Annotated in this window: 42 protein-coding genes (2 of these 42 cut by a window edge); 25 read left to right on the forward strand and 17 right to left on the reverse strand. The window is 40.1% G+C overall.

What is annotated here, in order from left to right:
* Positions 1–173 carry the start of a CHRD domain-containing protein gene (locus tag R2S08_RS09010; protein WP_316834848.1) on the reverse strand. 367 nt of this gene lie to the left of the window's left edge, so the window shows 173 of its 540 coding nt (coding positions 1–173); the start codon lies at positions 171–173; its stop codon lies off the left edge, out of view.
* 270 nt (positions 174–443) lie between these two features.
* Here R2S08_RS09010 and R2S08_RS09015 point away from each other — a divergent pair, with 270 nt between their 5' ends.
* Entirely contained in the window at positions 444–866 is a 423-nt protein-coding gene (locus tag R2S08_RS09015) for a VOC family protein (RefSeq protein ID WP_316834849.1), read from the forward strand.
* Between the two features lie 28 nt (positions 867–894).
* Here R2S08_RS09015 and R2S08_RS09020 read toward each other — a convergent pair whose 3' ends face one another.
* Positions 895–1,143 (reverse strand): hypothetical protein, encoded by a 249-nt coding sequence (locus R2S08_RS09020; RefSeq protein ID WP_316834850.1) that lies wholly within the window; start codon positions 1,141–1,143, stop codon positions 895–897.
* A gap of 345 nt (positions 1,144–1,488) precedes the next feature.
* On the opposite strand from R2S08_RS09020, the gene R2S08_RS09025 reads away from it, so the two are divergent.
* Entirely contained in the window at positions 1,489–2,019 is a 531-nt protein-coding gene (locus R2S08_RS09025; RefSeq protein ID WP_316834851.1) for an RNA polymerase sigma factor, read from the forward strand.
* Between the two features lie 33 nt (positions 2,020–2,052).
* On the opposite strand, the gene R2S08_RS09030 is transcribed toward R2S08_RS09025, so the two are convergent.
* A complete protein-coding gene (locus tag R2S08_RS09030) occupies positions 2,053–2,349 on the reverse strand; it encodes a pyrimidine/purine nucleoside phosphorylase (protein ID WP_316834852.1) in 297 nt (98 codons plus the stop codon).
* Positions 2,350–2,481: 132 nt separating this feature from the next.
* Here R2S08_RS09030 and R2S08_RS09035 point away from each other — a divergent pair, with 132 nt between their 5' ends.
* The 11 genes from R2S08_RS09035 to R2S08_RS09085 all read left to right on the forward strand — a co-directional run bounded on the left by R2S08_RS09035 (position 2,482) and on the right by R2S08_RS09085 (position 19,892).
* Positions 2,482–3,063 carry an RNA polymerase sigma-70 factor gene (locus R2S08_RS09035; RefSeq protein ID WP_316834853.1) on the forward strand — a complete coding sequence of 194 codons (582 nt, stop codon included), beginning with the start codon at positions 2,482–2,484 and terminating at the stop codon, positions 3,061–3,063.
* Positions 3,064–3,139: 76 nt separating this feature from the next.
* Entirely contained in the window at positions 3,140–4,297 is a 1,158-nt protein-coding gene (locus R2S08_RS09040) for a FecR family protein (RefSeq protein WP_316834854.1), read from the forward strand.
* Between the two features lie 164 nt (positions 4,298–4,461).
* Positions 4,462–8,013, forward strand: a complete 3,552-nt coding sequence (locus R2S08_RS09045) for a TonB-dependent receptor (protein WP_316834855.1) — start codon at positions 4,462–4,464, stop codon at positions 8,011–8,013.
* A gap of 21 nt (positions 8,014–8,034) precedes the next feature.
* A complete protein-coding gene (locus R2S08_RS09050; protein ID WP_316834856.1) occupies positions 8,035–9,969 on the forward strand; it encodes a RagB/SusD family nutrient uptake outer membrane protein in 1,935 nt (644 codons plus the stop codon).
* Positions 9,970–9,988: 19 nt separating this feature from the next.
* Positions 9,989–11,215, forward strand: coding sequence for a DUF5000 domain-containing lipoprotein (locus tag R2S08_RS09055; protein WP_316834857.1), 1,227 nt, complete (start codon positions 9,989–9,991; stop codon positions 11,213–11,215).
* 110 nt (positions 11,216–11,325) lie between these two features.
* On the forward strand, positions 11,326–12,534 hold the full coding sequence (locus tag R2S08_RS09060) for a DUF4998 domain-containing protein (RefSeq protein ID WP_316834858.1): 1,209 nt from the start codon (positions 11,326–11,328) through the stop codon (positions 12,532–12,534).
* 156 nt (positions 12,535–12,690) lie between these two features.
* Positions 12,691–15,027, forward strand: coding sequence for a glycoside hydrolase family 95 protein (locus R2S08_RS09065; protein ID WP_316834859.1), 2,337 nt, complete (start codon positions 12,691–12,693; stop codon positions 15,025–15,027).
* Between the two features lie 11 nt (positions 15,028–15,038).
* The gene (locus R2S08_RS09070; protein WP_316834860.1) at positions 15,039–16,268 is read left to right on the forward strand and encodes a glycoside hydrolase family 27 protein; all 1,230 of its coding nucleotides are present in this window, start codon (positions 15,039–15,041) and stop codon (positions 16,266–16,268) included.
* A gap of 84 nt (positions 16,269–16,352) precedes the next feature.
* On the forward strand, positions 16,353–17,072 hold the full coding sequence (locus tag R2S08_RS09075; protein ID WP_316834861.1) for a pirin family protein: 720 nt from the start codon (positions 16,353–16,355) through the stop codon (positions 17,070–17,072).
* A 54-nt stretch (positions 17,073–17,126) separates the two neighbouring features.
* Positions 17,127–17,420, forward strand: coding sequence for a hypothetical protein (locus R2S08_RS09080; protein WP_316834862.1), 294 nt, complete (start codon positions 17,127–17,129; stop codon positions 17,418–17,420).
* A gap of 105 nt (positions 17,421–17,525) precedes the next feature.
* Positions 17,526–19,892 (forward strand): PDZ domain-containing protein, encoded by a 2,367-nt coding sequence (locus tag R2S08_RS09085; RefSeq protein WP_316834863.1) that lies wholly within the window; start codon positions 17,526–17,528, stop codon positions 19,890–19,892.
* Positions 19,893–19,933: 41 nt separating this feature from the next.
* Here R2S08_RS09085 and R2S08_RS09090 read toward each other — a convergent pair whose 3' ends face one another.
* Complete coding sequence (locus R2S08_RS09090) at positions 19,934–20,614, reverse strand: type 1 glutamine amidotransferase domain-containing protein (RefSeq protein ID WP_316834864.1); 681 nt, start codon at positions 20,612–20,614, stop codon at positions 19,934–19,936.
* Between the two features lie 123 nt (positions 20,615–20,737).
* Positions 20,738–21,301, reverse strand: a complete 564-nt coding sequence (locus tag R2S08_RS09095) for a Crp/Fnr family transcriptional regulator (protein WP_316834865.1) — start codon at positions 21,299–21,301, stop codon at positions 20,738–20,740.
* Between the two features lie 386 nt (positions 21,302–21,687).
* Between R2S08_RS09095 and R2S08_RS09100 the strand changes: the two genes are divergently transcribed.
* The 5 genes from R2S08_RS09100 to R2S08_RS09120 all read left to right on the forward strand — a co-directional run bounded on the left by R2S08_RS09100 (position 21,688) and on the right by R2S08_RS09120 (position 32,310).
* A complete protein-coding gene (locus R2S08_RS09100; RefSeq protein WP_316834866.1) occupies positions 21,688–24,528 on the forward strand; it encodes a SusC/RagA family TonB-linked outer membrane protein in 2,841 nt (946 codons plus the stop codon).
* A gap of 10 nt (positions 24,529–24,538) precedes the next feature.
* Entirely contained in the window at positions 24,539–26,179 is a 1,641-nt protein-coding gene (locus R2S08_RS09105) for a RagB/SusD family nutrient uptake outer membrane protein (RefSeq protein ID WP_316834867.1), read from the forward strand.
* A 30-nt stretch (positions 26,180–26,209) separates the two neighbouring features.
* On the forward strand, positions 26,210–29,290 hold the full coding sequence (locus R2S08_RS09110) for a TonB-dependent receptor (RefSeq protein WP_316834868.1): 3,081 nt from the start codon (positions 26,210–26,212) through the stop codon (positions 29,288–29,290).
* Between the two features lie 10 nt (positions 29,291–29,300).
* Complete coding sequence (locus R2S08_RS09115; RefSeq protein WP_316834869.1) at positions 29,301–31,049, forward strand: RagB/SusD family nutrient uptake outer membrane protein; 1,749 nt, start codon at positions 29,301–29,303, stop codon at positions 31,047–31,049.
* Between the two features lie 73 nt (positions 31,050–31,122).
* Positions 31,123–32,310, forward strand: a complete 1,188-nt coding sequence (locus R2S08_RS09120) for a glycoside hydrolase family 88 protein (protein ID WP_316834870.1) — start codon at positions 31,123–31,125, stop codon at positions 32,308–32,310.
* On the opposite strand, the gene R2S08_RS09125 is transcribed toward R2S08_RS09120, so the two are convergent.
* Positions 32,305–36,399, reverse strand: a complete 4,095-nt coding sequence (locus R2S08_RS09125) for a two-component regulator propeller domain-containing protein (protein WP_316834871.1) — start codon at positions 36,397–36,399, stop codon at positions 32,305–32,307. The genes R2S08_RS09120 and R2S08_RS09125 overlap by 6 nt on opposite strands.
* 203 nt (positions 36,400–36,602) lie before the next feature.
* Between R2S08_RS09125 and R2S08_RS09130 the strand changes: the two genes are divergently transcribed.
* The 4 genes from R2S08_RS09130 to R2S08_RS09145 all read left to right on the forward strand — a co-directional run bounded on the left by R2S08_RS09130 (position 36,603) and on the right by R2S08_RS09145 (position 44,931).
* The gene (locus R2S08_RS09130; protein ID WP_316834872.1) at positions 36,603–38,657 is read left to right on the forward strand and encodes a glycoside hydrolase family 2 protein; all 2,055 of its coding nucleotides are present in this window, start codon (positions 36,603–36,605) and stop codon (positions 38,655–38,657) included.
* Between the two features lie 144 nt (positions 38,658–38,801).
* Positions 38,802–41,813 carry a TonB-dependent receptor gene (locus tag R2S08_RS09135; RefSeq protein ID WP_316834873.1) on the forward strand — a complete coding sequence of 1,004 codons (3,012 nt, stop codon included), beginning with the start codon at positions 38,802–38,804 and terminating at the stop codon, positions 41,811–41,813.
* A gap of 98 nt (positions 41,814–41,911) precedes the next feature.
* Positions 41,912–43,483, forward strand: a complete 1,572-nt coding sequence (locus R2S08_RS09140; RefSeq protein ID WP_316834874.1) for a RagB/SusD family nutrient uptake outer membrane protein — start codon at positions 41,912–41,914, stop codon at positions 43,481–43,483.
* A gap of 14 nt (positions 43,484–43,497) precedes the next feature.
* A complete protein-coding gene (locus tag R2S08_RS09145; protein ID WP_316834875.1) occupies positions 43,498–44,931 on the forward strand; it encodes an alpha-L-fucosidase in 1,434 nt (477 codons plus the stop codon).
* A gap of 60 nt (positions 44,932–44,991) precedes the next feature.
* Here R2S08_RS09145 and R2S08_RS09150 read toward each other — a convergent pair whose 3' ends face one another.
* The 11 genes from R2S08_RS09150 to R2S08_RS09200 all read right to left on the reverse strand — a co-directional run bounded on the left by R2S08_RS09150 (position 44,992) and on the right by R2S08_RS09200 (position 54,997).
* Positions 44,992–47,535 (reverse strand): SEL1-like repeat protein, encoded by a 2,544-nt coding sequence (locus R2S08_RS09150; RefSeq protein ID WP_316834876.1) that lies wholly within the window; start codon positions 47,533–47,535, stop codon positions 44,992–44,994.
* A 117-nt stretch (positions 47,536–47,652) separates the two neighbouring features.
* Complete coding sequence (locus R2S08_RS09155) at positions 47,653–47,889, reverse strand: DUF4287 domain-containing protein (RefSeq protein WP_316834877.1); 237 nt, start codon at positions 47,887–47,889, stop codon at positions 47,653–47,655.
* A gap of 160 nt (positions 47,890–48,049) precedes the next feature.
* Positions 48,050–48,460, reverse strand: coding sequence for a VOC family protein (locus tag R2S08_RS09160; protein ID WP_316834878.1), 411 nt, complete (start codon positions 48,458–48,460; stop codon positions 48,050–48,052).
* 70 nt (positions 48,461–48,530) lie between these two features.
* A complete protein-coding gene (locus R2S08_RS09165) occupies positions 48,531–48,959 on the reverse strand; it encodes an AraC family transcriptional regulator (RefSeq protein WP_316834879.1) in 429 nt (142 codons plus the stop codon).
* Positions 48,960–48,985: 26 nt separating this feature from the next.
* Positions 48,986–49,462: an SRPBCC domain-containing protein gene (locus R2S08_RS09170; protein WP_316834880.1), complete on the reverse strand. Its 477-nt coding sequence runs from the start codon at positions 49,460–49,462 to the stop codon at positions 48,986–48,988.
* A gap of 23 nt (positions 49,463–49,485) precedes the next feature.
* Positions 49,486–49,911, reverse strand: a complete 426-nt coding sequence (locus tag R2S08_RS09175; RefSeq protein ID WP_316834881.1) for a VOC family protein — start codon at positions 49,909–49,911, stop codon at positions 49,486–49,488.
* A gap of 35 nt (positions 49,912–49,946) precedes the next feature.
* Positions 49,947–50,276: a metalloregulator ArsR/SmtB family transcription factor gene (locus tag R2S08_RS09180; protein WP_316834882.1), complete on the reverse strand. Its 330-nt coding sequence runs from the start codon at positions 50,274–50,276 to the stop codon at positions 49,947–49,949.
* 376 nt (positions 50,277–50,652) lie between these two features.
* Positions 50,653–51,405, reverse strand: coding sequence for an SDR family oxidoreductase (locus tag R2S08_RS09185; RefSeq protein WP_316834883.1), 753 nt, complete (start codon positions 51,403–51,405; stop codon positions 50,653–50,655).
* Between the two features lie 169 nt (positions 51,406–51,574).
* Positions 51,575–52,156 (reverse strand): Crp/Fnr family transcriptional regulator, encoded by a 582-nt coding sequence (locus R2S08_RS09190; RefSeq protein ID WP_316834885.1) that lies wholly within the window; start codon positions 52,154–52,156, stop codon positions 51,575–51,577.
* A gap of 243 nt (positions 52,157–52,399) precedes the next feature.
* The gene (locus R2S08_RS09195) at positions 52,400–53,014 is read right to left on the reverse strand and encodes a response regulator transcription factor (RefSeq protein WP_316834886.1); all 615 of its coding nucleotides are present in this window, start codon (positions 53,012–53,014) and stop codon (positions 52,400–52,402) included.
* Between the two features lie 9 nt (positions 53,015–53,023).
* The gene (locus R2S08_RS09200) at positions 53,024–54,997 is read right to left on the reverse strand and encodes a sensor histidine kinase (RefSeq protein WP_316834887.1); all 1,974 of its coding nucleotides are present in this window, start codon (positions 54,995–54,997) and stop codon (positions 53,024–53,026) included.
* A 165-nt stretch (positions 54,998–55,162) separates the two neighbouring features.
* Between R2S08_RS09200 and R2S08_RS09205 the strand changes: the two genes are divergently transcribed.
* From R2S08_RS09205 to R2S08_RS09215, 3 genes are all read left to right on the forward strand, one after another.
* The gene (locus R2S08_RS09205) at positions 55,163–56,419 is read left to right on the forward strand and encodes an FISUMP domain-containing protein (RefSeq protein ID WP_316834888.1); all 1,257 of its coding nucleotides are present in this window, start codon (positions 55,163–55,165) and stop codon (positions 56,417–56,419) included.
* A gap of 69 nt (positions 56,420–56,488) precedes the next feature.
* Positions 56,489–57,586 (forward strand): hypothetical protein, encoded by a 1,098-nt coding sequence (locus tag R2S08_RS09210; RefSeq protein ID WP_316834889.1) that lies wholly within the window; start codon positions 56,489–56,491, stop codon positions 57,584–57,586.
* A gap of 28 nt (positions 57,587–57,614) precedes the next feature.
* On the forward strand, positions 57,615–57,671 hold the start of the coding sequence (locus R2S08_RS09215; RefSeq protein ID WP_316834890.1) for a hypothetical protein. It continues 2,130 nt past the right edge of the window; only the first 57 of its 2,187 coding nucleotides appear in the window; it begins with the start codon at positions 57,615–57,617; its stop codon lies off the right edge, out of view.

Here is a 57,671-nt window from a genome sequence, read left to right on the forward strand (position 1 = left end):
GTAGTCACTGCAGGTACTTCGGTAGCTCCATTTAGTTGCACATTTGCCGTATAGGTTTTGCGTGTCGGTGCAGCAGGTGCGTTGTCATACTTTTTACAGGCCGAGAACAGAAGTAAAAAAATGCCGGCTATAGCAATTTTGCTGTAGGTCCGTGTTTTTAAATAAGTCTTCATAATGAACAAGTAAGATTGTTTCACAATTACTCCGATTGAGTAAAACGGGGTCATACAAAGAAGGTTGGTCCTATTTACTCATCTTCATTTCTATTTACGTGTACGTAGCAAGTATTGAAATAGTTGCTACATATTGAAATATAATTTACGTTTATAAAAGTTGACCGTCACAATTGCCCTTAATTTTGTCTTAAAATACCCTCAGTTCCTTATGTTTAATATGGTATTTTTGTGTTAATCAACAGGCATTAACCTTTAAAATAGAATATTATGGCAGCAGTGAATCCGTATTTAACTTTCACAGATAATTGTGAAGAGGTCTTTAATTTTTACAAATCTGTATTTGGCGGGGAATTCCTTACGATGATGCGTTTTGGAGATGTCCCAAAAGATTATCAACCGGGAGAGGGAGAAAATCAAAAAATCATGCATGTGGCTTTACCTATTGGAAAAGATACAGTGTTAATGGGGAGCGATACGCCTGCTTCGATGGGCACAGTTCAACAGGGGAATAATTTGAGTATTGCAATTAAGCCAGACAGTGAACAAGAAGCTGACCACCTGTTTAATGGTCTTTCGGCAGGTGGGCAAATTACTATGCCCTTAGGTAAAGTTTTTTGGGGAGCTTATTTTGGGATGTTTACGGATAAATTTGGTATCCACTGGATGGTCAATTTTGAATATAAACAATAGCAATAAAAAACAGGTATAAGCATATTGCTTATACCTGTTTTAGATTTTCCAGATATGCTTTTAAAACTTGTTTTAAATAAATTTCAGGTTTTGGCATGGTTATAATTGTACCCGGTTCTTTGTCCTGGGAGTGTTTAATGTAGTTTGCCTTAATTTTGCCCCAGTCTTTGGAATAAAGCTGTATAAACTTCTCAACGAACTGTTGGTCTGTATACTCTTTTGGAAGTTTACTAAGCACAACTTCTATTTTCTCTTCTTTTCTATGTAATACTGCCATAAGAATTTTTAATCTTTTCCAAAGTTACGAACAAATTTCTTGTCTTTTGTCCTGATTTCTGGGCTAAATGTATTCATCATAAGAAAAATAATTCAAACAATCTTTGTCTATACGAGTTTATAGAAAACATTTTCCTATTAAAAACGAAACGATGTTAAAGACCTTTATAAAACTGAAAGCCGGATAGAGGCGGCAAATTACATAAATACAGTAAGATTGCAGTAAAGTATGTTGAACAAAACATATCTTTTGGAATTATTTTGTTTAATGTTTTGTTAATCAGTTGTTTGCAGTATTTTTTTGGTATGCGTTTTGCTTAAGTTTTTTTATAAAATCTTCGACATTATGAAACAAGCAACCACTCTTTTTACACAGCAATTAAATAGTTTTAGCGGAAGCCTGCATGCTTTTGCACTAACCTTTACCAGAGATGATGAGGATGCCCGGGATCTTGTGCAGGATACTATGGTGAAAGCCATTCGTTATTCAGATTTGTATGAGGAGGGAACTAATATGAAGGGCTGGCTTTTCACAATTTTAAGAAATACATTTATTAACAGTTATCGAAAGAATTCCAGATCTGGTGAGATCTTTACCGTTTGTGAAGAGATCTCATCTGCACAACTTAAGAAAAGTGCCTCGCTAAATGAGGGAGAGAATAAATGTATGATGGATGACATTCAGTACGCGCTCAAAAAGTTACAACCCGAATATTATATACCTTTTATCAGATATTTTGAAGGTTTTAAATACCATGAAATTGCAGAGGAATTAAATATTCCACTGGGGACGGTTAAGACAAGGATACATGTGGCCAGGGGTATTTTAAAGAAGAGCTTAAAAATGTACCAGGATAATTATAGAAAAGCAGGTTAGACCTGCTTTTCGTTTTCAGTGTTGTATGCTATACTATCCATAATAACAGATATAAGAAGCATCTGTATCGCAAATCACGTCAAATTTGTTTCCTGCAGCTATTTCAAATTCTTCCTGTGCTTTGTATGCTGTCCAGTCTTCATTTGGTAATTTGACTTTTAATATACCAGTAATAACGACCATTTTTTCAGGAGAAGAAGTAGAAAACTCATAGGTGCCTGCTTTCATGACGCCAACCGTGGCCTTTCCATGTTCTGTCTCCAGGCCCAGGCTTTGTACTTTTCCATCAAAATAGCTGTGGTGTGGCAGTAGATTGTTTGTATTGCTCATCTTTTTTTGTTTTTTGCCAAATATATAAGATGAGAAACAAATATTGATTTCATAGTCATTAAAAGATTAATAGTTAATCTTTTAATTTGTAATATTTTATTGTATAATTGCTGTTCTATACTATACTATAGAATGACCAAATATAAACATTTAGATGACGCTGAGCTTGTCGCCCTCCTTAGAGATGGTGATAAAATTGCTTACACGGAGATTTATAAGCGTTATTTTAATGTATTATTTGCACATGCCTATAAAAAATTAAATGATGATGAGGAAACCAGGGATCTGATTCAGGAACTGTTTACCAATCTTTGGATCCGCAGAGAGGTATTCGTCCTGAACTCAAGTCTTGTTGCTTATCTTTTTACGGTTGTCCGAAACCGGGTTCTGGATCATCATGCACATAAAAATGTAAAATCAAGGTATATTTCTTCGCTTCAACAATTTATAGATATTGAAACAGTAGAAACGGATCATCGGGTTAGAGAAAAAGAACTCCTCAATTCTATTGAAAAGGAGATTCAGGCCTTGCCCCGAAAAATGCGCGAAGTTTTTGAACTTAGCCGGAGAAGCCATTTTACACATAAAGAAATCTCTGAGCAATTACAAATTTCGGAACAGACCGTTGCAAAGCAGGTGACCAATGCGCTTAAAACCCTTCGTTGCAGATTCGGTGAAATGCTGTTGATCTTGTTTTTGATGTACTTTAAATAAAATTTCATTTTTTTCTACCTGTTGCGGTCTGCTTAACCGTTTGGTTATATATAGAGGGATGTATACCTAACCAAATATGAATAAAACAGAGGCAGGCAAATTGCTGGAAAAATATCGGGAAAAGACTTGTACGGAGGAAGAACTGGCACTATTGGAAAAATGGTATCTGGATCTTAAGGAGCGTGAATTTGACCAGTCAGAAGAATATATAAACCTCATGGCCAGGGATATTTTTGAAAAACTGCCCATACATGAGCGGTCTTCCAAAATTCGTTTTTTTCCTAGACTTGCTGCGGTGGCGGCTGTTGTTATCGCTGTGTTTGCTGGAGGGTATTTTTATCTGGCGCACCGGGATATCCAAACGCTGGATTCTAATACGATTCAACCGGGATCAAATAATGCGGTTCTCATTTTATCAAACGGCAAACAGATTCTCTTAAATGATATTAAAACCGGGACGGTACTGACACAAACTGGTGTCCGTATTACAAAGTCTTCTGACGGAAAGCTTATTTATTCAGTGGTTGCAGAAAAGAACAGTAATTCTGCCTCTGATCGTCTGGAAATGAATACAATTCAAACGCCTAGAGGAGGGAAATACCAGGTGAATTTGCCCGATGGGACTACTGTTTTATTGAATGCGGCATCTTCTCTTCGGTATCCATCACGTTTCTCTAAGGAGAAAAGGGAGGTCGAGTTAACAGGAGAGGGTTATTTTGAGGTTGCTAAGGTTTTCAAAATTTCAAGCAATGGCAAGGATCATCACGATAGGTTGCCTTTTATTGTAAAAACGGCCACGCAACGTGTAGAGGTATTGGGTACACATTTTAACCTGAGTAGTTACAGTGATGAGCCTGAAGTTAGAACGACTTTACTTGAGGGAAGTGTTCAGGTGGCTGCACTGTTGTCAAAAAAGGTGGAAACTTTAAAACCGGGCCAGCAGTCTGTTCTGCAAGGTGGAGCTATAGAGGTTAAAGCGGCAGATTTGAATGCGGAGATGGCCTGGAAAAATGATGAATTTGTTTTTGCAAGTAATGATTTCCGTGCGGAAATGCGGAAGATAGCCCGCTGGTATGATGTAGATATTGTGTATACCGATTCTGCACCTTCGGATGTGGATCTGGGTGGTTTTATATCCCGCTCAAAGAACATCTCGGCTGTGCTTAGACTGATAGAATTAACAGGAAAAGTTCATTTTAAAATTGAAGGGAGGAGAATTATCGTTACAAAATAGCTACTTAACATCTACAGATCAGAACAGCCCATTAGGGGCAGGTTCACCAACTCCAACAGGCGTAAATAAAGAAAAAGCCAGCAGTGCGGCAAACACAACTGGCTATATAGTACCTGATTGAGTCGAAATAAAACCACTTATTAACTTCTAACCAGATTAACCAAATGTATGAAAATTTTACCGGGAACCATGGGCTAGCCATGCGGCGTTTCCATAAGTTATTATTTATTATGCGGCTAATTACTGTATTTTTAATAGCATCGCTGATGCAGGTAAGCGCCGCGGGTTTCGCTCAGCGCATTACACTGTCTGCAAAAAAAGCACCTTTAGAAAAGATATTCCGGGACATCCATGACCAGACCGGCTATGACTTTTTGTATGGAAGAAAGGCATTGAGTACCAAGAAACCAGTTGATATTCAGGTCAGTAATAAGAGCCTTGAAGAAGTGCTCAAAATATGTCTTGCAGGCCAGTCACTGGAATATGTTATCGAGGACAAGACTGTCCTGATTAAGGAAAAGCAAAGCCCACGGGTTGCTGAGGAACTAAAGGCTAATGCTGAAAAACCAGATAAAATAACGATCACGGGTAAGGTAACTGATACCCTGGGCTTACCTCTTCCTGGTGTAGTGATTGCTGCAGTTAACAAACCTAATTTGGGTACGCAAACAGACAACAATGGAAAATTTGTTCTGGATGTGGAGCCGGGTACCTTGCTGAGGTTTTCTTATGTTGGGTATAAAGAGCAGCGCTTTACCGTTTCTTCTACAACAAGGGTAATTAATATTCGTTTGCAAGAGAATAATATCCAGGCAGATGAGGTTGTGATTACAGCCCTTGGACAAAAGCAACGGAAGGAAGCCATCGTTGGCTCTGTAACAACAGTCCGTCCAGGAGATCTTAAAGTGCCTTCCAGCAATTTGACGGGGGCCATGGCAGGTAAAATTGCCGGTGTGATTGCCTTTCAGCCAAGTGGGCAGCCGGGCCAGGATAATGCCAATTTCTTTATCCGCGGGGTAACTACATTTGGTTATAAAAAAGATCCTTTGATCCTGATTGATAATGTGGAGATGACCTCTTCTGATCTTGCACGACTGCAGGTGGACGATATAGAGAGTTTTTCCATTCTTAAGGACGCCAGTGCCACAGCCTTATATGGTGCCAGAGGTGGAAACGGTGTTATTCTTGTGAAAACGAAGGAAGGTAAAAACGGAAAAGCCCAAATCAACTTTAGACTGGAAGGTTCCTCGTCTGAGTCTGTAAAAAGTTTAGAACTGGCAGACCCGATCACTTATATGAGGCTTTTTAATGAGGCTACGATGACGAGGAATCCCTCGGCGATATTGCCTTATACACCAAATAAGATCGCCAATACCATTGCCGCAATGAAGGGTTTACCGGGAAGTAATGCTTTTGTTTATCCAGCAGTAAACTGGATGGATATGCTGTTTAAGAAGAGAACAAGCACAGAAAGAGCCAACCTGAATATTTCAGGTGGCGGTGGTGTGGCGCGCTATTATATAGCTGGTTCTTATACGAATGACAATGGAATATTAAGAACCGACATCAGGAACAATAACAACAATAATGTAAGCTTTAAAAATTACCAGTTGCGGTCAAACATCAATATCGACCTTACACCAAGTACGGAACTTGTGGTTCGTTTATCTGGTAATTTTAATGAGTATGTGGGGCCGATGACCAATGATCCATCGTTTGCAACTGATTTGTACAATATTGCAACACACACCAGTCCGGTTGATTTTCCGGCCTATTATGAGCCGGATGCGGCCAATGCAGGTGTACAACATATTCTATTTGGTAACAATACCGACGGGGCGATCCTGCCAGACGGAACCACACCACCAACGAACGGGGATGTGAAGAACATTAACCCTTACGCGGCCTTGCTAAGAGGAAACAGAAGATTTTCTGAATCAAGAATGCTTGCGCAGCTGGAACTGAATCAGAAATTAGATTTCCTTGTCAAAGGATTGAATTTCAAAGGCATATTTAGCACCAACAGGTATGCAAGATTTGAATCTCAGCTGGCTTATGCACCTTATTTTTATAATGTTCAGGCCTATGATAAATCCACCAATCAATATACCTTAAACTGGATCAACAATAAGCCAGATCAGGCCAGGGAGTATTTAAATTATTATGCCGGGGCCAGTACATTAAATACCTTTCTGTACCTGCAAGGCGTTGTGGACTATACCAAAGACTTTGGGGAAGATCATAACGTAAGTGCAGCGTTAATTGGAACACAACAACAGCAGCTGAATGCCAACGCATCAACATTATTTACTTCTTTACCTTACCGGAATCTGGGCTTGTCGGGACGTGCAACTTATGCTTATAAGAGTCGTTATTTCCTCGAGTTTAACTTTGGTTATAACGGGTCAGAACGTTTTTCTGAAAACCATAGGTTTGGTTTCTTTCCTACAATCGGAGCTTCGTGGATTGTTTCAGGTGAGAAGTTTTACGGAAATCTCTCTAATGTAATTGACAGAATGAAACTCAGGGCCAGTTATGGTCTGGTTGGGAATGATGCGATTAGTGACCGAAGGTTTTTCTATTTGTCGGACGTTAATTTAAATGGAGGTAATTCTGCCGCATTTGGAACCAATAACGGTTATGGTCATAATGGCGTTGCTATTAATAATTATGAGAATAGAGATGTGACCTGGGAAGTGTCTAAACAGATTAACCTTGGCCTGGAATTAACTTTCCTTAAAAATATGAGGTTAACGGCAGAGGTTTATAAGAATTATAAATCTGATATCCTGCAAAACAGATCTGACATTCCTACTACTATGGGGTTGGAGGCTCCCATAACTGCAAATATTGGAAAAGTGGAATCTCAGGGTATTGAATTTTCTCTTGATGGAAAACATAATTTTACGCCCGATTTCTGGATTTCTTCTATGGCCAATTTCACTTTCGCCAAAAATAAATTCACTCAATATGAAGAACCGAATTTTGATGAAAAGTATCTCCTTCATCAGGGGGTAGCCCTTAATAGAAATTTTGGTTACGTAGCAGAGCGTTTATTTGTTGATGACAACGAGGCAAGAAATTCACCAGCTCAGATATTTAGCAACAATGGAACCCCTCCAAGAGGCGGTGATATTAAATACCGGGACCTGAATGGCGATGGAGTTATAGATTCAAAAGACCAGACCTGGTTGGGTAACCCGACAGTACCGGAAATTGTGTATGGATTTGGGTTCTCTACCGGATATAAAAACTTTGATCTCAATGTGTTTTTTCAAGGGCAAACCAGGGTTTCTTTTGTTATTGACCCGGCCAGAACGAGTCCGTTTATAAAAAGCCCGGATTCCTGGCTGCCTGGTAATACCCAGGTGATTAAACAGTATGCAGACGATCACTGGTCAGAAGATAACCAGAATCTGTATGCGCTCTATCCAAGGCTGGGTACCAATGGGGGGGAGATAGAAAACAACCGTCAGAACAGTTCCTGGTGGCTGCGTGACGGAAGCTTCCTGAGAATGAAATCCCTTGAGTTTGGTTATACGCTCCCGAAGAAATTTGTAAACAAAATCAGACTCAGGAACCTGAGGGTTTATTTCAGCGGACTTAATCTGCTCACCTGGAGTCCATTTACCATGTGGGATCCTGAATTGGGCGGGAATGGATTTGCTTACCCACTTCAGAAAGTATATAACCTGGGTATAAATGTTAATTTATAATTATTTAAAGAGGATTTAGACATGAAATCATCATACTCGAAATTTTTATATGCAGTAGTTCTGGCGATGTCCATAATTTCTTGTAAGAAATATCTGAATGTTACGCCAGATAATGTGGGCACCATTGATTATGCATTTAGAAATCGCAATGAAGCGGAGAATTATTTATTTAGCTGTTATTCTACCCTTCAGAAATTTCAATATCCATGGCTTGACGCGGGTTTTGCAACTTCGGGCGAAATTGTTTACCCCGGACCGACGGAAATCACCGACAATCAAGGGGTTAATCCTGTTGGATTTAACATCATCAGAGGAACACAAACAGCCAATAATCCAGGGTTGAATTATTGGGATGGTGCTGAAGGTGGAGAGGCAATATTTAAAGCGATAAGACGCTGCAATACGATGCTTGAAAACATCAACAAACCAATTGATCTGGGTGATTCGGAAAAGAAAAGATGGATTGCGGAGGTGAAGTTTTTAAAGGCTTATTATCATTTTTATCTTTTCCGGATGTACGGACCTATACCTATTACGGATGTGGACCTGCCGATCACCAGTTCTACCGAAGAGGTGAAAGTGAAAAGAAAGCCCGTAGACTCAGTAGTGAATTACATGGTTCATTTAATTGACGAGGCCGCGCCCGACCTGCCTCTTCAGATACAAAACCAAATGCAGGAACTGGGAAGAATTACAAGTGTGATCGCCCTTTCCGTAAAAGCACAGATTTTAATGACTGCTGCAAGTCCTCTATTTAATGGAAACCCTGATTATGCAGGGTTCAGCAATAAAGACGGGCAACAATTGTTTAGCCAGCAGGTGGACCCTAAGAAATGGGATCTGGCCGCCGACGCATGTGCTAAGGCACTGGATGCTTGTACTAGAGCAGGGTTGAGCCTGCATACTTTTATTCCTACCGCAAATATGCCTTCTAATCTTCCTGATTCTTTAAAGCGGGTTTTAACCTTGCAAACTGCAGTTACCGAAAAATGGGAGATAAATTCAGAACTCATATGGGCAATAAATCCGGTATATGGTTATGGGAAGCAGGAAAGAGCTATGCCAAGGCTGACACCAGCTTCGGCTGCAAATTTAGTTGCCCAGGGTACTTTTGCTGTACCAATTGCTGAACAGGAACTGTTTTATACTGAAAATGGATTGCCAATTGATGAAGATAAAACCTGGGATTACAGAAACAGGTATGCTTTGAGAACGAGTGCAAATGCGGATCGGTTTTATGTTCATAATGGCTATGAAACGGTAAATGCGCACTTTAAACGCGAGCCAAGATTTTATTCTTCGATTGCTTTTGATGGTGGTGTCTGGTATGGTAATGGCGTATTAAACGATCCTTCAAATGCACTTTATGTACAGGCAAGAGGCACCAGTGGTATTGCCGGGCCTAAAGATGTGAGTCACCTGAATATCTCCGGGTACTGGCCTAAAAAACTGGTGAATTATTTAACGACTTATGACAGGGACATCACCTGGGTGGATTTTCATTATCCTTTAATGAGGCTTTCAGATCTGTATCTGATGTACGCCGAAGCATTGAATGAGCAAGGAAAAGCCTATGGTGAGGTATTGCCCTACATCGATAAAGTAAGGCAGAGGGCGGGTATCCCGGGAGTTGCTGAGGCCTGGACTTCTGCGCTTTCTACGAATCCTTCTAAATATACAAGTAAAACCGGCCTGCGCCAGATTATTCATCAGGAAAGAAGAATTGAACTGGCTTTTGAAACTGTACCAGGCTGGGATTTGCGGCGCTGGAAGGAATTACAGTCTGTAATGAGTAAACCAATGCAGGGATGGAGTATTTATGATGAGCAATCGGTGAATTATTATCGTGCACGTACTTTGTTTGTTCCGGTATTTAATACGAAGGACTATTTGTGGCCTATTAAATCGAGCAATTTGCCAGTTAACACAAATCTGGTACAAAATCCATATTGGTAATCACATAACACTATATATTATGATGAATATAAAAAAATGCATATTGCCTGTATGTCTGATGATACTGTCCATCGGTATAACAGCATGTAAAAAAAATAATGGTTTTAATACGGTTATTTCAGGCGACACCACTAAACCTCTGCCAGTAAGCAATATTAAAGTTGATAATTTTAACGGAGGAGCTAATATTACTTATGATCTTCCAAATTCTCCAAATCTGTTGTATGTACTGGCTAAATATAAGATTAATGACAATACTTCCAGAGAAACTAAATCTTCTTATTATACGGACACCGTTGTTGTAGATGGCTTTGCTAAAGAAAAGGCTTACGAAGTAACCTTATACGCTGTTACACGGGCAAATGTAATGTCTGATCCGGTTACAATAACCGTAAATCCAAAAACACCGGTATACAGTGCTGTAAGACCAACATTAGTGTTGTCTGCTGATTTTAGCGGTGTTAATGTAACGGGATTGAATCCTTTAAAAAAGGAAATTGGTATTATCATGTTAAGCTTCAACAAGAATACCGGGGCTATGGAGATTGAGGATCAGTATTTTACAAAGAGTGATAAAATTGATTATTCTATTCGGGGCTTCAAATCGGAGGAACGCAGGTTTGGGGTTTATGTAACGGATAAATGGGGGAATATTTCCGATACCTTACAAAAAAGCCTGACACCGCTCTTTGAGGAAGCCATGGATAAAAGTAAATTCAATGCTCTAAATCTGAACAACGATACGCCTACGGATTTTGGTTGGGCAGTTCCATACTTATGGGATAACAAATTAGATGGAAACGGGTGGCACACTAAGTTTGGGGAACCGTTACCCTTTACTTGTAGTTTTGGTATAGGAAAAACGTATAAGTTAAGTCGCTTTGTTCTGTATCAGAGGATTGGAAGTGGCTATACTTACAACTATGGAAATCCAAAAGAATTTTCTTTATGGGGAACAAATTCGTCAAGTCCTCAGGATATTAAGCTTCCTGTGAGAGCCCCCGAAGGAACAGTTATAGGGAATTGGGTGAATTTAGGGAATTTCGTTTTTCCTGATCCGCCATCAGGTAATCGTCCGGGGGCAACTACATCGGCCGACGAGGATTTTGTTAAAAAAGGCGTCAGCTTTAAAGTTCCTTTTCAGGCACCTTCAGTTAAGTATTTAAGGATTGCTGTGGCAACGACCTGGGGAAATGTAGCCGCTGCGCATTTGATGGAAATTACGCCTTTCGGGGTTGCACAATAATCAATTTTTATAAAATAGAACAATACGAAACCATCATAAACATACCGCTTACAAACAGCAATGAATATGCTTATGATAGCTTCATAACCTTAAAAATTAATTATATTCTAATGAAAAATCTTATATTTTTAGTCGGTTCAGTTCTGCTCTTTGTTGTGCTGAGCTGCAAGAAGCAACAGACCGATTTCAAAGACTTTTTTGGTGGTCATGAAATTGTGTATACCGGTAGTGTTGATGGAGTGATCAACAGGCCTGGGAATTTGCGTACGCTATTGAAGTGGAAATCCAGTACGGACCCCAGTATCGTAAAATATGTGATCTACTGGAACAATAAACGGGATTCTCAGATCGTGGCCATCAATGGTAAAACAGACAGCGTTTCTGTTACCATTCCAAACCTTCAGGAATTTGTGTACTCCTTTACCGTTTATTCTTATGATGCTAAAGGCAATAAATCCATTCCAAAACAAGTCGATAATGTAAAGGTATATGGGCCAATATATCAGGGGGGCTTGTTAAACAGACCATATAATGCAAGCAATCCTTATACGCTCAATACAAATGGATCATTGGTTTTGAATTTTAATCCTCCGGATACGATCAATATCAATACGGTGATTAAATACACCAATGTGGCTGGTACGGTGGTTGAAAAGAACCTGAGACCGGACAGCAGTTCTATTTATTTGCGCGATTATAAGCTCGGTACTGATGTCCAATATCGTTCGTCTTATATCCCTGACAGAGGTTCATTGGATACTTTTATTGTTTCGGCTTATTCTACATTTCCAAGAATTTACAGCTATGTGCTCTGCGACAGATTGTTGTTTAAGGAAGTGCATTTGCCTAACGACGCCGGTACATATGAGTCGGGAACCAGTATCAGTAAATTATGGGATGGGAGTGTTGGACCTCAGGGTTATCCCAATATTTTTCATAGTGATGGAAGTAGTGGAATGCCGCATACCATTACATTTGATCTTGGAAAAGTATATGATAATTTAGCCAGGATTGAAGAAACCGGAAGGGACTGCTGTAATAATCCGGATGACTTTGAAGTCTGGGGCATTGATGATATTACCAATGCGGCGACGAGTCTCCGGGCTACAAACTCAGGCTGGAAGGATGAATCCATAGCTAAAGGATGGACCTTGTTAAAAGAGGTGGTTCGTGGTGACGACGGAAAAAATGCGGTTACAGCTGATCTGGATAACAATGGAAAGCCAATCCGTTATATCAGAATTCGGATTAAACATGTAACAACCGGAGATGGGAACTACAGCAATATGAGCGAAATTCGTTTCTGGAACAAACAATAAGAGTATTGTCCATTATTATTGAAGGTTTGTCCATTTTCTAAAACATCAGCGTCTTTATTTTTACGCTGGATAACCAAAATAAATAAGTCTGGGTATACGAGAGGTTGATTACCTGCTTATACCCAGACTTTTACCTGTATACTTAAGAACACACAAATGACAAAAAAAATGTTGACTGTATTTTGCCTGAGTTACCTAGCCTTTTCTCCGGTAATTGCCCAGCAAAAGCCACTGAAATTGTGGTTTGATCAGCCTGCGAAAATGTGGGAAGAAACGCTGCCACTTGGTAATGGCAGACTTGGAATGACACCTGATGGGGGGATATTAAAAGAGAAGATTGTACTCAATGATATTACCCTATGGTCTGGAAGCCCTCAGGATGCAAATAATTATGACGCTTATAAAAGCCTTCCTGAGATCAGAAAACTCATTATGGAAGGTAAAAATGAGGAGGCCCAGGCATTGGTGAACAGGGATTTTGTTTGCAAAGGGCCAGGGTCCGGAGGAGCTCAGTGGGGAAAATACCAAACCATGGGTGCATTGGAAATTGATTTTAACTATAATGGTGCAGGATCAGGGCAGCCGGACGTGAAACAATACCATAGGGAGTTGTTGTTGGATAAGGCATTGGCGACCAGTAGTTTTACGCTCAATGGTGTTCAATATAAAAGAGAATATTTTACCAGTTTTGATGATGATGTAAGTATAGTCAAACTCACTGCAAATAAGCCCGGACAGTTGAACTGCCGTATTTCAATGAACAGGCCGGAGCGTTATGCGGTTAAAACGGAAGGACAAGAACTACAAATGTCTGGCCAGCTGGATAATGGAACTGATGGAAAAGGAATGCAGTATCTGGCCAGGGTAAATGCTAAATTAAAAGACGGTACCATCCGTGCTGAAAGTGATGCCTTGGTGATTAAAGGGGCTACAGAAGTGATCATTTATATTTCTGCGGGTACTAGTTTTAAAAACTTTCCATTTAAGGAAAAGACAAAACAGCTTTTAGCTTCTGCTATAAAAAAACCGTATGAATTAGAAAAAAGCAAGCATATCAATAACTTCAGTAAGTTGTTCAAAAGAGTCAGCATTGACCTTGGCGAAGGCAGTTCTTCGGGGCTTACGACAATTAAAAGGTTAGAGGGATTTTATCAGAACTATGGTAACGATCCTGCGCTTGCCTCGCTTTTCTTCCAGTTTGGGCGATATCTAAGCATCAGCAGTACCAGAGTAGGGCTGTTACCTCCAAATTTGCAGGGTTTATGGGCTAAAGAGATCAATACCCCCTGGAACGGCGATTACCATTTGGATGTGAACGTGCAGATGAACCACTGGCCGCTGGAAGTGGCCAATTTATCGGAATTGAATTTGCCTTTAGTTGAGCTGGTTCGGGGTTTGGTTAAACCGGGAGAAAGAACGGCTAAAACTTATTATCATGCAGATGGATGGATTGCTCACGTGATTACAAATGTTTGGGGTTTTACAGAACCGGGGGAAAGTGCCTCATGGGGTGCGTCTAATGCGGGATCAGGGTGGTTGTGCAATAATTTATGGGATCATTATGCATTTAGTAATGACATTGCTTATTTGAAAAGTATTTATCCTATTTTAAAAGGTTCTGCAGAATTCTATAAGAGTGTTCTGACTAAAGACCCAAAAACTGGTTGGCTGGTCACTTCACCTTCAGTATCACCAGAAAATACCTTTTATTTGCCAAATGGAAAAACAGCGAGTATCTGTATGGGGCCAACGATCGATAATCAGATTGTAAGGGAGTTGTTTGGCAATGTGATTACAGCATCTAAACGATTAAATGTTGATCCGGAATTCAGACATGAGCTGGAAGAGAAACTAAAATCTGTACCTCCTCCGGGTGTTGTTAGTAAAGACGGAAGGATCCAGGAATGGCTGGAAGATTATAAAGAGACTGAACTGCAGCATCGGCATATTTCTCATTTATACGGACTTTACCCTGCTTCTTTAATTACGCCATCATCAACTCCGGAGCTTGCAGAGGCGGCAAAGAAAACACTCGAAGTAAGGGGAGACGATGGCCCCAGCTGGAGTATTGCGTATAAACTATTGTTTTGGGCCAGACTTCATGATGGCAACCGGGCTTTTAAATTATTCAGGGAAATATTGAAACCTAAGTTTGGAACAGATATCAACTATGGCGCAGGAGGAGGGGTTTATCCAAATATGCTTTCTGCCGGCCCGCCTTTTCAAATTGATGGAAACTTCGGGGCTGCAGCAGGTTTTGCTGAAATGCTTTTGCAAAGCCATGATGGTTATATTGAATTGTTGCCTGCTCTTTCGGATGCCTGGAAAAAACAAGGGGATATCAAGGGTTTAAAAGCGAGAGGGAACTTCACAGTCGATTTCAAATGGAAAGATGGGAAAGTGGTTTCTTACAAGATTTCTTCTCGTAAGCCAGAAAAAATTAGCATTAAATTGAACGGAAAAATCCAGGAAGTATTAACTTCAATACTTTAACCCATAAAGAAATGAGAAAAAAAATATTGTATTTGTTGCTATTGCTTGCTTTAACGCAGAAACAAACGTTTGCGCAGGTTAAATCTGCTAACGGAAATATGCTTGCTGCAACACCACCAATGGGCTGGATGACCTGGAATTATTTTGCTGATCAGATCCACGAAAAGGAGATTATGGAAATGGCAGATGCCCTGGTTAAAACGGGGATGCGTGATGCAGGATATCGTTACATATTTATTGACGATGGATGGCAGGGTGGCAGGGACAACCGGAATAATATCATTGCTGATCCTCAGAAATTTCCTTCGGGGATTAAAGCGCTTGCAGATTATGTGCACAGCAAAGGTTTAAAGTTGGGTATCTATTCTGATGCTGCACCTTTAACTTGTGCCGGATATACTGCAAGTTTAGGCTTTGAGGAACAGGATGCCAAAACTTTTGCCTCCTGGGGTATTGATTACCTGAAATATGATTATTGTGGTGCGCCACCGGATGCGGAGACTGCCAAACACCGATATAAAACAATGGCAGATGCATTAAGGAAAAGCGGTAGGGAGATTGCTTTTGGTATTTGTGAGTGGGGGGATCGTAAACCCTGGTTGTGGGCTGCAGAGGCCGGCGGACAATTGTGGAGAACAACAGGTGACGTGCGGGATAAATGGAAAAGAAGATCGGAGAAAGAAGGAGGAGAAGGAATATTGGACATTATAGATGTAAATGCCGGACTGGACCAATATGCTGGTATAGGGCACTGGAATGACATGGATATGCTGGTAGTTGGTTTGAATGGTAAAAAAGGACCATCGGGCGATTTAGGCGGGACTGGATGCAGTACTGCGGAATACCAGAGCCAAATGAGTTTGTGGAGTATTTTAACTTCTCCTTTGGCGGCTACCAACGATCTTCGTACCATGGATGAACAGACCAAACGGATTTTACTCAATACCGAAGTGATCCAGCTTAATCAGGATCCCCTGGGAAAACAAGCTGTCCGGAAAGTGAATGATGCTGTCTGGACAATTTTAGTTAAGCCTCTTGCTAACGGAGATTATGCTGTGGCTGTTTTAAACAGAAGTGATGCTGTTCAAACTGCGGATTTGAAGTTTGCTGATCTGGGACTGAACGAAAGTTACACAGTAAGAGATCTATGGGCTCATAAGACGGTTGCAAAAGGAAAAAAATGGAAGGGACAGGTAAATAGGCATGAAACGAAGGTCTTCCGCCTGAAAAATATCAAATGATGATGTGATTGATTTCTTACCCTAGATCAATGTGCCAGAACAATTGCTGCGGTACATTTGTACTATATAAAAGAAAGGAAATTTATGTCACAATTTGTTTTGCACAGAGCTGATACCAGGGGCCATGCCAATCATGGATGGTTAGATGCGCATCATACATTTAGTTTTGCTAATTATTATAATCCTGAAAGAATGAATTTTGGGGTTTTAAGGGTGCTGAATGACGATATTATTGATGGCGGGAGAGGTTTCGGTACACATCCTCATGATAACATGGAGATTATTACGATTCCTTTAACAGGAGCACTGGCACATGAGGACAGTTTAGGTAGCTCCTCTACAATTCAGCATGGAGATGTGCAGGTGATGAGCGCCGGTACAGGTGTATATCATAGTGAGTATAATGCAAATAAAGGTGAAGCGGTCAACTTGCTGCAGATCTGGTTGTTTCCAAATGCAAAAAATGTAGCGCCTCGTTATGGTCAGATTACATTGAATGTAGAGGAAAGACACAATAATTTTCAGCAAATTCTATCGCCAGATCCGGATGATGCCGGGGTATGGATCCACCAGGATGCCTGGTTCTCACTGGGTAAATTTGATGAGGGTTTTGAAACCACTTATAAGATCAAAAAAAGTGGAAACGGTGTTTATGCCTTTGTTATTAATGGTGAGGTCACTATAGATGGTCAGGTTTTGAATAAAAGAGATGGGTTGGGTGTTTGGGATACTGAATCCATTCAATTTAAAGCGAACACAGCTGGAGCTGAAGTATTGCTAATGGATATCCCGATGAATATATAATATGTAAATTTAGCCCCCACAGCCTTTAACTGCGGGGGCTTTTTATTTTAGACGATGATGCTTACAATTCTATATATTGGCAGGGATGCACAAATTACCGCGACCGTGGGCCGGTTGTTAAATGCAAGAGAAGAATGGACAGGTTTAACTGCTTGTTCTGATGAAGAGGCTTTGGCCATTTGTTCAGAACAGGTGATCGATCTGGTGTTATTGGGAAATGGGATTTTGGATGGTGAGGAACAGGAACTCCGAAAACGCTTACTTCAAATCCATCCGTCTTTGAAGATTATTCAGCATTATGGGGGCGGTAGCGGATTGCTTTATGGTGAAATCATGGCGGCGATTTAGCTTCCCGCCGTTATTCTTTATATCGCATACTGTTTTGCCAAAATACAGTAATTTAAATTCACCCGAATTGCAGACCTTCATGCCTATAGAATATATTTATAACTTATGGTGCGTTATTTTTTAGTGCTGGTTTTTATGTTGTCTGCTGTCTGGGCGAAATCTGAAGTTCCAAAACAGCTTAAGGAGGTGTTTGTTTCGGTAAATGGGAGTGATCATAATTCTGGCACTATAAGATCTCCATACAAATCTTTATCTAAAGCTTTATTTGTCTGTCAGAGCCTTAAAGGTACGGATGTAAGGATTTTACTGAGGTCCGGGACCTATTATTTGGATAAAACTATTCTTTTGAATTCAAAGGACTTGAAGTGCAGATCTTTAAAGATGGAAAGTTATGCACAGGAAAAGGTGGTGATTAGTGCGGGCCGGAAGCTCGATCTGAACTGGGAACCTTTTCGGGATGGAATATATCAGGCGAAAGTACCTGCGGGCATGGTATTTGAACGTCTTTATATCAACGGAATGGTGCAGCAAATGGCCAGATATCCAAATTACGATCCAAAAGCAAGGGTTTTTAATGGTACGGCGAGCGATGCTATTGACTCAAAAAGGGTGCAGGGTTGGAAAAATCCTACCGGAGGATATGTCCATGCTTTACATGCTGGTGAATGGGGCAGCTGGGATTATCTCATTACAGGTAAAGATGAAAATGGAAAATTAAGTCTGGAAGGTGGGTGGCAAAACAACAGGCCCTCTGAGATGCACAAACAGTACCGCTTTGTAGAGAATATTATGGAGGAGCTGGACTATCCTGGAGAATGGTATCTGGATAGAAAAAATGAAACACTGTTTTATTATCCGGGTGGTAATGTGAATTTGAAAACAGTGCTTGTACAGGTATCTCATCTTAAAAACAGTATTGAATTGAAAGGGAGTTTATCGCAACCTGTTCGGAATGTGGAATTGAAAGGATTGACTTTTGAGCATAACGAACGGAGCTTTATGGATACTAAAGAGCCTTTGCTGAGGAGTGACTGGACCATATATCGTGGTGGTGCGGTTCTTTTTGATGGTACCGCAAATTGTAAAATAACGAATTGCAGTTTTACCGGTTTGGGTGGAAATGCGATTATGTTGAGTAATTATAATCTGAAAGACAGTGTTACAGGTTGTTATGTGGCTCATATAGGTGCGAGTGCAGTGTGTTTTGTAGGAAATAAAAGTGCTGTGCGTTCTCCGCTTTTTAATTATAATGAATCACTGACTTATGATAAAATTGACAAAACACCCGGTCCGCTTAATAACGATTATCCGCAGGATTGTGTGGTTGATAATAATCTGTTTCATCACTTAGGCGAAATTGAAAAGCAAGCGACCGGTGTGGAAATTGATATGTCTTCTTCGATTACGGTCAGTCATAACAGCATTTACAATACACCTAGAGCCGGAATTAATATTGGTGATGGTTGCTGGGGAGGGCATGTCATTGCTTTTAATGACGTGTTTAATACGGTTCAGGAAACTGGAGACCATGGCGCATTTAATTCTTGGGGAAGGGATCGTTTCTGGAATCCTGACAGAGGATATATGGACAGTATTGTAAAAGTCCATCCGGAACTGATCTTGCTTGATGCCAGAAAGCCGGTCTTGATGCATAACAACCGTTTCCGCTGCGATCACGGCTGGGACATTGACCTGGATGATGGTTCTTCGAATTATCATATTTACAACAATATATGTTTAAATGGAGGTTTAAAATTGCGGGAAGGCTTTTACCGGGTTGTCCAAAACAACATCATCATCAACAATTCTTTCCATCCGCATGTGTGGTTTGAAAATAGCGGAGACGTGTTTGAGCGCAATATTGTGACGAAAAATTATTTTCCAATCCGGATTAAGGATTGGGGTAAAAGGATAGATTATAATGTGTTTTTTAATGCAGCCGATCTCGGTCAGGCACAAAATTCAGGTACAGACAGGCATAGTATTTCGGGAGATGTCAGGTTTAAAAATGCAGATAAAGGAGATTATACTTTAATGCCGAATTCGCCTGCACTGGCTGTAGGTTTCAAGAATATACCTATGAATCAGTTTGGTGTTCAAAAAGCATCCTTGAAGAAAATTGCACTGCAGCCGGAAATTTCTCCGCTTTTGCAGACGTCTGGTTCCGCTGACGGTTTCGCCGTTATTCCGTTTCTTGGAGGGGAAATTAAATCGGTGAACGGGTTGGGAGACCGATCCGTGTACGGGCTTCCTGATGAGAAGGGTGTCATTATCGTTCGTGCCGGCAAAAATAGTTTGCTTTCTCAATCTGGTCTTCAGGATAAAGATGTGATCCGGGCTGTGGCCGGGAAGGAGATGGTCACTGTACAGGATTTACAGGAGGTAGTTGAGTCGCAGAAACGAAAACCTTCTGTTGCTATAGAAATTATGCGGAATCAGAAAGTGAGGGAGCTTGTACTGAAATTGAAATAAGCCAGACCTTTCATCAAGTCCGGCTTATTTTAACGGTATGTTTATTTTTTCAGGACTTTTAACAGTTCCTTTGCGGCTTCTTCTGATGAAGCTGGATTTTGCCCGGTAATCAGCAGGCCGTCTTTTAGAACATAGGATCCCCAATCGGCTCCTTTGCTATAGGTGCCGCCAAGTTTTTTCAGTTCATCTTCAACTAAAAATGGCACAACATCTGTTAATTGAACGGCAGCTTCTTCACTGTTGGAGAAGCCCGTTACTTGTTTTCCTTTAACTAAAGGATCGCCATCAGTCCCTTTTACTTTGATCAACACGCCCGGAGCGTGGCATACAAAGGCAATTGGTTTTTCCTGATGGTTGAAAGCTTCAATCAGCTGGATCGAATTGGGGTCAATTGCAAGGTCCCAAAGCGGCCCGTGGCCACCTGGATAGAAAACAGCATCATAATCTTCAGCTTTTACTTCGCTTAGTTTTACGGTATGGGCTAGTTTTTCTTTTAATACCTGATCCTTGTCAAATCTATGCGTTGCTGCTGTTTGAAAATCGGGCAATTCACTTTTGGGGTCAATGGGTGGCTGACCTCCTTTTGGTGATGCGATGGTGAGTTCAGCACCAGCATCGGCCAATACATAATAAGGGGCAGCAAACTCTTCTACCCAGAAGCCTGTTTTTTCGCCTGTATTGCCCAGGTCGCTATGTGATGTTAAGACAATCAGTATTTTCATAATTATTTTCATTTATTTAACTATACTACAATCTTTGTTTGATTTTGTTGATCAAAGTTAAACAGGTATGCAGAAATAGCAGTTGAGTGAACACACAAAAAAACTGTGATCTGGATCACATCCTTAGTGATTGAGCCTGCTGAGACTTTCGCGCGAAACACCCAGATACGAGGCCAGTAATGTTTTAGGGATGCGCTGCAGGAGGGAAGAGTTTAATTGCAGTAAACGATCATATCGTTCCTGAGGATTTTTAAAGAGCAGAAGCCGGATCCGTTGCTGTAATGCAATATAGCCGCCACCGGTTTTTTTAAGAAAGAAATTAGAAATCTCATGAATTTCCCGGCAAAGTTTTTCCCGGTTTTCATAAGACAATACATAGACCTCGCAATCTTCAATGCAGTCAATATTTAAGCTAGCCGGGGTTTTATTGACCAGTGCATGGTAGTCAGAGATCCACCAGTCTTCCATGGCAAATTGCAGAATATGTTCCCGTCCGTTTTCATCAATATAAAATGACTTCAGCAAACCCTTGATTACCCAGAATTCATTTTCTATTTTGTTGTCCTGCTGAACCAGGTATTGATGTTTTTTGAATTTCCGATAAGTGAAATGTGAGAAAACGTAGTCAAATACTTCATCTGAAATGGGAATTATTTTTTCAAAATGTGCTTTGAGCAACTGTTTCATCAGGGATGCTAATTTTTAGATCGGGATTGCAATTATAAGGGAAATAACGCTAAGCTTTTCATTTGTCTACCCTTTTATTTAGATTTTTCATCTTTTTTAGAAGCTTAATGAGATAGTTTTGACTAACGCTCAATAACCAAATTTCAAATCTATTCCTCAAACTAACCAAACCACATGAAAAAAAATGTACTCCTCTCTAGTTATTACCTGGTCAATTCACTGCCTTTTAAAGTAAGCGACTAAAAAACAAAAAGACTCGTATTGTTTGCCCTGCTTTCTCCAAAGCCAGGGACTGCTCAACGGCGAATAATAATCGCCGTAAGGGGATAATACGTTCAAAAATTAATTAAACCTAACCAAACCATTTCTAATTAATGAAACTCATTATGAAACAAGACACGAGATGCTTGTTCAAAAAGATTGGCCTATGCCTGGCCAGTTTTGGAGGGCTTGTTTTGTCTGCATCAGCACAACAAACTGATAGTACAAGAGTAGCTCACTTACGCGACTCTTTAAGAACGGTACTTAAAACTTCGCACCCTTTCCAACTTCCTGATAAAGATGTGCCTGTCCTATTCGGAAATCAGAAAAAAGGACAATTGCTGCAGTCTTACGGGATTGTTGGCGGAGAAGAATTGGAAAGCTTTCCCGCTGCAGAACTCATGAGTTCTTTATATGGTAAACTTGCAGGTCTATATCTTGTTCAAACTTCTTCTGAACCAGGTTCGGATAAACCCAGTCTTCTTTTGAGGGGAAGAAATCCTCTGGTTATTATAGATGGAGTGCCTCGTTCCTTCACCAGTATAGACCCCGAACAGATTGCCTCTGTTTCTGTGATCAAAGATGCATTAGGAACGGCCATCTACGGAATGAGGGCTGCAGACGGCGTATTGCTGATCCAGACAAAAAGAGGTGCCAATGCACCAAGGAAAATCAGTTTTACCAGCCAGTATGCCCTTCAAGAACAGATCAAAACGCCAAAGTTTTTGAATTCATATGATTACGCCACATTATTTAATGAAGCTCTGGCAAATGATGGAAAACAACCTGCTTATGGTGCATCTGATTTAGATAAATACAGAACAGGATCCAGTCCTTTTACACACCCGAACGAAGATTGGTATAAAAGGATTCTTAACAACACTGCTGCCATGCAGCGTTACAACATTAACATTGCCGGAGGAACATCTTCGACCAGGTATTTCGTCGATCTTGATTATTTAAATCAGCAGGGCTTTTTTAATGTAGACAATAACCTGAATACTTACCCAACCAACAACTATTTTAAGCGGTATACCTTTAGAAGTAATATCGATGTTGATTTGACCAAATCAACCTTTCTTTCTGTAAATTTATTTGGAAGAATAAGAAACGGAAACGAACCTGGTGCATCTACATTAGCTGTTTATAGTGGTTTGCTAAGCACTCCAAATAATGCCTATCCGGTGTTCAATGCCGATGGTTCCCTGGGGGGAAATTCGCAATATCCAAACAATCTTTACGGCCAGGCATTGAGGTCTGGTTATTTGCCCTCCAGCAATAGAAACCTCGGTGTTGATGTGTCTTTAAAACAGGATCTGGGGACAATAGTTAAGGGCTTATATGTTAAGGGGCTTGTTTCTTTAAATACCTATTATGATGAGCAGTTAGACAGAAGTAAAACATTTTCTGTTTATAATTTAAAGACTGATCCGGTAACCAACAAAACCTATTATCAAAAAATAGGTAATGACGGCACACAAAGTAATAGTTCTTCAACTTCCGGGCAAAACCGGCAAATTTATAGCCAGTTCGATCTTGGCTATGACCAAATATTCGGGAAAAATACCTTGAATTCATTGTTGTTGTATTCCAGAGACAGCTATGTTTCCGGAAGTGACTTGTCATTAGTCAATCAGGCTTTATCGGGAAGGGTTCAATACAATTACGATGGAAAGTACCTGGCCGAGGCAGCAGCGTCCTATATGGGGGTAGACCGTTACAGGCCTGGACATCAATGGGGCGTTTTTCCTGCTGTGGGCCTGGGTTGGAATTTGTCGTCGGAGGATTGGTTCAAAGCGGCCGGGACGAGGATCAGCCAGTTGAAAATCAGGACAAGTTATGGCCTGACCGGGAGTAATAGTAATGCCGGATATTTTATTTACAATCAGTTTTATAGTTCCGGGAATTCATTCTATTCTAAAAATCCTGCAACCAGTTCCGGTACAATTAATGAGTCGGCTTTGGCGGATCCAAATCTTACCTGGGAGAAAGCCCGGAAATTCAATATTGGTACAGACATCAGTCTGTTTAAGGATCAGTTATGGTTTTCCGCCGACTATTACAGCAACTTTTATTATGATCAGCTTCAAGACAGGGGAACTAATGGGAGTGCAATTATTGGCAATGCCCTTCCTCAGCAGAATATTGGTAAAAGACGCTATAATGGATTGGAACTCGCAGCAGGTTTTCAATCTAAAATCAATGATTTTAAATATTTCATTAGTGGAAATGTAAATTGGGGATCAAGTAAACTGATCTTTATTGATGAGCCTATCCGTAGAAATACATATGAGCAAAGAACTGGTTTGCCGGTTGGGCAGGTTTTTGGTTATGTTGCTGATGGTTTGTACAATTCTGCAGCGGAAATTCAATCTGGCCCTAAGGTAGAAGGATATAATCCGATTCCTGGCGATATCAGGTACAAAGACCTCAATCACGATGGTGTGATCAATATTTTTGATCAGACAGCATTGGGTTCTACCAAACCACTTCTTTTTTATGGACTGACTGCCGGATTTAATTATAAAGGCCTGGATTTCTCCATGACCATTAATGGTGTACAAAACCGAAGTGTATTGCTCATGGGGAACAATACTTTTGAATTTCAGCAAAATGCAACTGGCGGGTATGGACAAGCCATGGAACAACACCTGGATAGATGGACTCCGGCAACAGCGGCAACAGCCACTTATCCAAGGCTTAGTCTGGGCGTAAATACCAATAACCAGGCAGTTTCTTCCTACTGGATGAAGAACGGAAGCTATTTAAGGGTAAAAAATGTAGAGGTAGGCTATAGTTTGCCAGTTACATGGGTAAAAACCATTGGCTTAGCTGGTATCCGTGTATTTGCAAACGGATTAAACCTGTTGACGTTTACAGACCTGGAACGGGTTGATCCTGAAGCCATCAGTTGGGGCTACCCAAATCAAAGGGTTTTCAATTTTGGTGCAAACCTTAAATTCTAATTATATTCCAATGAAGATTATATATAAATATATTACAGTGATCAGTTGCATTTCGTTATTGATCAGTTGTTCAAAAAAATATGAAACGGAACCGATTAACAGGATCACCGAAGATTTGGTATTTGATCCTGTCGACAAGAATGCAGATTATGCACAGCAGTTTCTAAATGGTACTTATTTGTTGTTACCAGACTGGTACAACAGGATTGATGGTTCTTTTCTTGATGCAGGTACAGATGATGCGCTGGCTTCGAAGGATGGAAGTTCTATAGATAATTTTAGAAACGGACGAATATCGGCCAATGTATTGCCAGATAATACCTGGAGCAGAAATTATTCTGGTATCAGAAGAGCAAACCTTTTTCTGAGCAAAATAGATATTGTTCCTGCTCCTGCTGACCGCAAGGTACAATGGAAAGCAGAAGCTCGTTTTTTGAGGGCCTATTTCTATTTTGAATTGACCAAGAGGTGGGGAGGAGTTCCATTGTTAGGCGATAAAGTATTGAGTCTATCTGATCAATTGAATTATAAGAGAAATACGCTTCAAGAGTGTAATACTTACATACTTTCTGAACTGGAAAGTATAAAAAGTAGTTTATTGCCTGTTGCAATTACTGATGGCGACTGGGGGCGTGCAAATCAGGGGGCGGCAATGGCTTTGAAAGCCAGGGTTTTGTTGTATGCTGCAAGCCCCTTGAATAATCCAGGTAATGATCTTCAGAAGTGGTCTTTAGCTACTCAGGCAGCTAAAGACGTCATTAACCTGAACAATTATGCTCTGGCGACAGATTTTATTGCCTCTTTAAATGCCACACGTAATTCGGAGTTCATTTTTATCAGGGAGCAGGCGCTGAGCCAAAGCGTGGAGAATAACAATGGGCCGGTAGGTTATATTGTTGGTGCAGGAGCTACCAGCCCTTCACAGAACCTGGTTGACGCATTTTTAACGATTAACGGAAAGACAATAAACGAGAATGGTTCAGGATATGATTCCTCAAATCCTTATCTGAACCGCGACCCTCGTTTGGATGCGACCATCATGTACAACGGTAAAATGTGGCTGTCCAGACCTGTAGAAACTTTTGAAGGCGGGCAGGATAAACCAGGCGGGAACCGGATACAAACTAAAACAGGTTATTACCTGCGTAAGTTTATGGGCAAGTTTGAGAATTCTACCTCCTACAGTAATCAAGGGCATCATGTGATCCTCTTCAGATATGCTGAAATTCTATTGAATTATGCCGAGGCCCTGAATGAAAGCAGCGGGCCGGTACAGGAAGTGTACAACAGCCTTATTGCCATTAGAAAGAGAGCTGGTATTAAAGCTGGAGGAGACAATCAATATGGACTTCCTTCTGGCGCCAGTCAGTCTGCCATGCGCAGCCTGATCTGGAATGAAAGACGTATTGAACTGGCTTTTGAGGAGCATCGGTTCTGGGACTTGCGCAGATGGAAACTTGCGGAGAGCGTATTGAACCAGCCGGTTAAAGGGGTGAAAATTACAAAAAAACAGGATGGCTCCTTTACCTATTCTGTTTTTGACGCAGCCCCGTCTGTCTTTGATGCCTCAAAGATGTATTACAATCCAATTCCTTATTCAGAAATTCTAACCAATCCAAATATGGTGCAAAATCCAGGATGGTCTTTTTAACCGATTGAACCGCATTAAGATAGAAATATAATGAAAAGATATATTAGTATATTATTGTTTATGCTGCTAAGCTCGGCAGTATTTGCGCAAATGAGGTCTGTTAGAGGCCGCGTTATAGACAAAGAAGGGGTAACACTTGTTTCTGTGTCTGTATATGAGACTGGCAACCCTAAAAATATTGCCTTAACAGATGTGAATGGGGTTTTTACAATTAAGGTTCCTTTAAATAGCCAGAAATTGTCCTTTTCTTCCGTAGGTTATGTGAAGAAAACAATTACCTTAACCGCTGGTCAGGATGCGAATGTAACTTTAGAAAGTGACAACTCAAATCTCGACGAGGTGGTTGTTGTGGGTTTAACTACACAAAAGAAAATTACCAATACAGGGTCTGTAAGTACGGTAACCGGAAAGGAAATCAGACAGAGCCCGGCAGCCAGTATTCAGAATTCGCTGGTGGGCAGGTTACCTGGATTATTTCAGCAGCAAACGAGTGGACAGCCGGGTAAAGATGCTGCAAATATTTATATCCGGGGGATAAGTTCTTATGCTACCGGAGCCGTTAATAGACCCTTGGTAATTGTTGACGATGTAGAATACATGTATGAGCAGCTCAATCAGATAAGTTCCAATGAGGTAGAAAGCATTTCGATTTTAAAGGATGCTTCTTCTACTGCGATCTATGGGGTTAAAGGTGCAAACGGGGTAATTATTATCACGACCCGGAGAGGGGTGTCTGGAACACCAAAGATCACACTCCGTACAGATTTTGGTTTGCAGCTTCCTACCATACGCCGTAAAATTCTTCCAACGTTTGATGCCTTGACTTTATTAAAAGAACAAGCCGTGAATTCCGGGCAGGATCCCAATCTGGCTTATCCAGGCTTGATGACGCCGGAAGCACTGGAACATTTCAGACTGGGGGATGATCCTTACCATTATCCAAGTGTAAACTGGTATGATGAGGTGATGCGCAAAAGTACCATACAACAAAGTAATAATATAGATATTAATGGTGGAACGAAAACCTTAAGATATTTCGTTTCTCTGGGTAGTCTTTTTCAGAACGGATTACTTAAAGAAGTTCCGAAACAGGAGTCATTTAACAATAATTATTATTTAAAAAGATATAATATACGGTCTAACGTAGATATTGATGTGACGAAAACTTTGACATTAAAGCTGGACTTGTCTGCTCGTTTTAATGAAATCAATGAGCCGAATTTACCAGATGTGGTTCCCGGTGGAGCATTACCATTCTGGAGGAGGATCAGCAGTGGTATTCTGGCACCATGGAAGTATCCGGTTAAAAATGAAGATGGATCTTATGGCGGAAAAAAGGGTGAGTCTTTAAACCCTGTAGGTTTGCTGGAATATGGTGGTTATGAAAGGACCTACAGCAATGACTTGAATTTAAACCTGAATGCAGTACAAAAGCTGGATTTTGTTACGCAGGGTCTGTCTTTTAGAGGGATACTGGCTTATACCAATAACTTTTCTTTCCGGAGAGGACTGACCAGAGGTCGTTTCCCTGTTTATGATCATATTGCCGGTTCAGATGCACTTGATCCCGTTTTTCCAGATCTGATGAGACTGGAGCCTCTCACGGTTTCTACGGCATTTGACGCCAATAAAATTCCTTATCCATTCAGAAGGTTAAACTTACAGGGAATCCTTAGCTATAATCGTCAGTTTAGCCAGCATAATGTGTATGGATTGGTGCTGACCAACCGTTCTACAGAGATTTCGGGCGCAAGTGCGCCTGGTAACTTTCAGGGATATGCTTTAAGGATGGGGTATAATTTTGCCTCCAAATATCTGTTTGAAGTGAATGCCGGTTATAACGGCTCAGATCGCTTCCAGGCTAAAAATCGCTTCGGGCTGTTTCCGGCGATCAGTCTGGGCTGGAACCTGAGTGAAGAGAAGTTCTTTAAAAAGGCGCTACCCTTTATTAACTATATGAAGTTACGTGGGTCGTGGGGTATTGTAGGAAGTGATGATGTTGGAGGATACCGCTATATCTATGAGGAGGTGTATACAAGCGCAGACAAGAACAGCTATTATTTTGGCGATAACAATACCACGGTTCCTGGTATTGTACCCGGACAACTTGCGAATGAAGATGTGCGCTGGGAAAAGGAGCGGAAGATAGATATTGGTACGGATATCAAGATGTTTAACAGTAAGCTGGAGTTGACTTTGGATTATTTTGACCATCGCAGGTCTGACATTTTAACGGTAAGAGAAACTGTGCCAGCCTATTCTGGTTTAAGCCTGCCGCCTGTTAATATTGGTGTGGTGAGCAATAAGGGTTTTGAAGCGGAAATTACGCACCGGCACAGTATAAATGAGAATTTCCAATATTTTGTAAAGGGAAATATCTCTTTTGCAAAGAATAAAATCCTGTACAGGGATGAACCCCTGAATGCTGCGAATCCTCTACTAATGCGTACAGGCAGGCCAATCGGGCAAATCTATGGCTACACGTCAAATGGGTTTTATCGCGATGATGCGGATGTTGCCAACAGTCCGAAGGTGATTGGAAAAGTGGTTCAACCCGGAGATATAAAAATGGTAGACATTAACAATGATGGAAAAATAGATCAAGGGGATATCGGGCCTATTGGCTATCCTAACATTCCGCAGATCAATTATGGCTTTTCTCTGGGTACCAGCTATAAGAATTTTGATATTTCTGTATTGTTCCAGGGGGCTGCCCGTGGAAGTTTGAATGCTTCAACTATGCTTCAGATTGGTACGGTTAACGGGCTTCCATCGGCAATACATGAAAAAAGATGGACCCCGGAAACTAAGGACATTGCAGAGTATCCGCGACTGGGTGGGGTCAATTTTGATGCTTCAACTTTTTGGCTAAGGTCTACAAATTATTTGCGCTTAAAGAATGTGGAGCTGGGCTATCGTTTACCTGAGTCGCTGGTTAAACGTGTAAGACTGAGCAATGTCCGGATTTATGCTAATGCGCTGAACCTGATTACCTGGTTCAACCTGAGTATTTATGATATTGATCCGGAATCCGTAACGGGAACAGTGGAGGGGTATCAGAATTATCCTCAGCAAAAAGTGGTGAATTTTGGTGTACAGGTTGGCTTTTAATTAAATAGATATGAATACAAGATATGCTTTTCGGAAATACCTGCTGGTTTTTTTACCAGTAATTATGATTTATAGCTGTAAGAAGTCGGATAAAGGCTTTCTGGATAAAACTGATGTTGGTCAAATGAACCAGAATACGGTATTTGCAGACAGCTTACTTACTTTTCAATTCCTAAACGGGGTATATGCCGATCTTCCCACGACCTATTATATGGATAATGGGGTTACCGGTGGTGGGTTATGGTCTTATAGTGATGCCTCTGATGATTCTGAGTGCCGGTGGTCTGGTACTACGGCACAGGCGGCGCCGGCATTTAATTTGGCGCAATTTGCTAGTTTAGCCGATTTCTCCAGGTTTAAAAATCACTGGAATAGTGCGTTTACAAACATCAGAAGGGTTAATGTTTTTTTAGGGAATGTGGACAGATCTCCAATCTCTGCCGGAAGAAAGCAGAAACTGAAAGGAGAAGCCAGATTTTTGCGCGCTTACTATTATTATCATTTGCTTCGGAATTACAGCGGTTTACCTTTACTAGGAGATCGTCTGTTTGGTTTAACAGATGATTTTAATTTACCAAGATCAAGTTTTGCAGAGACGGTAAGCTATATATCGGCCGAGCTTGATGCCTGCAGTGGAATTTTGCCTTTGAACCAATTGCCGGAGGATTACGGAAGGCCAACCAAGGGCGCTGCGATGGCCTTGAAATCCAGGTTATTGCTGCTGGCTGCAAGCCCTTTGTTTAATGGGGAAAATCCGGCTACTGGCGGAGAACAGAAAAAGCTTGCTGGTTATGAGAATTTTGATGCAAATAGATGGAAACTGGCTGCAGATGCAGCAAAGGCAGTTATGGATCTGAATCTTTATCAACTTGTTGAAGACAATACCACCGCTAAAGGGTATGGCTTTTATAAAACGCTGACAGATAGGAAGAACTCTGAACAGATTTTCCAGATCATGATGAAGACCGGAAGATGGTATGAAGGTTATCTCTTACCTGTAACGCGGGGCGGACAGGCCTATTCTTATCCAACCCAGTCTCTGGTAGATGCTTATCCAATGGCCAATGGTAAAATGAAGGATGAAGCAGGATCGGGTTATTCGGAGTCTGATATGTATAAAAACAGAGATCCAAGATTTGGCTATACTATTTTATATAATCAGGCAACCTGGCTGGATAAAACAACCAATAAGCCAACTCCGGTAAACCTGTATTTTCAGGCAGCAGGAGATGGTCTGGGTACTTCAAACTCTACCAGAACAGGGTATTTGTTCAGGAAGTTCTGTAATGAGAATGCCGGAGGAAATTATGGTGTAACCAGCGATATTGGTCTTGTCTCCCTTCGGTATGCAGAGATCCTGCTCAATTATGCTGAAGCGGAAAATGAATTTCAGGGGCCAGGGGCACAGGTGTATGCTGCAGTAGAAGCTATACGCAGACGTGCGGGGCTGGATCCTTACCAGTTGCCTGGCGGGCTATCGAAGGAGGATATGAGACAAGTGATCAGAAATGAAAGGCGGGTAGAATTCGCATTTGAAGAGGCGCATCGTTTTTTTGATGTTAAGAGATGGAAGATTGCCGAGAAAGTGCTTAACGGCGATGCGATTGGTATGAGATGGGTTAAAAACGGGAACGCTTATACTGGTACACGTTTTGCTTTTGAGACACGGGTTTTCTTAAGTCCGCAAATGTATTATTTTCCAATACCGCAATCGGAAATTAATAAAAGTAGTCTGTTGATTCAGAACCCAGGCTGGTAAGACCTAGAAAAGTGGGTGACGAAAATACACCCACTTTTCTATTGAAATAGTTATTGAATAAAATTAATTTATCATGAAGAATACCTTATTGTTTTTAATCATGCTGTGCACAGGTAGTGGCTTCTTAAAAGGGCAGGACCGTAGTCAAATGAAACAGCTTATTGATGATCAGTTTCATTTTGCTGAAGAGCAATATAAAGTTCTGGCTAAAAATGTTCCTGCCGGAGTGATGCCTAAAACCTATTATGCTAAGAGCGGAAAGATAGAAACCAGTGATACAAAGTGGTGGTGCAGTGGTTTTTATCCGGGTTCATTGCTCTATATTTACGAATATACTGGAGATACAGCAATTTTGTCTGAGACCAAAAGACGACTTTCTATATTGGAGAAAGAGAAACACTACACTGGTAACCATGATTTAGGCTTTATGATGTTTTGCAGTTTTGGAAATGCATACAGAATTTTGAAGGACGAGAAATACAAAGCGGTCATTGATACCTCTGCGGGTTCACTGGCAACCAGGTATCATCCTGCTGCCGGGGTCATTCAATCCTGGAACTCCAGTAAAACCTGGAAAGGACCTGTGATTATTGATAATATGATGAACCTGGAGCTGTTGCTCTGGGCTAGTGCGCATGGTGGCGACTCAAAATATAAACAGATTGCCGTTTCTCATGCCAACAAAACCCTGAAGAATCATTTCAGATCTGATTACAGCTCCTACCATGTGGTAGATTATGATATGTTAACCGGAAAAGTGATCAGAAGAGGAACAGCGCAAGGTGCTGCAGATGAATCTGCCTGGAGCAGGGGCCAGGGATGGGCTTTGTATGGCTATACCATGATGTACCGTTTTACAAAGGATCAAAAATACCTGGACCAGGCTATCCATATTGCTGATTTTATCTTAAAGCATCCAAATCTGCCTGCTGATGGCATTCCCTACTGGGATTTTAATGCACCAGGTATTCCGGATACTTACAGAGATGTCTCTGCAGGAGCTGTCATTTCATCGGCTTTGCTGGAATTGGGGCAATATTCTACTGGAAGAAGCAAAGACAGGTTCGTTTCTGCCGCCAGAAAAATGATTGTCTCTCTGTCTTCAGGCCAATACCGCTCGAAGCCGGGAGAAAACGGTGGCTTTTTATTATTGCACAGTGTAGGTGCATTGCCTTTAAAATCTGAAGTAGATGTTCCCTTAACTTATGCAGACTATTATTTTCTGGAGGCTTTAGCCCGATATAAAAAATGGTATTTATAGATTGTTGTTTTTTAGCTCATTTATAAATTCGCGTGGTGTCTTTTCATATTGTTTTTTGAATTCCCTGCTGAAATATTTAGGATCATTAAACCCAATCAGATAAGAGATTTCTGAAATGGTATAGCTTTTTTGCTCTAAAAGCTGTACCGCTCTTTTTAAACGTATGGATTTGATAAAATCGTTTACAGACAGATCCGTGATTGCCCTGATTTTTTTATACAGGACCGGCTGGCTCATGCCGGTTTCTGAAGCCAGATCTGGCACTCCAAAGCTTTGCTCAGACATGTGTGCCTCTATATATTGAATCACTTTTGTAATGAAAGCCTGGTCTGTTGCCCCAATCTGGATATTCTGTGGTTGCAGGGTGATCTGCTGGCCATATTTTATGCGCATGAGGTCTCTGGAATGGATGAGGTTTTTAATGTTCAGTTCCAGGAGTTCCATGCTGAACGGCTTCATAATATAGGCATCAGCGCCAGTTTCCAGTCCAGTTACCTGATGGATATGGGAGGACCTGGCGGTGAGTAGGATGACAGGGATATGGCTTGTCCGTTCATCAGTCTTGAGTTTTCTGCAGAGTTCCAAACCATCCATGACGGGCATCATCACATCACAAATGATCAAATCCGGCAAGAGTTCTATAGCGGTTTCCCAGCCTTGTAAGCCATCAATACTTTCACTTACCTGGTAATGCTGACCGACAGATCCGGTAAGCATTTGTCTGATCTCTGCATTGTCTTCTATAATCAGGATATGTTCTTTATTAGGGATATCTTTTTTGCGGTCTTCCTCTGTTGAAGCTGGATTGGTGGTTACGTCGGGACTGAAAACGGGATAGGTTTCCCTGGTCACTGCAAATTCTTCAGATTTGAAATGTGTTTTTCCTTTTTTTAATTTAACTGTAAAACAAGTGTCGCCGGGGGTATGTGCTGTGGCAGGAATGCTCTCAATGTCTATTGTACCATGATGTGCTTGTACAATACTTTTGGAAAGTGCGAGCCCAATGCCCGACCCAATATGGCTGGAGTCCCGGTCGTCCACCTGGAAGAAACTACTGAAAAGCTTGTTCTGGTTCTCATAAGAAATGCCTGCGCCATTATCATGAACCTGAATTTCCACCTCGTCTGCATGCTCAATTATCCTTAGAGTAATGGTTCCAAGGTCTTTTGTGAATTTAAAGGCATTGCTCAACAGATTAAACAATACTTTTTCTAGTTGCTTTCTGTCAAAAAAGATCTCTATAGCATCTTTTGACGATTCAAAGTGGTAAGTAATGTTCTTTTCTATGGCCACATGCTGGAAGGCGAGGAAAATCTCTTTGCAAAAAATAATGATATTATCCGAGCTGACGTATAATTTCAAATGGCCTGTCTCTGCTTTTCTGAAATCCATGAGTTCGGTAATCAGGCGCATTAAGCGATCTGCGTTATTTTTGATAGGGATGATTTGCCTGCTGATCTCCAAATTATCCTGTGTGTTTTTGAGCAGATTTTCAAGAGGAGTGAGAATCAAGGTTAACGGTGTACGTATTTCGTGAGAAATATTAGTGAAAAAATCCAGCTTCATTTGCTGCAGGTCTACAGATCGTTTTAATAAGGCTTTAATGAAAAGGTACCTGACCACCAGGAATAGTATCACAGAAAAGATCAGCAGATAAGCACAGTAAGCCCACCAACTGGCCCATATGGGCGGGCGGATCTTTATTTTTATGCTTACAGAGCCCTTGCCAGGGATACCATCATTGTTTATGCCTTTAACCGTAAATACATATTCTCCGGGAGGAAGGTTGGTATAGGTTGCACTGGGTGTATGAACATAGGTCCAGTCCTTTTCATAGCCGTCTAATTTATAGGTATATCTGTTTTTATCTGATTTAATATAGTTTAAGAGTGCAAAACCAATAGTGAAATGATTCTGATCGTGAGCAAAAGTGATTTCTTTCTGGCTGTTGATGTCTTCTTTCAGCAATTTGTCTGGCCCATTAACGTCAACCGGCTGATTGAATAATTTTAATCCTGTAAATACAATAGGTGCAGCAGATTTATTGATCTCTATCTGATCTGGAAAGAAGGTAGTTAGGCCATTATACCCCCCAAAATAGAACTCACCTTTACTGTCTTTAAAGAAAGACCTGACATTGAATTCATTTCCGGCCAGACCGTCACTTCTGGTGTAGTTCCTGAATTTTCCTGTTTTAGGATCTAGTCTAGACAAACCGTTATCCGTACTGATCCATAAATTACCTGAATGGTCTTCTACTATGCCCAGTACATTGTTGTTTGATAAGCCGTCCTTTTCTGTATAGGTTTTAAAATGACTGGTTTTTGGGTTGTAGCGGCTGATGCCTTCAAAATGAGTCCCTATCCAAAGGTCGTCATTTTTACTTTGAGTAATGCAATTGATATAATCTGACTGCAACCGGCTGCTGTCGGCAGTATTTTTTAGAAAATAGGTCAGTTTCCGGGTTTGAGGGTCGTATTGGTGTAATCCCGCTGTGGTGCCTATCCATAATTTTCTTTGCCGGTCTTCAAAGAGGACTTGAATACCTTTGGTTTTTAGATTTTTTTCTAAGGGGCTCTTTACCGTATGTCCTGCATATTCTCCATTTGTTTTTTTCAGCAGGTTCAATCCTTCTAAGGAACCTATCCAGGTATTTCCATAACTATCCTCATAAATAGCAATAATTTCTGCCGTTCCAACATCATTCTTGTAATTTTTTACATTGACGATATGTCTGAAAGTCTTTGTCCGGGGGTCAAAGAAATTTAATCCGCCATGATGGGTACCAATCAGAAGATCGCCTTTTTTATTTCTGTAGATTGTTTTGACAAGGTTAGAGGTTAAGCTTGTATTGTCTGTAGGTTTATTCTTATAGTGCGTATAGGTTTGGGCAGAGCGGTTGTAATAATTTAACCCACCACCTTCTGTTCCGATCCATAAGTTATGCTGTTCATCTTCTACAATGGAACTGATCACATTACTGCTCAGACTGGAATGCTGTTTGTTGTTCTGCTGTACTTTAAATGCTGTAGAATAGGGGTAAGCAAAATTGACGCCCCCATAATAGGTGCCCACCCACATGGTTCCACTGATGTCCTGAAAGATGCTGTGGACGGAGTTTTGGGCAATACCCCATTTTAACTCAGGATCATGCTGGTAATTTGTGAAGCTTTTAGTCGCGGGATTCAATATACTTAAACCTTCCTGGGTGCCAATCCACAACATGCCATCATTTCTAAGTGCAATTGTGCGGATGTCGTTGTGAACAATTGAATTTTGGTCCTTATTGTTATGGGTAAAAGAAGTGAAAGTTTGATCATTATCGTGATAGAGATTGATTCCATTATCTGTTCCGATCCAGATATTTTGCTGCGTATCCATTGCAATACTGGTGATATAGCTTGAACTGATGCTGTTTGTTTTACCCTGCTGGTTTTGGAAAAGCTGGTACTGCATACGTCCATTTTCAAAATGTACTTTCATCAGACCATCTGTACTGCCTACCCAGAGAAATCCATGCTTGTCCATCAAAATAGCCGTTATTGAATTTTGGCTGGGGTGGGCCAGAGTATCCTTAAAGGAATACAGCTTAAAGGTGTTTGTTTTTCTATCTAGTTTATTCAGCCCTTTGAATGTACCAATCCATAGGTTTCTGTCCTTATCGTCGTATATGTACTCTATGGAATTGTTGCTAATGGCAGACTTATCTTTTGAATTGCTCAGGAACCGTATGAAACTATCTTTCTGACGGTCGTATTTGTTTAAGCCTTTACTTGTTCCTATCCAGAGGTCGCCTCTGGAATCTATATAGTTATATTGGATACTGCTGGAGGAAAGACTGCCGGGTACGGAAGGTATATTTCTATAGATCTTAAATTGATAACCATCATATCTGTTAAGGCCGTGTTTTGTTCCAAACCAGAGAAATTGTTGATTGTCCTGGCAAATGGCAAGCACCGAGTTTTGTGAAAGTCCATTTTCCAGGGTCAAATTGCTGAACTGAACCTCTTTTTGGGCATAGGCATGTAGCTGTACGAATACCATAAATAAAATCCAGGACAAATAGCTACAGCTCTTTTTAGCGAACATGATGATTGTGGTTTGATTGGGACTCTGAATATCCGAATAATCGAGTTGAATCGGAACAGAATCTTGCTTAATTCTTTCTAAATGTATGTTTTTTTTGATTTTTCTATCTTTTTCTTTTGAATAATCCTCTTTTTAAAAAAAATAATCTGACAGTTTTGGACAAATGAATCCAGCTCCCGGATGAAATTTCCATAACGATGAATATGAATAAAAATATAGCCTTTTTAACTTTGGCATTTTCCTTTTTTTGCTTAGCTGTGAGCGCGCAATCCAGATCAACTTTAAATTTTAACGGTGGCTGGAAATTCAAAAAAACAAACGAAAACGTGGTCGCAAAGACTGAATGGGAAAGTGTAAGTATACCACATACCTGGAATGCGGAAGATATGCAGCTGTCAAAAGATTTCTATGAGGGTGAAGGACAGTATAAAAAAGAGTTTGAGCTGGGCGAAGAATATAAAGATAAAAGGGTCTTTTTACGTTTTGAAGGGGTAGGGCAGGTTGCACAAGTCTATGTAAATGATAAACTGGTTGGTACGCATAAGGGATCTTATAGTGCTTTTTGTTTTGAGATCACTTATGCGGTTAAGCCTGGTTCAAAAAATACCGTTCTTGTTAAAGTTAACAACAAGGCCAGAAAAGATGTTATCCCCGTTAATCACTTTTTGTTTGGAATTTATGGGGGTATTTACAGGCCTGTAAGCTTAATTGTAACCAATAAGCTGAACATCAGTACCACAGATTACGCATCGCCAGGGATTTATTTAAGCCAGAAAGATGTATCTCCTAAATCTGCAGAGGTTAACCTGGCTATTAAGATAGAGAACAAACTTTCTGCTCCGCAGGAAATAACAATCAAAACGACGGTATACAATAAAGAAGGGAAATCTGTTCTGGCTAAAAGTACAGACGAGCGGGTAACGATGCAGGGGAGACAGCGCTTTGAACAGAATTTTACGGTGGAAAATCCTCATTTATGGCAAGGATTAGACGACCCTTATCTGTATAAAGTAGTTACCCAGATTCTTCAAAAGGGTCAGGTTATCGATGAAGTTGTACAGCCATTAGGTCTTAGAAAATTTGAATTTGCCGGAAAGAAAGGATTTTTCGTAAACGATAAGGCTTATCCTATGTATGGGGTTACCCGTCACCAGGACAGGTGGAAATATGGAAATGCATTAAGCAATTCGCAGCACAAGGAAGACCTGGATATGATCAGGGAAATGGGGGCAACCACCATTCGCTTTGCCCATTATCAGCAGGCAGAATATATCTATTCGCAATGTGATACAATGGGATTTGTGATCTGGGCCGAAATTCCTTTTGTAAATACCTATACTTCTGAAGAAGGGGATAATGCCAAGCAGCAATTGACCGAACTGATCCGTCAGAATTATAACCATCCGTCTATTTATGTTTGGGGATTGCATAATGAGGTGTATGGAAAAACACCTGCAGATTTTCCTGCCGCTTTGACCAGAGATCTTAATGAGATTGCTAAAATAGAAGATCCAGGCCGTTATACCGTAAGTGTGAGCGGCTATGGTGAGATGGAAAGACCAACAAACCTGAATGCGGATATTCAGGGAATGAACCGTTACTATGGCTGGTACGAAGGTAAAATTGGTGGGTTGGATAAATGGGCTGAAAGTCTGGAGCAAAAATATCCGGATAACAAAGTGGTTTTATCGGAATATGGCGCAGACGGGAATGTATTTCATCAGAAAGAGCAGGCCCTTCTGGGCGATACCTTTAATTATACTTTGCCCGCTTATCCTGAGAATTATGAAACAAAGACACACGAGATACAGTGGCCTATTATCGCGAAACACCCATATATCGTTGCTTCCTATTTATGGAATATGTTTGACTTTGCTACCCCTATGTGGGATAGAGGAGGAATGCCTGCACGAAATATGAAAGGCCTGGTTACTTTTGACCGCAAACTAAAAAAGGATGCTTTTTACTGGTACAAAGCAAACTGGAGCAAGGAACCTGTACTGTACATTACCGAGCGGAGAACAACTGAGCGTACGCAGCAGGCTACACAAGTTACAGTATATTCCAATACCGGACAGCCTGAGCTTTATCTGAATGGCAAGAAAATAACTGCTGCGCCACAAGTAGTTGATGTTCCAGTACATTATGTATTCGATCATATAGAACTAAAGAAAGGGAAGAATATGATTAAGACCAGAACCACAAAAGACGGGAAGAGTTATACTGACGAGGTGATCTGGAATTATAATGGCAAATAGATAAGGGATTTGCCATTAACCGGCCGTCATTTCGATTTTTCTACCTTTTTGCTTTGAATATTCATCTTTTTTAGCTGTTTAAAACAACATTTTTGATTATAACCAAATAGATTTCTAATTGTCAACTTAACTAACCAACCATATATGAAAAGAAGAAGACTACCAAAAGAATTATGGTGGCCGGTATCCAGGAAGTTCCTGGTGATGGTGCCATTACTTGCCTGTTTATCTCATGCAGAAGCATTTGCAGGCCCACTTGTAGCACAAATAGAGTTGAAACCGACAGCTCAACAAAATGTAAAAGGGATTGTGAGGGATGAAGAGGGTATGCCACTACCTGGAGTTAGTATTCTGGAAAAGGGAACCAAGAATGGGGCCAGCACCAACGGTCAGGGAGAATTTTCTATTACACTTAAAAATCCAAATGCTATATTAATGGTAAGTAGTATCGGTTATTTACCTCAGGAAGTCCCTGTGAAAGGAGGTACTGTAAATATTGTTCTGAAAGCGGATAAGAAAGCCCTGGATGAAGTTGTTGTGGTGGGGTATGGTACACAGAAGAAAAGCGATGTAACCGGATCTATCTCTTCGGTTCCAAAAGAGCGCCTGGATAACCTTCCGGTAACCAATGTTTTACAGGCTATGCAAGGTTCGGTTGCTGGTGTAAACATCAGTTCTTCCTCTAATGCCCCTGGAAAATCACCGGATTTTTTTATCAGGGGATTACATTCCATTACGGCAAGCAACAGTCCTCTAATTGTTTTGGATGGTATTCCATTCAGTGGTTCTTATAACGATATTAACAGTACCGACATACAGTCCATTGATGTACTTAAAGATGCATCCGCTACCGCAATTTATGGAACCCGTGGATCGAATGGCGTTGTTCTGATCACGACCAAGAGGGGAAAAACAGGTAAACCTGTAGTTGCCTATAGTACCTGGTTTGGCCTGGAAAATATAACTGGTGCAGCAAAGCCAATGAATGGCGCACAATACGCACAAAAGAATCTCGATTACACAGCACAAACCAATAAAGCATCTGCGCCTGTTCCCAATCAGTATGAAAAGGACAATTATGATAAGGGAATAGAGACTGACTGGTTAAAAGAGATTTCTCAACAAGGTTTTATCCAGAACCACGAACTTAATGTTTCGGGCGGTACGGAAGATGTAAAATATTATGTGTCAGGAAATTATACAAAGGAGAAAGGAGTATTGAAAGGATACCAGTATAGCCGATTCAGCGTACGTTCCAACCTTGATGCAAAAATTACCTCCTGGCTAACTGCAGGAACCAACCTGTTTTTTACTAATAATGATCAGGGAGGAGGAAAAGTAAATCTCTATATGGCGACTGTTATGAGTCCATACGGGCATTTGTACAACGCACAAGGAGATTATGAGGTATATCCGATGAATCCTGAACAGCTCTATACTAATCCACTGCTGGGGTTATATCAGCCAACACTAAATTTAACCAGGACCTTAAGCGGAAATGCCTATGCAGAGATAAAACCAGAGTTTATTAAAGGATTTAAGTACAGGCTGAATACCGCTTATACTTATAAACCCGATCGTACGGGAGATTATACTGGTCGTAAAACCGGAGATCTTCTTGGAACTGCAAGCTTAGCCAATGAGGAAGCTAAAAACTGGCTCGTTGAAAACATATTTGGTTACCAGAGAACTTTTGGAAAGCATAATTTAGATATAACTGGTCTATACAGTGCACAAAAAAATGATGATTTCAAATCCACCATTAGTGCAAACACTTTCATTAATGATATGCTCGATTTTAATAATATTGGTGCAGGTCAGAAACAGACTACAACCTCTAATTATTATGCCAGCACGCTGGTCTCTCAGATGCTTAGGATAAACTACGCTTATGACAGCCGGTACCTTTTGACATTAACTGCGAGACGAGACGGTTATTCGGGTTTTGGCAGCGATAATAAATATGGAACTTTTCCTTCCATCGCCTTGGGTTGGAATATAAATAATGAAAGCTTTTTAAAAGAAAGCAAAATAGTGAATTCACTAAAGCTTCGTCTATCTTATGGTGTTTCAGGTAACCAGGGAGTTTCTCCTTATAATACCTTAAGTACCCTGGCTACCGTCCCATATATTTATGATGGTGTGACTACGATTGGTGTAACACCAAGCAGGATCGGAAACAAGAATCTCAAATGGGAGAGCACAAAAGGATTCAACGCTGCTATAGATTTCTCTATCCTTTCCAACCGGATTTCTGGATCTTTAGAGACTTATTTTACCAATACTTATGATTTACTGCTATCCAGAAAAATACCAAATATAACAGGTTATACTTCGATTTTAGATAATGTAGGTAAAACTGCAAACAAAGGTTTTGAAGCTAGTATTACTTCCAGAAATATAGTACAGGAAGATTTTTCATGGGAAACTAATTTTAATTTCTCCTTAAATCGTAACAAAGTTAAATCTCTTTATGGAGATGGTAAAGATGACATTGTCAATAACCTTTTTATTGGCAAATCCCTGCAAGGAGTTTACGATTATAAATTAATTGGTGTTTGGCAAAAAGGCGATGATTTTAGTGTAGATCCATCTGCTAAACCTGGCGATTTGAAATTTCAGGATCTAAATAGCGATGGAAAAATCAATTCCCAAGACCGCACTTATCTCGGAACCCGTCTACCCAATTATATTGCTGGTATAACCAATACATTTAAATATAAGCACCTTTCCCTGAGTGTCTTTATCCAGACAGTGCAGGGTGTATTAAAGCCGAATACGATTTATGATTACCGGGATCAGCTTGGCAGAATCAATCTGCCTGCTAGCTATACCTATTGGACCCCAGAAAACAAAAGTAATACCAGCCCATCCCTGGCTTACACCAATTCAAGACAGTATACCTATCCGGTTGACGGATCATTTACCAGGATAAAGGATGCGACGCTGAGTTATGATTTTGCTGTCGAGAAACTCAATAAGTTTAAAATAAACAATCTGCGCGTTTATGTGAGTGGAAGGAACCTGGCTACGTTCTCTAAATGGTTGGGCTGGGATCCTGAGTCTGATCCTTATAAATATTATGATAACCAGGCAAGTACCTTTTATCCTCAGGTGCGAACTTTTGTAATGGGTATCAACATTGGTCTACAATAAATTTAAATGATAGCTTCATCACATATAAAAAACAACCCGAGCTTGCGAGCTCATTGATACAAATAAAAATATCAATCCAAATCAATAATTATAAACAGATGAAAAAGTTAGTTTTATATATATATGCACTGGTTCTGTTTTCAGTTCTAGGTGCGGGATGTAAAAAGAGTTTCCTGGATGAGAATTTAAAATCAGCCTATGCTCCTGAGAATACACTGGTTGATCCGCTTGGCTTCGAGGCAGCAATTGCAGGTTTGCAAAATACAGTTCGCGATCAGTATGAAGGTGACCAGGGAATTATTGCAACCATGGCATCAGGAACTGATATCGCCAGAAATGGGCAAGCAACTTCAGCAATGGTTCCTTATGAAAGTTATGGGCAACTCAATTCGCAGGATGTAGCCTCAGCAGGATTCTGGCGCTGGGGATATAAAACGGTCAATTCGGCTAATCAGATTATCGACGCTATCGAATCTGGCAGCACAACTTTAACACCGGATCAAAAAAACGGTTATATTGCCGAAGCTAAATTCTTCAGGGCTTATGCTTATAATTTTATGTCCAGCTTATATGGTGGGATACCATTGGTAAAGCATTCACTTACCGCACCTAAAACAGACTTTGTACGTGCACCTGCAGATTCGGTATTGAATTTTATCATTGCTGATTTAAACTATGCTGCAGTGAACCTTCCGGATTTTTCTAAATTAAAAGCACAGGGGCGTATCAATAAATCTGCTGCTTCGCAATTGTTAGCTTTAGTTTATCTTAGAGCAAATAAACCGGATCTGGCAGAGGCTGAAGCTAAAAAGGTTATTGCTAATGGAGCACTTCGGTTAATAAATACACGTTATGGGATAAAAAAGGATCAGCCAGGTGATCCGTTTTCAGATATGTTCATTTATGGAAATATGAGAAGAAACCAGGGAAATGCAGAAGCCATTTGGGTTATTGAGCAAAATTATAATATCCCTGGTGGGTTTAGCCCAACAGATCAGCGTAGGAGATGCTGGGTCCCTTTCTATGTGAATATCCCAGGAATGCTGATTGCAGATTCTTTAGGCGGAAGAGGTATAGGGCGGATCAGACCTACCAACTGGTGGACCTATGATTTGTATAAAAAGAATGATATGCGTAATTCTGGATTCAATATTCACCGCAAATTCTATTATAATGATCCAACGTCTCCTAAATACGGAAAACAGGTAGTTGTTACTGGTTTTGATACCATTCAGAATATTTATGCGCATACCACTAAATGGAATTATTATACCGATCAGGAGCCTTTTGGAACGATTACCTATAAAGATCGCATCCAAATGCGTTTAGGTGAGACTTATCTGCTTCTTGCAGAAGCACAATTTAAACAGGGTAAGTTATCTGAGGCCGCGACGAGTATAAATGTATTGCGTACAAGGGCGAATGCAGATTTGGTACAGGCTGGTGACATCACAATGGATCTTATTTTAGATGAAAGAGCAAGGGAACTTACCGCTGAAGAGGACCGTCGGGTTACCCTAATGCGTACTGGTACTTTATTTGACCGGGTGCAAAAATACAATCCTACTTCAGCAGGTTCTATTAAGGCATTTAATCAATTATTGCCTATCCCACAGGCAGAAATAGATTTGAATAAAGACGCAAAACTGGACCAGAACACTGGTTATTAAAAAGAGAAGAAATTATGAAGAACAGAAAGTTATTCCTGATTCTGATAAGCGCCATATTGTGTAGCCAATTTTGCCAGGCACAGCAGGTTGAACATCAACAGGCAGCAATTTCATTGAAACACGGTGCGCATCGCATTGGAAAAAGAACCGACGAGGTGATGCAGAAATGGAGGGGTTATGGTCTTGGGCAGTTTATCCATTGGGGCTTGTACGCTATACCTGGTGGCGAATGGAATGGCAAACAATACGATGGTGCTGCGGAATGGATCAGATCCTGGAATGGCATCCCGAAATCGACTTATGACTCTTTGATTTATAAGTTTAATCCAGTTAACTTCAATCCTGAAGAATGGGCTGGGATAGCGAAGAATATGGGCGCTAAATATGTGACCATAACCACTAAACACCATGATGGATTCTGCTTATGGCCTAGTAAATATACGTCTTATACTGTAGCAAAGTCTCCATGGAAGAAGGATGTAATCGGGCCGCTGGTAGATGCCTACAATAAGGCGGGGATAGATGTGATCTTGTATTTTTCTATCATGGACTGGAACCATCCGGGCTGGAGATATGATATCAAAACCAAGTCTGATAGTATTGCCTTTGAAGGCTTTAAGAAATTTACCCGAAACCAATTAATTGAATTGCTGACCAGGTATCCTACAGCTAAAGGACTTTGGTTCGATGGGACCTGGGATAAATCCTGGGTAAAACAGGCTGAATTTGCCGATGAACTGGAAACTGAAATGCGTAAACTGCGTCCGGGATTGATTATTGGCAGCCGCTTTAGAGCTGATGAATTTGGAAAACGTCATTTTGATTCTAATCATATGCTTATGGGGGATTATGAGCAAGGATGGGAACGTAAATTACCCAATAAAATAGAAGACGTGCATGGGAACGATTGGGATTGCGTAATGACGGTTCCGGAAAATCAATGGGGCTATAACAAGGCCTGGAAAGGACATATTAAGACCAGTAACGAGTTGATTGAAATGACGGCCAAAGCTGTGTCCCTGGGCGGGAATTTTGTGTTGAATTTTGGCCCTAAAGGGGATGGATCAATCCGTGAAGAAGAGAAAAAACTGGCTGCTGAAATAGGGGACTGGATGAAGGTAAACAACGAGGCAATCTATAACTGTGAATATGCAGGACTGGAAAAACAAGACTGGGGGTACTTTACTAAAAGCAGAAATACAAATAAAGTTTATATGATCGTGTTTAATGTTCCGGTATCTGGAAGTCTACTAGTTAAACAAGGAGGTCACATGGGGATAACGCAGGGATATTTATTAGAGGGAAAAAAACAATTATCCATTGAAAAAATAGACGGCAGTACTTCTGCAATTCATATACCTACAGTGGGTCAAAAACAGCCTTTTGTTATTGTTCTGGAGACGGAGAAGGGCAGTGGTGCAAAAGAGGATATCAACAAACATATTTAAGATATTTTCAAACAGTAAAGTACTCCAGGAAAATTGCCTGGAGTACTTTACTGTTTTTTCTTAAAAGCCAAACCAGCCTTTCCTTTTGATCAGTAGTTCTTCAGGTATTTCCAGTCCCGCTGTTTTGGCTTCATCCAGATGCTGTTTTACTTTTTGTTTATCCATAAAACCTGTTTCATCCTGGTAAATCAAGGCCAGTTGTATATGTGCCTTCTCATACCCAAGATCTAATGAAAGTTTAAAGCTATCTATTGCTTTGATTACATTTTTGCTGGTCCCCAATCCATTTAAATAAAAAATGCCAAGATTGTACGCAGAAACATCAATACCTTCGTCAGCCGCCAGCTGGTAATACTTCAGTGCTTTTTCGTAATCCCCTTTTAAATCATACAGATAACCCAACCAGTTGTTTCTGGGTTCGCCCAGATCTGCAGCGGCCTGATAGTATTGAAGCGCCTTCTCGTAATCATATGGAAGCTCCAGATCATCGGTATACAAGTCGCCAAGGTTGTTATTGGCTATTGCCAGTTGTGCTTCAGCGGCTTTATTTAGCCAGAATAATGACTTTTCTATATCCACAGGGGTACCAATTCCACGCCTGTAACACATGCCCAGTCCGTTCATCGCATTTTCATTATCGGCCATGGCACTTTTATGATACCAATAAAAAGCTTTATCGTCATCAGTAAACCCCTTAGAATGATAATAAAGATGTGCAAGATTATTCATTGAAAGCGCATAACCTTTTTCAGCTGCAATGGTATCATAGTAGACTGATTTTGCATAATCTTCGGTATTGTAGGCGGCTGTAGCCAGAACACACAGGTCGTGGGCAGAGCTCAGTTCGTCCGCCACTTGTTCATCATGCCTGCTCATCCCTTTTCCATAGGCTAAAAGTCTCTTCCTGGATTCGTACTCAAAATAATAAGCATAATCCTCACTGGCATGCTCCAGTGCAGCTGACTTATTTGTAGGGGTAATTGCAGTTGCACCAACAGAATAGACCTGATCTCCTTTAAAAGCATAGGCAAAGCCATCTTCATTCGGTTTCTGAACAACCAGATCAAATTCAAAATCACTTATATCATTGGTTGCAGCATTAAAGATATTCCACATTTGTTTTTTTTGCAGGGTAAAAACAGTTTCATGCAGCCAAAGGATTTGCTGATAGTCATCAAGGGGGATTAACCAGGATGGATTTTGTGGATTGCCATCATAAATACCTTTTTTATTTGTCTGATGAATCAGAGCAATGTCACTTATTTCATCGTTAACTCTGGCACGAATATCCAAAATTGCATCATAATTACAGGGCAGTATATAACATTCCTTTTCTCTGCTAATGAGGCCATGTTTTTTGTCTTTTCTAATGACAAGCAGATCGTTGAAATTTGTTTGTCTATTGATTTTTTCAAATCCACTATCCAGCAGGGTTCCATCTTTTTTGTATAGCAAACCCAAGTTTGGGCCTCTATCGGGTTTAATCAACAGCAGTCCATTATCAAGATTTTCTATGGAATCAATTGGGAATTCGCCCAGGTACTTAAAAAACTTATTGTAAATTTTTTGGGTTTTCTGTCCACTAATGTTGGTATGGTAAAAGCCATATCCAGCTTCAATGGCCTCTGTGTGTTCAAAATCAATCATAACCTTCCCCGAAGAGTCAATGACACCCCAGAAAGATTCTTTTTTTGCATTGAAGAAATTTCTATCACCAACAGTTTCCAGTTCGTCATAAACAAACGGAGTGATGTGATCACCTTTTGTATTGATCAATCCTGTTTTTTGTTGCAATGCAGCCACCGCGACACCTGAATATTCGAAATCATACGCGTCATCCCAGACCAGTGGGATTGCTATTCTTCCAGTAGTATCCACATATCCGTACTTTCCATCTCTTGATACTACTGCCAGGTCTGATGCCCCAAAACCATAAAATTCATCAAACTGGGGCTGCAGTAAAATACGGCCATCCCTAGCTTTTAACCCCCAAAGGTTATTTTCTTCAAATATTTCATAAGAAAGATCCTCTTCAACATCTACCCAAATACATGACCAGCCGTAATTGTAACTTTCATAATTTAACAGGTCCGGAAAAGAGGTAAAAGCGGGACTAACATCCTTAAGGTTTTTATATTTTAAAAGACTGATATCCCCGGCCTCCATTGCTTGTGTAATAACCAGGTTGTTGTGGGCAATGTTAGCCAGCCAAAGCCCTGCCTGTTCTTCATGGGGCGTATCCTCCATGTTTAAAACATCCCAGATGTCCAAATGAAAATAGGCACCAGTAAGCCTATCCAGGTAATTGAACAGCTTATCGCGAGCATCTTTAAATTTATCTATGTCTGTGATCAGACCAGGCTGGTCTTCCAGAAACTTATAAAACCGCTGTAGGTTTTCAATCCCAGGCCTGGAATCATAGTATAATCCAGAATCATTAAATTCAACATGATTGTTGTAATTGTTCCCTGATACGAAGCCTCCTTCTATAAGCAATGGTTGGAGCATGAGTGGCATTTCATACCCCCATTCCATCATCATCTTATCGTTATTTTCAGCAATTGAGGGTGTACTGATATTGTATAGATAGGTACGGTGTGACATTTAATTTCTATTTTATGGGGTAGTGGTTACACTTACCCAGCAGTTCAATCCATTTTTGCCAACTTTTCTTCTTGTCTAGCTAACGATATCAGTAACATCCTGATCAGCATTAGGATGTTACTGATATCTTTCTTCTTCTTCTTCTGCTTTGAAAGAGTGATAAATAGACAACGCATGACCTCGACCCAACTTGAAATCTTCCTTTAACCAAATCATCACTTCGCCAGCTTTCACATCTGGTTTTAGGTTTCCATTAATAACAAAACCTTTCTTTTCTGCCAATTTTTTAAAATCAGCTGGGGTTTTACCCGTCTTTTTTTTGATATTTTCATAGTAGGCCTGTAAATTGATCATATTCATCTTATTGTATTTTTAGATTTGTCTTACAAGTTTATTTCATTGAAATCACAATTTACTTTATGTAATGGAAAATGTTCAAGAAATGATAGAATAATTTGTTTGAGTCATTAACTTCTTGAACATCCGTAAAAAATCGCTACCATTTTGTAGCAGATTATCCTTTCTGCGTTAAAGAAAACCAATTTCCTGAGTCGTCTTTAAAAACAGCAGCTACACCATAGGATTCTTCTTTAGGCGGTTTTGCAAATTCAACTCCTTTGCTTTTTAATTCTTCGTAAGTTGCGTAAATGTCGTTGCATTCAAATCCTCCATGTCCAAATGTCCCTTTTTTTATAAGTTCGGTAACTGCTTTTACCGCTTCCTTTGTGAACATTTCGTTCTCGGCAACAAGAAGTAATGAAATTTCAATTTCGGGCTGGTCTGGTGGTGTAACAGTTAGCCATCTGTTGTCATTTCCCAGCGGGGCATCTGTATGAACTTTGAAGCCCAATTTGTTTACATAAAAATCATAAGCACTAGCCTGGTTTAATACGTACACAGTTGCGAAAGTTAATTTCCTAATCATAGTTTTTGTTTTATTGTGAATGATAAAGCAAAGGTGGTTAATGAATTCCTGGGCGGCTATCTCAAAATTGCTATTTTTCGTCCCAGCCGAATTGGTAAGCAAAACAAATAGGAACAAACTTTAACGGGGTCTTTAAGGTTTGAATGTTCTTTTGTTGCTGTGCTTCTAAAAAAGCAGAAGGCGTTGTGCCAACAGCGCGTTTAAAAAGGCTGCCGAATGCGCTTATTGTTTCAAATCCCACCGCATAGCAAACTTCAGAAACGGGTTTGTTTGTCTGTAACATCAGTATCGCATTATCAATTCTAACAGACGTTAAATATTGGTGAGGTGTTTTACCATATATTTTTTTAAAAAGCCTTATAAAATGGAATTTTGAAAAATAGGCTTCATCTGATATGTTGTCAATATCAATTTTATCGGAGTAGTTGTTATCGATGAAAGCCTTAGCTTGAACAACGCGCTTATATAAATAGTCTTTGGGATATTGGTTAGCTGTCATTTCAGAATATTGATTTCCACTTTTGTCTAATTAAAAATACCCACTATTTTGTCCATACTTTGTTCTAAACCAATTTGCGCAAAATTGCTGATAGAACCAAATTCTGCAAATTCTGTAACGGTCATTTCTGTTTTATCATAGGCAATTTCCTTAAAAGTTACAATTGTTCTAATATCTATAGGAAAGTCGGCAGGCATACCTACTTCTGTTGGATCAATTTTATTGCCTCCTTCATTACATAAGCTTTGAATAAACTCGATTGTTTCAAAGGGAAGGATTTTTATATACTCCCAAACAGAATAAAACATCTGTCCGCCCATTTCCTTTGGCGCTCGCATACTTACAATTGATTTCCCGCCAATACGAAAATCAATTTTCGCCAGAGGCGATGTGAAATGTTTTGGACCCCACCAACGCTTAACCAATTCTGGGTCTACCCAAACTTGCCAAACCGTTTCAGGAGGGGCATTAAATATCCTGGTAACTTCTATCTGCTTTGCCATTTTTATGCTTAATTTAAATCACCTTAAGCATTATTTAATGCTTCGATATCGAACTTTTTCATTTTCATAAATGCCTGTACAACACGTTGCCCTTTTTCAGGATCTGACATTAATTCGCCTAAAATGGCCGGGACCACCTGCCAGGATAACCCAAACTTGTCTTTACACCAACCGCATTGACTTTCCTGGCCACCGTCTGCAATAAGTTTATACCAATAATGATCTATTTCTGCCTGATCTTTACAGGGAATAACGAAAGAAACAGCTTCATTAAATTTAAACATATCGCCCCCGTTTAGCCCCATAAAAAATTGTCCATTCAGTTCAAAATTAACCACCATTCCTGAATCATTAACTATTTTTGAATTGGGAAAAATGGTGCAGTAAAAATCTGCTGCAGCCCTGGCCTGACCATCAAACCATAAGCAAGGATACATTTGTTTATTCATCTCATTTGTTTTTTAATTGTATTGAATTATTTTTCTTAGTCTGTTTTTTTGTTTTGCATTTCCTTCAGTAAGTCATCGATAGCGTCAAACCTATCCTCCCACATTTTACGATAAGGCTCTAACCATTCTGCTATTTCTTTCATCTTTTTTGGATTGAAGTGGTAAAAAATTTCTCTGCCGGATTGTACTTGATTCAATAATTCACATTCAGTCAGGATCTGAATGTGCTTTGATATCGTTTGTCGCGACGAGTTAAATTTTTCAGCAATTGTTCCGGGTGTCATAGCCTGTAAAAGCACTAACCCCAATATTGCCCTGCGGGTTGGGTCGGCTATAGCCTGAAATACATCTCTACGGGTTTCCATTATTTTTATGCAGTTACTTGACTGCAAATATAAGTGCAGTTATTTAACTGCGCAAGTTTATTTTAACTTTTTATAAAACTCCAGGTGGTGTTTACAAAAGAGTTATCTTACACTTTCTAACTTATTGTTTGCTGAAGAGAACGCCAAAGGGAAAAAAGCACCGTCTCGTTTGAGCATACGTAGAAATGGAGTGGTTGGATGGCTGCCAACTATAAGGCGGTAACTATAAAAGAATGGAGGAGAATGCCGTTGCACCTGATTTTAATTTAATAAATTAAAGCTCTGAGAAGAGCCTGAATCATCATCAGGCTCTTTTTCTAAATTACATCAAAGAGAAAGCTTGACCTCGTCCCATACGATCAGTTCTTCTTCAATATCAACGTTTGTTTTCAGGCTTAGCAATCCAATTTTGGTATTCATTAGTTCCTAAATACACAGGATTTTGAGGAGTAAGTGTTGTCTTTTCAAGTACTACACCTGAATATGGCGCATTAATATCAGTTTCAACCTCCAAACTCTTTCCTGTTGATGAGATATATTGCTTTATCCACTCATCAATTCTGAATCGTTCAGGGCCGCCAATTTCCAAAATCTTATTTGCGGGTTTTTCTATGGCTACTTTTGCAAGAAATGTTGCAACATCAACACTCGCAATGGGTTGAATAAATGCATCCGAAAGTTTAACTTTTCCTTCGGATGTGCTCATTGCAGCAATACCGCCTGCAAACTCAAAAAATTGTGTTGCATGTACAATAGTAAAGGGAATACCAGATTCTTTAATTAAATTTTCTTGGACTTGCTTGGCACGAAAATATCCGCTGTCCTGTAGTTTATCCGTTCCGACAACTGACAAGGCAATGTGATGTTGTACCCCCGCTCTCTTTTCCGCAGGCAGTAGATTTTGATTTGATGTTTTGAAGAAATTCATTACAGGATCGTCATCGAATGATGGTGAGTTAGAAACATCGATGACAACATTCGCATTTTTAATGGCTTCTTCAAGACCTTCTCCCGTGATAGTATTTACTCCTGTATTAGGCGAGGCAGCAATTACTTCGTGTTTATTTTTTAACATGTTTGCCACTTGGCTACCGATAAGTCCAGTACCCCCAATAATTACAATTTTCATTTGATTTCTGTTTTAGTTATTAATGAAGCAAAATTGAGGATTAAAAAAAAGTATAATCTTAAACCAGTTTAAGATTTTGCAACGGGACTATTTCCAATGGTAGATACCATGAGGTGGTCAAAGAATCCTGTCTTGCACTTAATTAAATGTATCTTACCAAAAATTGAGTTTAAGATGTCGAACGCTTTTTCGCTTTTATCTCGCTTAGATACTCAGGGGTCATATTAAGATAGGATGCAAGGATATGTTGAGGAACTCTTCGGGTAAATTCAGGGAATTTATTATTAAAAAGATGATAAAGTTGCTCACTGGAAAGAGTATGTAAATATTTAGAGCGATGTTGGGTTGCTGCATAAGCTCTTTGGTAAATTAGTCTGAAATAGTGTTCAAGTTGAGGGTATTTCTTGAGAAGTTTTTCCTGATTATTATAACTAATTGCTAGAACATCTGTTTTTTCAACCGCTTGTATAATAAATTCTGTTCGAGCTTGTTTTTCAAACGCGAGATAGTCAGTAATCCACCAGTCCTCAATCGCAAATTGAATAGTTTGTTCAATACCTTTATCGCAAATATAAAACATGCGCAGACACCCATTTTCTACAAAATAATGAAACTTGCATTGAGAATTGTTATGCGTTAAATTTTCCTTTTTTGCAAAAAGCAAGGGTTCGAAATATGATAAAATTACAGGCTCATCGTTAGGATCTATTTCAACATACTTTCTAAAATGGCTTATCAATTTTTTGGTCATAATCTTGTTGAAGTTTGAGGTTATAATCACCGTTAACTTTTGGAATATTTAAGACTTTGTAAGTATTATTTACAAAACTAATTTTAAAAAAACATATTCTTTGAATTTAAATTTGATTATTCATCTGACTTACAATTATCTAACCGATTCATCCAGTTTCAGGTTATTTATGGGCAGATATGACGATGCCTCGGAAGTTCTTACTGCAGATAGAGGCAAGGCGAAGTAGCGAACCGGCACCCGTTAAATCAACTCTAGCTTTGTAGCTTTAGCGATTAACATCGCCGTATTTTTCACTTCAAATTTTTCTAACAGGCTTTTGCGGTGTGTATTTACCGTTGGAACACTGATGAAGAGCTTTTCTGCGATCTCTGCATTGGTTAACCCTTCGGCAATTAACAACAGTACTTCTTTTTCCCTTCGGGTGATGAGGAACTGATTGGGCTCCGGTTTTCTCAAGGAGCTTAAAACTTCGAAACTATAGTATACTTTGCCTTTGAGTACGCTGTTTATGGCTTCCATTAGCTCTTCCTTTGTAGCATTTTTTAATACATAGCCTAAGGCGCCATTATCTATCATGTTTTTGATGATCGCCTGCTGGTTAAAGGTGCTAAGTCCAAGTATAGCCATGGCGGGATATAACTGTTTGACTTCTTTGCATAAATCTATTCCGCTTTTATCGGGGAGGTTTACATCCATTAATATTACATCTGGTTCATGAAGCTTAAGAAAACTCAGGCAGGATTCAGCATTGGTAGCATGCCCCATCCAATCCACGGTCTTTTCGTTTTGCAATAAAGATCGAATACCCTCTATCACCATATAATGGTCGTCTACTACAAAAATGCCTGTTTTCATTGCCTGCCCTTAAATTGTAATTTCTATCATAATAGAAGTCCCTTTTCCCAATGAAGACTGAATGTCAATCTTCCCTTTTAAAAATTCCACACGGTTTCGGATATTCAGCCAGCCCATGCCATTAGATTGCTTCAGCAAGTTAGTGTCAAAACCATTCCCATCATCTTCAACTGTAACCGCTAATAGTTTCTCCTGTGCGGAGTGGTGTAACTGCACCAATACATTTTTGGCATTGGCATGTTTAATGGTGTTGTTCAGGAGCTCCTGTATAATACGATAAATAGTAATTGAAGTTGTTTGTGGTATATCTGCTTGATGCATGCCTACTGATTGGTAATTTACATGCAGCACAGCACCACGATCCATCTCTGCACAGAACTCCTTTAGAGCAGTATCCAACCCATATTTCACCAGTATTTCGGGCATCATGTTGTGCGCCACACGTCGCATTTCCCGAATAGAGCTGTCCAGCATATCGATACTGCGCTCAAAAGCATGGGCATTGTCTGGGGTCATTATTAAATTCTCTTTGATGTTCCCTAATGAAAATTTTATACCACTCAGCATCCCACCCAATCCATCATGCAAATCTTTGGCCAGTCGGGTGCGCTCTTGTTCTTCACCTTTCAGTACAGCTTCGGTGGCAGCAAGCTGTTTTTCAGTCTCCAGCTCGTTAATCCTTGCCTGTTGCAGTTTTTGCCGGTGCTTGTAGTTTCGGTAAATCAGAATGGAAATAACCAGCAAGGCGAGCAGACTGCCAATGAGTATATAATTGAGGGTGTTTTTTTGACGGATAGATAGTTTCTGAATTTTTTGTGTTGCTTTTAATTGATTAATCTCCTGTTCTTTATTGGCAACACGAAAACGAACTTCCATCATGGATGCTTTTTCTTTGATTTCATTTGATTGTAAACTGTCTGAAACCGTGCGAAAGCGCTTTTCATATTCATAAGCTTTTCTGTAATCACCTAAGCGGCTGTACCATGTCGAGTAGTAATCCAGTGCAGATGCCCTGTTGTCATCAAGTCCGTTCTCTTTGGCTAGCTGGTATAACTTGTCAATATTTGCCTTGGCATCCTTTTGTTTTAGATCAAGTTGAAAGTTGATAATGAGATCAAGCGCCTTGCCCTGCTGTGAAACGTCTTGATTTTGCAGCGCATATGCGTAAGATTTTTGATAGTAGTCAATCGCTTTTAGAGTGTCCTTTTTATAATAAGCCTCTATCTCAGCTTTATTATAGTAGTAGGCATGGAAGCTTTTTGAATTTTGCAGATGCTCTACAATGGGCCAGGCCACGCGTAATAAAGAATCAGCGGCTTTGTAGTTGTCCATATTCGTATAGGCAGTTGCCAGATTCATCATACTTGTTGCCAATAGTCTTTTGTCACCAACAGTTTTCGCTGTGCTAACCGCTAACCGCGAGTATTCGATGGCTTTCTTGTGGTCAGATAAGGACATAAAACAATTGCTGATATTGCTATAGATAGTGGCAAGTAATTTATGGTGTAATTGCCTGAAGATTTTTCCTGCCTGAAAATAATCTTTCAGGGCATTTTCATAATCGCCGATATTGTAATATAGATTACCACGGTTGCTAGAGATATGTCCCATATTGGTGCGCATATTTTCTGCTGTATCGCCTTTAGTCACCAGCGTTGCTGAATCGGCATAGTTTAAGGAGCGCTCAATCTCTCCGCGGTTTTTATAATAGGATAGGCTCAGAATATAAGCCGTACTTAATCCCCATTTGAAATTGATTTTACGGCTTAAAAAAATCATTTCTCTTATATAGGGCTCAAAATCTGAAGTATTATTATTCAGATTGGCTTTCATGTATTCGTATAAGGCCTCTATTTTCAAGCTATCGGTAGCAGCTTTACTGATATTGTTGCGCAGGCTATCGTTCTTTGTCAGTGGCTGTGCCCTCCCGTTACTGGAAAAAATAGCCAGCGCCACAATCAAGATCAGCAACAATTTTCTCATACCCTAATTTACATTTTTATACCATGCAAATTAAATATTGCATGATCACATTTTCTATCCTCTTTTTTAATGATTTTTTAAGAATCTGCCTGTGAAAATCATCTTTTTTAATGATTGAGTGGCTTTGGTAAGCTATCTACTTTTAGGGTATAAAAAAATGAAATCATGAGAAATTTAAAATTCCTGCCGTTTGTTTTGATGTTATGCAGTACACTAATTATTTCTTGCGCCAAGATTAAGGATAATGCAACCTTACCGGCAGCAGATTTTTCTGCAAGTGTTACCAATATTAAAACAGATTCGGTGACCAGCTTTACAGATTTATCTACCGGCAATCCTACATCGTGGTCGTGGAGCTTTGCCGGAGGTACACCGTCTTCTTCTACTTTACAAAATCCGGTCAATATTCAATACCACGCTGCGGGAACATACAATGTAACGCTTACTGTAACAAATGCGGACGGCAGCAATACCAAAACAAAAACCGGCTATATTGTAGTAATAGGTGTAGCACCGCAGTTGCCTATGGTAAGCACGGTAACCATCAGCAGCATTGCCAATACCACAGCCGTTTCAGGCGGCACGGTTAGCAGCGCAGGCAACAGCGTCGTCACTGCAAGAGGTGTGTGTTGGAGTACAAGCAGCAATCCTACTATCGTCAATAATAAAACAACAGACAGTAACGGCACTGGCAGTTTTACAAGCAACCTTACAGGCCTAAACAGCAATACTACTTACTATGTACGGGCATATGCAACGAACAGCATTGGTACAGCTTATGGCAACGAAATAAGTTTTACCACAACAGGCTTGGCTAATTGTGGAACAGTTACCGATGTGGACGGTAACGTGTATCATACCGTTACTATCGGTACACAATGCTGGATGGTGGAGAACCTGAAAACTGCGCATTACCGAAACGGAGCTGAGATACTAACTGCTCCTGATTCCCAAACATGGGATGCCTTTACAAAAGGAGCCTATTGTTACTATAACAATGACAGTAAAAATAATAATCCTTATGGTAAACTGTATAATTGGTATGCCGTGAACAACAGCGACAATATAGCACCTGCAGGATGGCATGTACCTACAAAGGATGAATGGATAACATTGATAACATTCTTAAATGGCAAATACTCAGCAGGTGGCCCCTTAAAAGACTTACTTTATTGGAGTACGCCCAATGTGGGTGCAACCAACAGCAGCGGGTTTTCGGCTCTTCCGGGTGGATACCGTTTCGCGCATGGGAACTTTGATAACTTGTCTTTGATTGGCTATTACTGGGCTTCTACAGAGGATAGTGGAGTATCTGGTGGAGTAGCCGGCGATGAAATTCGATTGTATCACTCATATATAGAAGTTGATATCTCATCTGGATTTAAATATAATGGCTATTCAGTTCGCTGTGTAAAAGATTGATGTTATTATTATTAATGTATAACTGCTGACATTTTGAAATGATTTTTCAGAAATGACAAACTTAAAAAGATGAAACCTATAAAAAACATACTCCTGTTTAACCTGCTATTGATGGTAAGTTATACTTGTTTTGCCCAAAAGCAGGCTTTTGACGTAATAAACTATACCATGCCCAACGGTTGGGATAAAACAGAAATGGAGAAAGGCATACAACTATCTACTAAAAACGATGGCAAAGGAAACTATGCAACTGCACAAAACAACAATACAGGGCCAGTTCAAAAATCTGTTAATGAAAACCCGGCATCACCAGCAAACTATACACGTGCTTCGGGCACCAAAAATATGTATTCAATTACAGTTCCGCCTACATGGAGTTTAAACACCGGAGGTAATAGCTTAACCTTGGAAAAAAACACCAATACAGGAAAAAGAATTATTGAGTTTATGAGTATGGTAAAATCATCAGGCAATTTAGAAAAAGATATGGAACATATTTTCTTTGAAGTTTTTGATGGATGGAGCCTGTATAACGGCCCCAATAACCTTTTATTTGAAAAGGGCGATCATGAAAAAGGGTTTACCTGCCAGGGCCTGCCTTATTATAGGTTAAGCAATAGCATAAGAAAAACCGGATCTGGTAATGGCGATGTTATAAAAAGCTTCGTCATACTTATACAGGTAGGGCCAAACGTAGCCATTATCAATTCGGCTGATAATATGTTTAGTAGCGAAACTGAAATGGCTTTAAATTTTCTTTTGTTCAATTTAAAAATAAATGGTATTGCCGAAAAAAATGAGGATTATAAAAAACAGCTAACAGGTACCTGGGCTTCAAGCAGCGGGTTATATGGCAATAGTTTAAGCGCTGTTACCAGTTACACTGCAGAGGGGAAATATTATGCGTTAATACAATCTGCTTACACGGTGGGTTATGACTATTATAATGACTTGATTAAGAAAAAGCAATTTAAAAACGAGGGTGCATTTGCCATAAAGGGAAATGTACTGGAAAGAAAAGCGAGTTCGGGGACAGCAACAAAATACTTCATCAGGTTTTATTCACGAAAATCTGGTAATAATGCGTGGCAGAATTTAATGGGTTTGTATGATTGTAATTATGATAAAAGCAGAATAGAAGCGGCTTTTCCTTTTCAAAAGATTTAATTAAACCTTTATCCCACATCATTCAATTATGAAGTACTTAATCGCAGTTGTGTTGATGCTTCTTAGCAGCATCTCGTTTGCCCAA

Origin of the sequence: Pedobacter nutrimenti, assembly GCF_032678445.1 — a bacterium.
GTDB classification, from domain to species: Bacteria; Bacteroidota; Bacteroidia; order Sphingobacteriales; family Sphingobacteriaceae; genus Pedobacter; species Pedobacter nutrimenti_A.

Coding starts and splice junctions, on each gene's coding strand:
- R2S08_RS09015 (WP_316834849.1), top strand. CDS start 444: ATGGCAGCAGTGAATCCGTATTTAACTTTCACAGATAATTGTGAAGAG.
- R2S08_RS09020 (WP_316834850.1), bottom strand. CDS start 1,143: ATGGCAGTATTACATAGAAAAGAAGAGAAAATAGAAGTTGTGCTTAGT.
- R2S08_RS09025 (WP_316834851.1), top strand. CDS start 1,489: ATGAAACAAGCAACCACTCTTTTTACACAGCAATTAAATAGTTTTAGC.
- R2S08_RS09030 (WP_316834852.1), bottom strand. CDS start 2,349: ATGAGCAATACAAACAATCTACTGCCACACCACAGCTATTTTGATGGA.
- R2S08_RS09035 (WP_316834853.1), top strand. CDS start 2,482: ATGACCAAATATAAACATTTAGATGACGCTGAGCTTGTCGCCCTCCTT.
- R2S08_RS09040 (WP_316834854.1), top strand. CDS start 3,140: ATGAATAAAACAGAGGCAGGCAAATTGCTGGAAAAATATCGGGAAAAG.
- R2S08_RS09045 (WP_316834855.1), top strand. CDS start 4,462: ATGTATGAAAATTTTACCGGGAACCATGGGCTAGCCATGCGGCGTTTC.
- R2S08_RS09050 (WP_316834856.1), top strand. CDS start 8,035: ATGAAATCATCATACTCGAAATTTTTATATGCAGTAGTTCTGGCGATG.
- R2S08_RS09055 (WP_316834857.1), top strand. CDS start 9,989: ATGATGAATATAAAAAAATGCATATTGCCTGTATGTCTGATGATACTG.
- R2S08_RS09060 (WP_316834858.1), top strand. CDS start 11,326: ATGAAAAATCTTATATTTTTAGTCGGTTCAGTTCTGCTCTTTGTTGTG.
- R2S08_RS09065 (WP_316834859.1), top strand. CDS start 12,691: ATGACAAAAAAAATGTTGACTGTATTTTGCCTGAGTTACCTAGCCTTT.
- R2S08_RS09070 (WP_316834860.1), top strand. CDS start 15,039: ATGAGAAAAAAAATATTGTATTTGTTGCTATTGCTTGCTTTAACGCAG.
- R2S08_RS09075 (WP_316834861.1), top strand. CDS start 16,353: ATGTCACAATTTGTTTTGCACAGAGCTGATACCAGGGGCCATGCCAAT.
- R2S08_RS09080 (WP_316834862.1), top strand. CDS start 17,127: ATGATGCTTACAATTCTATATATTGGCAGGGATGCACAAATTACCGCG.
- R2S08_RS09085 (WP_316834863.1), top strand. CDS start 17,526: ATGGTGCGTTATTTTTTAGTGCTGGTTTTTATGTTGTCTGCTGTCTGG.
- R2S08_RS09090 (WP_316834864.1), bottom strand. CDS start 20,614: ATGAAAATACTGATTGTCTTAACATCACATAGCGACCTGGGCAATACA.
- R2S08_RS09095 (WP_316834865.1), bottom strand. CDS start 21,301: ATGAAACAGTTGCTCAAAGCACATTTTGAAAAAATAATTCCCATTTCA.
- R2S08_RS09100 (WP_316834866.1), top strand. CDS start 21,688: ATGAAACAAGACACGAGATGCTTGTTCAAAAAGATTGGCCTATGCCTG.
- R2S08_RS09105 (WP_316834867.1), top strand. CDS start 24,539: ATGAAGATTATATATAAATATATTACAGTGATCAGTTGCATTTCGTTA.
- R2S08_RS09110 (WP_316834868.1), top strand. CDS start 26,210: ATGAAAAGATATATTAGTATATTATTGTTTATGCTGCTAAGCTCGGCA.
- R2S08_RS09115 (WP_316834869.1), top strand. CDS start 29,301: ATGAATACAAGATATGCTTTTCGGAAATACCTGCTGGTTTTTTTACCA.
- R2S08_RS09120 (WP_316834870.1), top strand. CDS start 31,123: ATGAAGAATACCTTATTGTTTTTAATCATGCTGTGCACAGGTAGTGGC.
- R2S08_RS09125 (WP_316834871.1), bottom strand. CDS start 36,399: ATGTTCGCTAAAAAGAGCTGTAGCTATTTGTCCTGGATTTTATTTATG.
- R2S08_RS09130 (WP_316834872.1), top strand. CDS start 36,603: ATGAATAAAAATATAGCCTTTTTAACTTTGGCATTTTCCTTTTTTTGC.
- R2S08_RS09135 (WP_316834873.1), top strand. CDS start 38,802: ATGAAAAGAAGAAGACTACCAAAAGAATTATGGTGGCCGGTATCCAGG.
- R2S08_RS09140 (WP_316834874.1), top strand. CDS start 41,912: ATGAAAAAGTTAGTTTTATATATATATGCACTGGTTCTGTTTTCAGTT.
- R2S08_RS09145 (WP_316834875.1), top strand. CDS start 43,498: ATGAAGAACAGAAAGTTATTCCTGATTCTGATAAGCGCCATATTGTGT.
- R2S08_RS09150 (WP_316834876.1), bottom strand. CDS start 47,535: ATGTCACACCGTACCTATCTATACAATATCAGTACACCCTCAATTGCT.
- R2S08_RS09155 (WP_316834877.1), bottom strand. CDS start 47,889: ATGATCAATTTACAGGCCTACTATGAAAATATCAAAAAAAAGACGGGT.
- R2S08_RS09160 (WP_316834878.1), bottom strand. CDS start 48,460: ATGATTAGGAAATTAACTTTCGCAACTGTGTACGTATTAAACCAGGCT.
- R2S08_RS09165 (WP_316834879.1), bottom strand. CDS start 48,959: ATGACAGCTAACCAATATCCCAAAGACTATTTATATAAGCGCGTTGTT.
- R2S08_RS09170 (WP_316834880.1), bottom strand. CDS start 49,462: ATGGCAAAGCAGATAGAAGTTACCAGGATATTTAATGCCCCTCCTGAA.
- R2S08_RS09175 (WP_316834881.1), bottom strand. CDS start 49,911: ATGAATAAACAAATGTATCCTTGCTTATGGTTTGATGGTCAGGCCAGG.
- R2S08_RS09180 (WP_316834882.1), bottom strand. CDS start 50,276: ATGGAAACCCGTAGAGATGTATTTCAGGCTATAGCCGACCCAACCCGC.
- R2S08_RS09185 (WP_316834883.1), bottom strand. CDS start 51,405: ATGAAAATTGTAATTATTGGGGGTACTGGACTTATCGGTAGCCAAGTG.
- R2S08_RS09190 (WP_316834885.1), bottom strand. CDS start 52,156: ATGACCAAAAAATTGATAAGCCATTTTAGAAAGTATGTTGAAATAGAT.
- R2S08_RS09195 (WP_316834886.1), bottom strand. CDS start 53,014: ATGAAAACAGGCATTTTTGTAGTAGACGACCATTATATGGTGATAGAG.
- R2S08_RS09200 (WP_316834887.1), bottom strand. CDS start 54,997: ATGAGAAAATTGTTGCTGATCTTGATTGTGGCGCTGGCTATTTTTTCC.
- R2S08_RS09205 (WP_316834888.1), top strand. CDS start 55,163: ATGAGAAATTTAAAATTCCTGCCGTTTGTTTTGATGTTATGCAGTACA.
- R2S08_RS09210 (WP_316834889.1), top strand. CDS start 56,489: ATGAAACCTATAAAAAACATACTCCTGTTTAACCTGCTATTGATGGTA.